General features: G+C 38.3%; 42 protein-coding genes. 36 read left to right on the top strand and 6 right to left on the bottom strand.

The window, feature by feature from the left end; genetic code table 11:
* Nucleotides 1-401 precede the first annotated feature (401 nt).
* From PTI45_RS08535 to PTI45_RS08470, 14 genes are all read left to right on the top strand, one after another.
* A complete protein-coding gene (locus tag PTI45_RS08535; protein ID WP_069327143.1) occupies nucleotides 402-2,117 on the top strand; it encodes an NAD-dependent malic enzyme in 1,716 nt (571 codons plus the stop codon).
* A gap of 103 nt (nucleotides 2,118-2,220) precedes the next feature.
* Nucleotides 2,221-3,183 (top strand): AEC family transporter, encoded by a 963-nt coding sequence (locus PTI45_RS08530; protein WP_069327142.1) that lies wholly within the window; start codon nucleotides 2,221-2,223, stop codon nucleotides 3,181-3,183.
* Between the two features lie 178 nt (nucleotides 3,184-3,361).
* Nucleotides 3,362-3,706 (top strand): hypothetical protein, encoded by a 345-nt coding sequence (locus PTI45_RS08525; protein ID WP_069327141.1) that lies wholly within the window; start codon nucleotides 3,362-3,364, stop codon nucleotides 3,704-3,706.
* Nucleotides 3,703-4,206 (top strand): GNAT family N-acetyltransferase, encoded by a 504-nt coding sequence (locus PTI45_RS08520; protein ID WP_069327140.1) that lies wholly within the window; start codon nucleotides 3,703-3,705, stop codon nucleotides 4,204-4,206. Before PTI45_RS08525 ends, PTI45_RS08520 begins: the two co-directional genes overlap by 4 nt.
* Nucleotides 4,207-4,241: 35 nt before the next feature.
* Complete coding sequence (locus PTI45_RS08515; protein ID WP_069327139.1) at nucleotides 4,242-5,081, top strand: S66 peptidase family protein; 840 nt, start codon at nucleotides 4,242-4,244, stop codon at nucleotides 5,079-5,081.
* Nucleotides 5,082-5,406: 325 nt separating this feature from the next.
* Nucleotides 5,407-5,922 carry a hypothetical protein gene (locus tag PTI45_RS08510; protein ID WP_069327138.1) on the top strand — a complete coding sequence of 172 codons (516 nt, stop codon included), beginning with the start codon at nucleotides 5,407-5,409 and terminating at the stop codon, nucleotides 5,920-5,922.
* A gap of 165 nt (nucleotides 5,923-6,087) precedes the next feature.
* Nucleotides 6,088-7,242 (top strand): FAD-dependent oxidoreductase, encoded by a 1,155-nt coding sequence (locus PTI45_RS08505; RefSeq protein WP_425415574.1) that lies wholly within the window; start codon nucleotides 6,088-6,090, stop codon nucleotides 7,240-7,242.
* Between the two features lie 50 nt (nucleotides 7,243-7,292).
* Nucleotides 7,293-7,961 carry a TetR/AcrR family transcriptional regulator gene (locus tag PTI45_RS08500; protein WP_069327136.1) on the top strand — a complete coding sequence of 223 codons (669 nt, stop codon included), beginning with the start codon at nucleotides 7,293-7,295 and terminating at the stop codon, nucleotides 7,959-7,961.
* Nucleotides 7,962-8,137: 176 nt separating this feature from the next.
* The gene (locus PTI45_RS08495; protein WP_069327135.1) at nucleotides 8,138-9,055 is read left to right on the top strand and encodes an aromatic alcohol reductase; all 918 of its coding nucleotides are present in this window, start codon (nucleotides 8,138-8,140) and stop codon (nucleotides 9,053-9,055) included.
* Between the two features lie 129 nt (nucleotides 9,056-9,184).
* Entirely contained in the window at nucleotides 9,185-10,354 is a 1,170-nt protein-coding gene (locus tag PTI45_RS08490) for a sensor histidine kinase (RefSeq protein WP_175425150.1), read from the top strand.
* 10 nt (nucleotides 10,355-10,364) lie between these two features.
* Entirely contained in the window at nucleotides 10,365-11,018 is a 654-nt protein-coding gene (locus PTI45_RS08485) for a response regulator (protein ID WP_069327133.1), read from the top strand.
* A 211-nt stretch (nucleotides 11,019-11,229) separates the two neighbouring features.
* Nucleotides 11,230-12,759 carry an efflux RND transporter periplasmic adaptor subunit gene (locus PTI45_RS08480; RefSeq protein WP_069327132.1) on the top strand — a complete coding sequence of 510 codons (1,530 nt, stop codon included), beginning with the start codon at nucleotides 11,230-11,232 and terminating at the stop codon, nucleotides 12,757-12,759.
* Nucleotides 12,752-15,865: an efflux RND transporter permease subunit gene (locus PTI45_RS08475; protein ID WP_069327131.1), complete on the top strand. Its 3,114-nt coding sequence runs from the start codon at nucleotides 12,752-12,754 to the stop codon at nucleotides 15,863-15,865. The genes PTI45_RS08480 and PTI45_RS08475 overlap by 8 nt, the downstream gene beginning before the upstream one ends.
* Nucleotides 15,866-15,978: 113 nt before the next feature.
* Nucleotides 15,979-16,716: a TetR/AcrR family transcriptional regulator gene (locus PTI45_RS08470; protein WP_069327130.1), complete on the top strand. Its 738-nt coding sequence runs from the start codon at nucleotides 15,979-15,981 to the stop codon at nucleotides 16,714-16,716.
* A gap of 72 nt (nucleotides 16,717-16,788) precedes the next feature.
* Here the strand turns inward: PTI45_RS08470 and PTI45_RS08465 are convergent, their stop codons facing one another.
* Nucleotides 16,789-17,634 carry an AraC family transcriptional regulator gene (locus tag PTI45_RS08465; RefSeq protein WP_069327129.1) on the bottom strand — a complete coding sequence of 282 codons (846 nt, stop codon included), beginning with the start codon at nucleotides 17,632-17,634 and terminating at the stop codon, nucleotides 16,789-16,791.
* A gap of 173 nt (nucleotides 17,635-17,807) precedes the next feature.
* Between PTI45_RS08465 and PTI45_RS08460 the strand changes: the two genes are divergently transcribed.
* From PTI45_RS08460 to PTI45_RS08450, 3 genes are all read left to right on the top strand, one after another.
* The gene (locus PTI45_RS08460) at nucleotides 17,808-19,859 is read left to right on the top strand and encodes a beta-galactosidase (protein ID WP_069327128.1); all 2,052 of its coding nucleotides are present in this window, start codon (nucleotides 17,808-17,810) and stop codon (nucleotides 19,857-19,859) included.
* A 219-nt stretch (nucleotides 19,860-20,078) separates the two neighbouring features.
* Complete coding sequence (locus PTI45_RS08455; RefSeq protein WP_069327127.1) at nucleotides 20,079-23,222, top strand: GNAT family N-acetyltransferase; 3,144 nt, start codon at nucleotides 20,079-20,081, stop codon at nucleotides 23,220-23,222.
* Complete coding sequence (locus PTI45_RS08450; protein WP_069327126.1) at nucleotides 23,219-24,091, top strand: amidohydrolase family protein; 873 nt, start codon at nucleotides 23,219-23,221, stop codon at nucleotides 24,089-24,091. The genes PTI45_RS08455 and PTI45_RS08450 overlap by 4 nt, the downstream gene beginning before the upstream one ends.
* Nucleotides 24,092-24,189: 98 nt before the next feature.
* Here the strand turns inward: PTI45_RS08450 and PTI45_RS08445 are convergent, their stop codons facing one another.
* From PTI45_RS08445 to PTI45_RS08435, 3 genes are all read right to left on the bottom strand, one after another.
* Entirely contained in the window at nucleotides 24,190-24,762 is a 573-nt protein-coding gene (locus PTI45_RS08445) for a YdeI/OmpD-associated family protein (RefSeq protein WP_245703460.1), read from the bottom strand.
* 31 nt (nucleotides 24,763-24,793) lie between these two features.
* Entirely contained in the window at nucleotides 24,794-25,288 is a 495-nt protein-coding gene (locus PTI45_RS08440; protein ID WP_069327148.1) for a DinB family protein, read from the bottom strand.
* Between the two features lie 93 nt (nucleotides 25,289-25,381).
* The gene (locus PTI45_RS08435) at nucleotides 25,382-26,299 is read right to left on the bottom strand and encodes a helix-turn-helix transcriptional regulator (protein WP_069327124.1); all 918 of its coding nucleotides are present in this window, start codon (nucleotides 26,297-26,299) and stop codon (nucleotides 25,382-25,384) included.
* A gap of 132 nt (nucleotides 26,300-26,431) precedes the next feature.
* Between PTI45_RS08435 and PTI45_RS08430 the strand changes: the two genes are divergently transcribed.
* Nucleotides 26,432-27,172, top strand: coding sequence for a sulfite exporter TauE/SafE family protein (locus PTI45_RS08430; protein ID WP_069327123.1), 741 nt, complete (start codon nucleotides 26,432-26,434; stop codon nucleotides 27,170-27,172).
* Between the two features lie 114 nt (nucleotides 27,173-27,286).
* On the opposite strand, the gene PTI45_RS08425 is transcribed toward PTI45_RS08430, so the two are convergent.
* The gene (locus tag PTI45_RS08425; protein ID WP_069327122.1) at nucleotides 27,287-28,330 is read right to left on the bottom strand and encodes an SIS domain-containing protein; all 1,044 of its coding nucleotides are present in this window, start codon (nucleotides 28,328-28,330) and stop codon (nucleotides 27,287-27,289) included.
* Between the two features lie 281 nt (nucleotides 28,331-28,611).
* Here PTI45_RS08425 and fba point away from each other — a divergent pair, with 281 nt between their 5' ends.
* From fba to cntE, 18 genes are all read left to right on the top strand, one after another.
* Complete coding sequence (gene fba, locus PTI45_RS08420) at nucleotides 28,612-29,478, top strand: class II fructose-1,6-bisphosphate aldolase (protein ID WP_069327121.1); 867 nt, start codon at nucleotides 28,612-28,614, stop codon at nucleotides 29,476-29,478.
* Nucleotides 29,475-30,407 carry a 1-phosphofructokinase family hexose kinase gene (locus PTI45_RS08415; RefSeq protein WP_069327120.1) on the top strand — a complete coding sequence of 311 codons (933 nt, stop codon included), beginning with the start codon at nucleotides 29,475-29,477 and terminating at the stop codon, nucleotides 30,405-30,407. The genes fba and PTI45_RS08415 overlap by 4 nt, the downstream gene beginning before the upstream one ends.
* 119 nt (nucleotides 30,408-30,526) lie before the next feature.
* Nucleotides 30,527-31,306, top strand: a complete 780-nt coding sequence (locus PTI45_RS08410) for a DeoR/GlpR family DNA-binding transcription regulator (RefSeq protein ID WP_069327119.1) — start codon at nucleotides 30,527-30,529, stop codon at nucleotides 31,304-31,306.
* Between the two features lie 146 nt (nucleotides 31,307-31,452).
* Nucleotides 31,453-32,730 carry an ABC transporter substrate-binding protein gene (locus PTI45_RS08405; protein ID WP_069327118.1) on the top strand — a complete coding sequence of 426 codons (1,278 nt, stop codon included), beginning with the start codon at nucleotides 31,453-31,455 and terminating at the stop codon, nucleotides 32,728-32,730.
* Between the two features lie 16 nt (nucleotides 32,731-32,746).
* Nucleotides 32,747-33,685 (top strand): carbohydrate ABC transporter permease, encoded by a 939-nt coding sequence (locus PTI45_RS08400; protein WP_083243424.1) that lies wholly within the window; start codon nucleotides 32,747-32,749, stop codon nucleotides 33,683-33,685.
* 15 nt (nucleotides 33,686-33,700) lie between these two features.
* A complete protein-coding gene (locus PTI45_RS08395; protein ID WP_069327117.1) occupies nucleotides 33,701-34,525 on the top strand; it encodes a carbohydrate ABC transporter permease in 825 nt (274 codons plus the stop codon).
* A gap of 42 nt (nucleotides 34,526-34,567) precedes the next feature.
* On the top strand, nucleotides 34,568-35,869 hold the full coding sequence (gene melA / locus PTI45_RS08390) for an alpha-galactosidase (protein WP_069327116.1): 1,302 nt from the start codon (nucleotides 34,568-34,570) through the stop codon (nucleotides 35,867-35,869).
* Nucleotides 35,869-36,828, top strand: a complete 960-nt coding sequence (locus PTI45_RS08385; RefSeq protein ID WP_069327115.1) for a carbohydrate kinase family protein — start codon at nucleotides 35,869-35,871, stop codon at nucleotides 36,826-36,828. The genes melA and PTI45_RS08385 overlap by 1 nt, the downstream gene beginning before the upstream one ends.
* A gap of 151 nt (nucleotides 36,829-36,979) precedes the next feature.
* Nucleotides 36,980-38,491, top strand: coding sequence for a right-handed parallel beta-helix repeat-containing protein (locus PTI45_RS08380; protein ID WP_069327146.1), 1,512 nt, complete (start codon nucleotides 36,980-36,982; stop codon nucleotides 38,489-38,491).
* Nucleotides 38,492-38,735: 244 nt separating this feature from the next.
* On the top strand, nucleotides 38,736-39,566 hold the full coding sequence (locus PTI45_RS08375) for a histidine racemase CntK family protein (RefSeq protein ID WP_069327114.1): 831 nt from the start codon (nucleotides 38,736-38,738) through the stop codon (nucleotides 39,564-39,566).
* Nucleotides 39,567-39,602: 36 nt separating this feature from the next.
* Entirely contained in the window at nucleotides 39,603-40,409 is an 807-nt protein-coding gene (locus PTI45_RS08370) for a class I SAM-dependent methyltransferase (RefSeq protein ID WP_069327113.1), read from the top strand.
* Nucleotides 40,402-41,700 (top strand): opine metallophore biosynthesis dehydrogenase, encoded by a 1,299-nt coding sequence (locus tag PTI45_RS08365; protein ID WP_139129232.1) that lies wholly within the window; start codon nucleotides 40,402-40,404, stop codon nucleotides 41,698-41,700. The genes PTI45_RS08370 and PTI45_RS08365 overlap by 8 nt, the downstream gene beginning before the upstream one ends.
* A gap of 13 nt (nucleotides 41,701-41,713) precedes the next feature.
* Nucleotides 41,714-43,327 carry a staphylopine-dependent metal ABC transporter substrate-binding lipoprotein gene (cntA, locus tag PTI45_RS08360; protein ID WP_425415573.1) on the top strand — a complete coding sequence of 538 codons (1,614 nt, stop codon included), beginning with the start codon at nucleotides 41,714-41,716 and terminating at the stop codon, nucleotides 43,325-43,327.
* A gap of 46 nt (nucleotides 43,328-43,373) precedes the next feature.
* Nucleotides 43,374-44,306, top strand: coding sequence for a nickel/cobalt ABC transporter permease (opp1B, locus tag PTI45_RS08355; RefSeq protein WP_139129231.1), 933 nt, complete (start codon nucleotides 43,374-43,376; stop codon nucleotides 44,304-44,306).
* On the top strand, nucleotides 44,307-45,179 hold the full coding sequence (gene cntC / locus PTI45_RS08350; protein ID WP_069327111.1) for a staphylopine uptake ABC transporter permease subunit CntC: 873 nt from the start codon (nucleotides 44,307-44,309) through the stop codon (nucleotides 45,177-45,179).
* Entirely contained in the window at nucleotides 45,176-45,982 is an 807-nt protein-coding gene (cntD, locus tag PTI45_RS08345; RefSeq protein WP_069327110.1) for a staphylopine uptake ABC transporter ATP-binding protein CntD, read from the top strand. Before cntC ends, cntD begins: the two co-directional genes overlap by 4 nt.
* A complete protein-coding gene (locus tag PTI45_RS08340) occupies nucleotides 45,982-46,728 on the top strand; it encodes an ABC transporter ATP-binding protein (protein ID WP_069327109.1) in 747 nt (248 codons plus the stop codon). Before cntD ends, PTI45_RS08340 begins: the two co-directional genes overlap by 1 nt.
* A gap of 33 nt (nucleotides 46,729-46,761) precedes the next feature.
* Entirely contained in the window at nucleotides 46,762-47,964 is a 1,203-nt protein-coding gene (cntE, locus tag PTI45_RS08335) for a staphylopine family metallophore export MFS transporter CntE (RefSeq protein ID WP_069327108.1), read from the top strand.
* Between the two features lie 107 nt (nucleotides 47,965-48,071).
* Here cntE and PTI45_RS24100 read toward each other — a convergent pair.
* Nucleotides 48,072-48,471, bottom strand: a 400-nt coding sequence (locus tag PTI45_RS24100; RefSeq protein WP_175425149.1) for a hypothetical protein, incomplete at its 5' end; no start/stop codon positions are given.

Raw genomic sequence — 48,471 nt, 5'->3', positions numbered from 1 at the left:
CCTCGCATACGGCGACAAAATATTCAAGTTGTCTAATTTCCATACGTATTCCTTTCCTAAATCTCAGAATGAGAAGTAAAATGATTATTTTTTTCATCTTTTATCATTGTTTTTAACTATGATAAACCATTTTACCATTATTATCAGTTATGTATTCAATATATCAATTTTAGCATATACGACAGCAATGTAAACGGATTTATATATGAAAATAATTTCTGCAAATACGATTTAAAAATGTAATATTTATATTTATCATAGTTTTTATCAATTATTAAATTATTTATGATAGAAAATGACCTTTACAATATGTCAAAATGATACTATTATTAATAATGTAATCACGATTTAGACACAGAAAAAACACATATATGACAATTTTACGAAAGAAGGAAATACAAATGAACGCTTTTTATCTTGATAATGATGGTTCTATTAAAACGATTCTTAAAGGAAAAGAAATTTTAGCTAACCCTATCTTAAATAAAGGGGTTGCTTTTACAGCAGAAGAACGAACAGATTTGGAACTGAACGGAATATTGCCTCCAATGATCTTAACGATTGAAGAACAAGTGAACCGTGTATACGATCAGATTAGCAGTGAACCGAATAACCTTCGCAAAAATACAATGTTAAATGATCTATATAATCGCAATGTTGTTCTTTACTATCGTCTACTGAGCGAGCATTTAAGTGAATTTCTTCCTATTGTATACACACCAACCGTAGGACAAGCGATTCAAGAATACAGCCAACAGTATCACAAACCAGGTGGTGTCTATCTTTCAATTGATCATATGGACGGAATAGAAGAAGCGTTCCGTAATACAGGCGTACAACCTGGAGATATCGACCTGATCGTGGCTACTGACTCTGAAAGTATTCTGGGTATTGGTGACTGGGGTGTAGGTGGTATTAATATCGCTATTGGTAAATTAGCTTTATATACTGCTGCTGTAGGGATTGACCCTAGTCGCGTGCTTGCGGTTGTGTTGGATGCAGGGACGAACAATCAGAAATTATTAAATGATCCATTATATATGGGCAACCGTCATGAAAGAGTACGTGGAGATAAATACGATGAGTTCGTCGATCGTTATGTACAAACAGCTATGAAATTGTTCCCTAACGTCTTATTACACTGGGAAGACCTTGGCAATGTAAATGCACGTAATATCATTGAAAAATATGGCGATCAGATTTTGACATTTAATGATGATATTCAAGGTACAGGCGCAGTTACTTTAGCAGCAGTTATGTCAGGTCTACAAGTAAGTGGTACATCACTGAAAGATCAACGTGTATTGGTATTTGGACCCGGCGCAGCAGGCATTGGGAATGCTGATCAAATTCGTGATGCGATGATGAAAGAAGGATTGTCACAAGAAGAAGCAGAAGGTCGCTTCTGGGCATACGATTATCGCGGTCTATTAACAGAAGAAACAGAAAATGTATTTGCTTTCCAAAAACCATATCTTCGCCAAATGTCTGAAATTGCAAACTGGGAAACAGACGAGAATGGCAAAGTCAGCTTGCTTGAAGTCGTGAAACAAGTCAAACCTACGATTATGATTGGTACTTCAGGCGTAACCGGAGCATTTACAGAAGAAATCATAAAAGAAATGGCTAAACACGTAGAACGTCCTATGATTATGCCGATGTCGAATCCAACATCACTGGCTGAAGCAGTACCAGCTGACTTGATCGCATGGACAGACGGCAAAGCATTGATTGCTACAGGTAGCCCATTTGAATCAATTGAATATAAAGGAACGACTTTCGAATTTGGTCAATCCAACAACGCTTTTGTGTTCCCGGGTCTTGGTCTTGGTGCAATTGTTGCCAAAGCCAATGTATTTACCAAAGGCATGTTTACAGCGGCAGCTGATGCTGTTGCTCATGCGGTTGACTCTTCTGATCTAGGCGCTCCACTTTTACCTAGAGTGAAAAATCTACAATCTGTATCGTTCGAGGTGGCTGTCGCTGTCGCTAAAGCCGCTATTCAAGATGGTGTAGCTCAAAACACACCAGACGATATCGAACAAGCTGTCAAAGACGCAATGTGGCATCCCGTATATAGAACCGTTAAATCTACAGAGATGACGCCAGTAAGCTAAATATCATTATGCTACACATAGCTTCACTCTCAGATTGTCTATCTAGGATAGGCAGTCTGCCCTGTAAAGGGTAGATTTGAAAATATAATGGAGGTCCTACATCATGTCAGTCGGTCATATTTTTATTATTTTAATTCCTATTTTCTTTGTCATCATACTTGGCTTTTTGGGCGGTCATTTTAAAGTATTTAATTCTGCATCGTCCAAAGGTTTAAATACATTAGTGACCAAATTTGCATTACCTGCACATCTTTTTATTGGAATCACTACAACAAGTAAACAAACGTTAATCGATAAATGGCCTTTTTTTATCACTATGTTTTTGGGGATTATCGGCTTTTATGTGATTTTGCTATTAGTCCTACGCTTAGTATTTAAAAAGGATTTAAATAGATCATCTATTTTCTCATTAAATGCCACTCAACCTTCTTTTGCTTTTATGGGTATACCTGTACTTGGAAGTTTGTTTGGTGCAGCGGAAGTGGCTATTCCAATTGCGATTACAGGTATTGTTGTGAATGCTCTTCTCGATCCAATTGCAACTATTGTGAGTTCTGTTGGTAAAAAAACACAAGCAGGACAACAAGATGGACATCCAGAGAATTTACTGAAATTAACTGTACATTCGATCTTACATGGTCTTAGAGAGCCGCTAGCCTGTGTTCCTTTATTAGGGGTTGTGCTTACGATGTTCGGATTCCATTCTCCTGAATTGCTGCAAAGTTCCTTGGATCAGATTGGTAGTATTACATCGGGTGCTGCACTATTTGCTATTGGTGTAACGATTGGTTTGAATCGGATTCAATTCAGCTCAAATGCAATTAGCATTTCAGTCTTAAAAGTAGTTGGATTGCCGATCTTAACATATGTATTAGCTCTAGCATTTGGATTATCATCAACAGATATTACAATGGCTGTATTATTAGTATCTTTCCCGGGTTCGGCTGTAGCAGCGATGATTGCTTCTCGCTTTGAAACGTTAGAAGTCGAAACAGCTTCTTCATTTGTGATTAGCTCCGTATTATCCTTGATATCTTTACCTATCCTAATCTCGATTTTATTGTAAAATGTATTTTCGTAGATCATACATTTTAATTTTAAAATAAATTTTGAATCAAAGTCGTTCGCTGAAAGATTTCCGGCGAATGGCTTTTTATTTTGCAATCTACTTGATAGTAGTTGAATTTTACAGCTATTCATATGAAAATAGAATAATAACGAAATCATATTGTGAGGGAGCAAATATGAATCAACGACAAGCTCAAAAAATCATTCCTTCTACATGGATTATGATCGAAAAACAAAATAACTCTACATCTGATTACATATTATATGCGATAGATTGGAAACGCAAAGCTAGATGGAGCTGGGAAGGCTGGAACGATTTAGCGGATCTGTTGCAATTTAATATTCCTGTCCGAAGAAAGTTAGGAAGTCCAAACTATTCTTCACAACCCTGTGCTAAAATTGCTAAAAAAGCTATAGTTCTACGTATGAATGAACAACAATATGATCGGTTTGAGATGTTGTTATATAAACCTTTTTCCAAAAAGAAATGGAATTCTTTCCTAAAGGAGTATCGCCAATGAATTCATCGCTAAGTATTCGAAATTACGCAGACAGTGATCAAGAGCAAATAGTACAGCTTATTCTCCATATTCAGCAACAAGAATACAATATACCTATTACTAAGCAAGATCAGCCAGACCTGTTATCCATTCAATCTTTTTATCAAAAAGGGAACGGTAACTTCTGGGTGGCTTGTGCTGGTGATCAAGTAGTGGGTACGATTGCTTTGTTAGATATAGGGAATCAACAGGTCGCTCTTCGCAAAATGTTTGTCCATTCTGATTATCGAGGAAAAGTGTGGAATACAGCTACATTATTGTTACAACAAGCCGTTTCGTGGGCAACCCAACAGCAATTGACGCATATATATTTAGGCACAACTCTACAATTTATAGCCGCCCATCGATTTTATGAGAAAAATAGCTTTCAAGAAATAGAAGTAACCCAACTACCTGCTTCTTTTCCAGTAATGCAAGTGGATAAAAAGTTTTATCAATTATCCGTTATACTGGATTCATAAGGTGATCACACTCAACAGAGAGGAGCAATACATAAATGACACTGCAATTGAAATCTGGAGATACAGTAGCATTGGTCGCTTGCTCGGATCCTATTTCACCTGATCGCCGAGTACAGATTAATGAATTGATCGGATATTTGCAACAGTGGGGGCTTCAAGTTGTCGAATCTAAAGTATTGATGCAACCCCATACTATTCAGGCTTCCCAAGAAAAAGCCAATGAGTTAAATCGTTTATTTGCTGATCCGCAGATCAAAGCTATTTTTGATATCTCTGGCGGCGACCTGGCTAATGGCGTACTTCCACACCTTCATTATGAACAGATTCGTACAGCACAGACTGCTTTTTTTGGGATGAGCGATCTGACTGTTGTTCTGAACGCTATGGTGCATCAATCTCATATTCAGACGTATCATTATCAAATCATGAACTTGGTCAAAGAAAAGGGTGCAGAACAACGACAGCAATTTTATCGTACCTTTTTTGAAGGAGCTTCGGATTTGTATGATTTCGATTTTGATTTTGTTCAAGGTGATAATCTAAATGGCGATGTGATTGGAGGCAATATTCGTTGCTTTTTAAAATTAGTCGGTACTCCGTATTTCCCTGAGGTTTCGGGTAAAGTTATTTTATTGGAAGCATGGAGTGGACGTGTCCATCGAATCATCTCTATGGTGGATCAAATGGATCAAGTCGGTATATTTGCTACTTGTTCTGGAATATTGTTAGGAACATTTACTGAAATAGAACAACATCATGAATGGGATCTTATTCAACAGCATCTTCTAAAGCTAACAGCCAAAAAGCCGATTCCGATAGTGAAATCGACCGGAATTGGACATAGCAGTCATAGTAAATGTATTATTATCAGTTAATAGCACATGATTACAGCTTATTTAAGAAAGAATAAAGGAGTATCAGTATTTCTTTGTTCTTTTTTGAATATATACTTTAGTGCATATTTTGTCTAATATTCATAGTTTATACATAACAATTTCTTCGCTTTAAGCCGATTATTGTAAATAAGAGTCTTTTTTTAAGAGTAAATATGCTAACAATGTACTTAAAATGGTTAAGTTATAACAAAATACTTAAATAATGCGTTTAACTTAAAGCGAATTTACTACTTACGGTACTAAAAGATTGTATTTAATTTTACTGATTTTAGTAAACGTATTCAGTAACTTAAAGGAGACAATAATGATCTATTTTGTGCGAAAAAACCAAGTAGAGAAATTACCAGAAGGTGAAGCTGAACTGAATTACTGTTTAAAACAGTTGCTTGAGAACAATGAAGCGATTTTGATTGACCGTATGCCGGAAGATTTGCAAATGCAAAGTATGCATCTGTTGTTGAGTAATCCAGCTTTTGTGATGGTTAATATTCAGGAATCGGTTCAGGAACGATTTATTCGTTCTCCACTTAAAGGGTTTTCGAGTGATGTATATGAAGAGTCATTATTACTTGTGACTTCCTATGTACAAGACTTGCAGTTAGAAATTGAAAAAGGCGCTACGGCTCTGGCTAGTTACCAAAAAGGTGAACAAGAAGGCATGGTGCGTGATGGATTACGTAAAGCACTTATTGATCTTGGCGAACGCCGGGAAATCATGTCTATTATGCTTCAAGAAATTCGCTATCGTCTAAGTGAGCAAGCCAAACAAGAGCATACTCGTGCTACAGAACGTTTTTCTGGAGACGAATGGAATAGTTAATGGATATAAAAGAAGTCTGTGTAGATTAAACTACACAGACTTCTTTTGATTACAAAATTTATATTATACATTTGCCGCATTTAACGAACACTGTACTTTACGAACTCTGTTCGTTATGATATAAATAATACAAGTTAATCTATTAAACATGGAGATGATATTATTATGCAAAAAGCAAACGAAAGAAAAATAGCTATTATTGGTGGAGGACCTGGTGGCTTGACGTTAGCCGTTATTTTACAAAAATATGGTGTCAAAGCTACTGTTTATGAAAAATCTTCTTTTCAAGCTAATAACCAACAAGGAGGTTCATTAGATATTCATAGTGAATCTGGACAGCGAGCATTACAAGAAGCCGACTTATTTGAATCATTTCAAGCTGTTGCTCGTTATGATGGAGAGGACTTTAGACTTTTTGACAAAAAAGGAAAAATGTATTTAGAAGAAATAGCAGAAGATCATGGTTCAGATCGTCCCGAAATCGACCGGGGTGTATTATGTGAAATGATATTACAAGCGCTTCACCCTACTTCTATACGCTGGAATCATTCATTAAGCCATGTTGTTCCATTAAAAGATGATCTGTATGAACTTCATTTTGAAAACGGGAATGTGGAAACCGCTAATCTTGTTATAGGAGCAGATGGAGCATTTTCAAAAGTTCGTCCGCTTCTAACAAAAGCCAAAGCAGAATATACAGGTTTGAGTATGGTAGAAGTTCATATCAAAAATGTGGCTATAGATCATCCTGAGCTGGCTAGCTTTAATCGTCGTGGTAAAATGTTTGCACTGGCAGATCACAAAGCAATCATCGGTCAGTTAAATGGAGATGGAGATATTCGTGTGTATGCGAGCTTTCAAGTAGAGCAAGAATGGTTAGATCAATCAGGGTTTTTGTGGGATCAACCTGATATAGCAAAACAAAAATTACTAAGTTATTTTGAAGATTGGGATGAGTCTCTTCAAAATTATATCCGTTTAGCAGAAGGAAAAATTCTTCCAAGACGCATTTACATGTTGCCTGTAGGGTTAACGTGGGCACACCGAGCAGGAGTTACATTGATCGGAGATGCAGCACATCTAATGTCTCCTTTTGCTGGTGAAGGTGTGAATCTAGCAATGTTAGATGCTACCGAATTGGCACTGTCTATTGTGCAGCATAATGATTTGAGTATAGCTGTTCAAGGTTATGAGCAGAAAATGTATGCTTACTCTGGAGAAGCGGCTAGAGAATCGTATAAAAACTTACAGCTGTGTTTTGGTGATCAGGCAGCTTCTCGATTAGCAGCATTAATGAATCAGTATCATCAACAAGCATAAAAAAGTACTCTAGGATTTACTAATAAAGTTAAACATGTTATAAGGAAACTATGGATAATACAAATCGAATTATAATTAGTCGTCGTACCAGACCTGCTAAAGACGCACTTAGTCGTGAAATTATTGTAAAGACTGCTTTTGAATTGTTAGCAGCAGAAGGCTTGTCCGGCATGAGTATGCGCAAAATTGCTAAACATTTAGATACAGGTGCTTCATCACTGTATGTGTATGTCAAAAATATTCAAGAGCTTTACAGTTATGTAGTTGATTATGGATTGAGAGATGTAATATTGCCTGAAGGGCGACCGAACTCTTGGAAAAGTGAACTAGTCTCTCTATTGAATTCTTATCTTAACGTTTTGTATACATCTCCAGGAGTAGCGGAACTTGCATTAACAACGATCCCAATCGGACCTTACTCTTTAGCAATCAACGAATATATATTAGCGCGTTTGCAAGCAGGGGGAGCACAGGCGAAGTCATCAGCATGGGGAGCAGATATGTTACTTTTATATGTCACCTCAGTAGCTTTTGAACAATCTTCTCGTGAGCAAAAAGGCATGACTCTTCAATCGATTCGTGATTCTTACCAATCATTAGATGCAGTAAAATATCCGATGCTTGTTCGCTTAAATGAGGAAATGTTCTCAGGTGACGAAGAGAGATTTCAATGGGGATTAGAAGTGATCTTACAAGGAATCCTGCACAATCCAAAATAATAAAAATGAAAAGTTATCTTCCTTTGGGAATGATAGCTTTTTTATTTAACGATTGTAGAAAAATTCTTATCGTTAATAATTTCTAATAGATTCAACAAATGGTAAAATGAACTATACATAATCTATAAAATAATGAACAACAAATAAAAGGTTATTACACTGAGGAGGATCTCTATATGGTACCGGAACATTCAACGATTTTAATTGCAGGCAGTACTGGTGATCTGGGCGAACGGATTGCCAAAGCATTGGTTCATGAAGGAGCACATGTGCGGGCATTGATTCGCCGGGGCACTTCATTATCGAAGACGGTACCTTTAGAACAACTAGGAATCGAAATCGTAGAAGTCGATTATACGAATGCAGCAGAAATGAAAGCAGCTTGTACAGGAGTGTCCTGCGTTGTATCTGCTCTAAGTGGATTAGAGGATGTGATTATCGAGACACAAACTTTACTACTGAATGCAGCTGTTGAAGCAGGCGTTCCTCGCTTTATTCCTTCTGATTACTCGATGGACTATACCAAGTTACCTGTAGGATCGAATCGCAATTTGGATTTACGTCGTGATTTTATGAAAAGACTGGATCAAGCACCGATTGCAGCCACTTCTATTTTAAATGGAGCATTTGCAGATATGTTAACAGGGATGGCACCTATCGTTCTTTTCTCACATCGCCGAATCCTTTACTGGGATGATGCAGATCAACCAATGGATTTTACAACCAAAGACAATGTAGCTACCTATACAGCCAAAGCAGCATTGGATAACTCTGCTCCTCGCTTTTTACAGATTGCAGGAGATCAGATCAATGCACGTCAACTGACGATACTGATGAGCAGATTAAGCGGTCAACGATTCCGTTTGCTCAAAGCAGGAAGTCGAGGATTGTTGGAGACACTGATTAAGATTGCACGTAGTTGTTCTAAGCCTTCAACCGATTTGTATCCCGCATGGCAAGGGATGCAATATGTTCATGGTATGTTCAGCGGATTAGGTAAGCTTGAACAGATTGATAACGATCGGTATGCCGGAATACAATGGACATCTGCCAAAGACATATTAGCTGATCATATCCATTCATTTCATGTATAAATGAATCACTTATAGCTAGAATAAGTTGTATTTATCGCTTTATTAAATTTTGCAACGTACATGCCCGAAAGTACAATGTCCTGATCTGAGCACCTGTTATACTGTAAGAGGCTTATGAAAGGGGGCATTATGCAAAAAAAGTATCTGAGTGAGATAGCGTTAGAACTACGTAAACCGGTGATCGTGTGGATTCTGATGGTTCATATTGGAACTACATTATTAGAAACAACGTCCCATAATAGTGTGCTTCATATTGTGATAGCAAGTCTGGGTATTTTGTGTTTTATGTTTTTGAATTGGAAAGTAACCTGGTTTATTCAAAGAGAATTATGGGTGTACTATGTATTACAAAGTGCTATCCTTCTCATGTCTGTTTATTTTATGAATCAAGGATATTATTTAGTCATGATTGTACTGTATCCGATTATTATTGGACAATTACTATATGCTCCGTATAAGAAGATAACGATAATCATTTCTATTGCGGCTATTTATATAGTATGTATTGCTTATATGAATTATTTAAGCTTTGTTAATTTGCTGTTTTATATTTCGTTGTTTACATTAATGAACGTATTGGTAGGAGGCATTATCAATTTAACGTTACGTCAATTTTATGCTAAGTTACGTACACAGCATTTTTTGAAAGAATTAGAAATCGCTCATCATCAAGTCGAAGAATTAACGGTTGCTAATGAACGTCAGCGTATGGCAAGGGATCTGCACGATACGTTAGCACAAGGATTAGCCGGATTGATTATGCAATTGGAAGCGATTGATGCCCATCTCTCTTCGAATAATACCAAAAGAGCACATGAAATTGTTCATTTGTCTATGAGCGGTGCACGTCACACATTAGCAGAAGCTCGCAGTGCGATTGATGATTTGCGTTTGCATACCGCATTACAAGTGAATTTTGCTGAGTCTGTAGAGAAAGAAGTAGATCATTTCCTTTCCTTAACAGGTATCCCGATACAAAGCAATATAGTAACCCCTATAGAAGTATCCCAATTGATCTATGAACATAGTATTCATATCATACGTGAATGTTTGACCAATATTATCAAGCATGCTCAAGCTCACCATGTAGAATTGAACATTTCGTATGATGACCATCATTTGGTAATGGATATTAAAGATGATGGCATTGGATTCGATATGCGTCAGATCGGTTCATTTAGTGGACATTATGGTCTAATTGGCATGCAAGAACGTATCCGTATTGTACAGGGTACATTAGAAATAACGAATCGTATACCTCATGGAACTTCTGTGCATATCGAGATTCCTTTGAGATGAGGAGAATAGTATGAAATACAACGTATTGATCGTAGATGACCATTTTGTCGTTAGAGAAGGACTTAAGCTTATCTTAGAGACGAGTGAACATTATCAAGTGATTGGTGAAGCAGATAACGGCAAAGTGGCTATTCAGCTGATTGAAGAGCTTCGTCCGGATGTGATCTTAATGGATCTAAATATGCCGATTATGAATGGGATTGAAGCGATCGAACAATTACAAGCACAGAACAATACGATTCCTGTCGTTATTCTGACCACTTACAATGAAGATGATCTTATGATCAAAGGCTTAACCATAGGAGCGAAAGGATATTTGCTCAAAGATACCAAACGCGAGCACCTTTTTCGTACATTAGACTCGGCGATTCGAGGCGAGACCTTGTTACAACCTGAAATTATGGAAATTGTGTTTAAAGCCAAACATGATACTGCACCCAAAAAGCCAACCAGAAACAATTTGCTTCCTTCTTTATCAGATAAAGAAAAGATTGTACTCCAAGCAGCTGCACATGGACATCGTAGTAAAGAGATTGCTTTTGATATGGGTATTGCCGAGCGTACTGTGAAAGCTCATCTTACGAATATTTATAATAAGCTAGGTGTCGATTCACGAGCACAAGCTGTAGCCATAGCAGTAGAACAAGGGCTTGTGCATATTTAAAAAAAGACACATGACCCCTAAAATATAATTACATGTAGAACACATCACTTTGTTGTAGAGATGTGTTCTTTTTTGCGTTGTGATAAATTTTGCCCGAAAGGGCATGATGTGCATGTACGATTGGACGATTCGACAACATATTATCTTTGTTAGGATAAGCACAGAGAAACCACAACTATACTGGTGTTGAGATAAGAGAGGAACATGATCAATGAACAGAAAAGGATATTTTGCAGGTATAGCTATACTACTTGTTATCAGTCTAACTGCTTGTTCTACAGACTCTTCGACAATTGCTGTGAATACAACAAGTAGCAATGTAACATTTACCACTATTCAAAAACAAGCGCTTAATGTGAATTACAATTTATCAGGCACATTAACTGCTTATACAGAAACACCTATTACTTTTCGTACAGCTGGAACAGTGACATCGGTTAAAGGCGAGATCGGACAACAGGTAAAGAAAGGTGCTGTACTGGCTACACTGGATACAGCTGATCTGAATTTATCATTAGCAGATGCGAATCAGTCTGTGGCTGCTGCTCAAGCCGATCTGTCCAGTGCCAATGCTTCTTTAAAAGATGCTCAAGCCGCTAAGCAAAATGCAATGGCTACAGTATCTTCTGCCAACGCTCAATTAGCCAGTGCTCAAGCCAAAATCGATAGTGCGCGTGTAAGCGAGCAAAGCGTATTGTCTGGAGCACGTTCGCAAGAAAAAGCACAATCACAAAATGCTGTAAACAAAGCACAAACCGCTTATAATCAGGCAAAAGCAGAAGCGACCCGCTCGCAGACGTTAGCAAGCAACGGCTTACTTACGCAACAAGAGAATGAACAAGCACAGACGGCTCTAGCTGATGCGACAGATAGTCTTAAAGACGCTCAAGCCAAGCTTTCATTAACACTAGAAGGTGCAAGTGATTCAGAACGTGCAGATGCAGCTTCTGCTGTCACCCAAGCACAGACAGGAATCGCTAGTGCACAAGCAACGATAGAACAAGCCAAAGCAAGTGTAGCCCAAGCAGAAGCAGGTATTGCTCAATCTCAAGCAGGAGTCGACAAAGCGAAAGCAAGCTACGATCAAGCGATCACAGCCAAAAATAAAATTGTGTTGAGTCTTTCCTATACCACATTAAAAGCACAAACCAGCGGTGTGATTTTAGAAAAAAATGTATCTGTCGGTCAGACAGTGAGTGCAGGTTCAAGTGGTGGTGGCGCTATGGGCGGTTCATCCGATCCATTTGTAATTGGAGAAACCACACGTTTGAAAGTTCTACTGCCTGTAGCTGATAGCGAGATCAGTCAATGGAAAGTAGGGCAAGAAGTAAGTGTAAGTCTGTATGATGATGTACGCATAGGTAAAGTGACCAAGTTATATCCACAAACCAATGAAAGTACAGGTTCAATCAATGCAGAAGTCACTGTAAGTAATCCCAAGCAAGATTGGAAACCGGGACAGGTGGTCAAAGCTTCTCGTCAAGCCACGACGCAAAAAGGAATACTGTTACCTGTAGAAGCAGTCATTAGTACAGGAGATAAACCTTATGTATTCAAAAATATTAAAGGAAAAGCTGTTCAGACTTTTGTGACTGTAGGCGAGTCCTATAACAATCAGTATGTGATTAAAAGTGGACTTCAAGTTGGAGAACAAGTCGTTGTACAGGGAGCAGACCGTTTATTTAATGGCGATACTCTGGCTATACCAAAGAATGCTCAAGAGGTAACTGCTCATGATTGAGTTTTTTATAAGAAAACGTAAAGTTACTCTATTGTTTTTTGTTTTACTTATTTTGTATGGTGTCTATTCAGGGATAGGATTACCTCGACAATTACAGCCCGATGTGGTGGTCAAAACAGCAATGGTTACGACCACTTATGCAGGTGCTTCGCCAGAACTGATGGAGCAGACTGTGACTGAAGTGCTTGAACAAAAGATCAAAGAAGTGACTGATCTCAAAACGATTTCTTCAACTTCAGGAAATGGAATTTCAACGATTACGGTACAAGCAGAAGATAAAGCCGATGCAGAACAGGTATGGAATGAATTAAGACGCAAAGTTGAAGATGCTCAATCCAGCTTACCTACAGATGCAGATGTGCCGATCGTCAATGATAATCTGGCACAGAGTTTTGTACAGTCTTTTGCTATTTATGGTAAGACCAAAGAAGATGTCTATGCGTTAAATGATCTTATGAACACATGGAAAAAGCAGCTTCGTGCGATTCCCGGCATTACTGAAGTAGCGATTAAAGGACTACCTGAGCAAGAAATCAGTATCGAAGCAGATACGAATAAGCTGAAACAATATAATATTTCATGGGAAACAGTATTACAAGGTATTCAATCCGAAAATGATCGTATTCCTGTCGGAAATCTAACGTATGACAATCGTACGTATCAACTCAAAGTCGATAAATCAGATGATTATAATACGATCAAAGAGATTTTGATTACTCAAACTGAAGCCGGTATTCCGGTCTATCTCAAAGATGTAGCTGATGTGACGATGGTTCCTACCACAGAATCGTATCTCAGTTACTACAATGGTGTTCCATCGATCACTATGGATATCAGTAGTCAAGCAGGTTCAGACGTTATCAATATGAATAAAGTATTATCCGCTAAAATGACTTCTTTAGAGAAAACATTACCTTCTCATGTGAAAATAGAGTCTTTATTTGCTCAAAATGATGAAGTTGAGCGAATATTTAACGATTTAATACGAGAAATGGCGATCGCTATTATTGCGGTTATTCTGATCTGTACATTAGGTATGAACTTACTTACAGCAGGCTTTGTAGCTCTCTCTATTCCTATCTCTATTGCTCTAGGATTGATTGCATTACCTCAAGCCGGTATCACGTTGAACCAGATTACCATTGTAGGGCTGATTATCGTGCTGGGGATTCTGGTCGATGACGCAGTCGTGGTCAATGACAATATCGAGCGAAGGCTATCAACCCTTGGAGAAAATCCAAAAGAAGCATCAGTGCGAGGTACCAAAGAAGTCGCTGTTTCTATTATTACGGCTACACTTGCAACGATTTCTGCTTTTGTGCCATTGATGTTATTACCTGGAGACATGGGTTCATTTATCCGACCGATTCCAGTGATTATTTCATTATGTATGCTTGCTTCGATGATCATGTCATTAACGATTATTCCTATTTTCCGCGAATGGTATGAGAATCGACAAATTGAAAAAGGGAAACGCCATGTAGATAAGCCACCGGGTCTGTTAGGTAAGCAAATTCAGCTATTAACGAATGGCTATGCTTTTCGCTTAATGCCAGGTCTACTCAAACGTCCATTAATGGTGGCTCTGGTAGGACTTGTAGTTAGTACAGCTGTATACGGACTTGCTGCATTGACACCTGTTGAGTTATTTGGCACATCCGAAGAACCTCAGATTTCGGTAGATATTGATTTGCCTTCAGGAACCTCGCTTACAGAAACGAATAAAGTGACTGAAAATATTGCGACATGGGTGAAAAAACAGCCGGATATTGATAAATTAGCGTACGCTGTAGGTGGCGCGGCTCCCAAGTTATTTAATAGTACGGGTGGATCAGGTAATGGCGCATCTTCAGGTCAGATTCTAGTCACAGGGCAACATGGGATGAATGTTGATTCTACTGTAGAATTATGGTCAGCCGCATTAAAAACAGAATATCCCGGCATTCAAATTTCGGTAAAAGGTGCAGCACTCGGGATTCCAGTAGGAAAACCTATTTCTATTCGAGTGACAGGGGATCAATTACCAGAACTACGTAGTCTGAGCGATCAGATCAAGCAGATCATTTCAGAATCTCCGGGTACGTACGGGATTACAGATAGTACAGGAAATGATAGTTATACTTTAGATTTCGCCGTAAACAAGCAAGCGATGGATCGCTATCAAGTGACTTACAAAAACTTAACTCAAACCTTATTAATGATGGGTAGTGGATTTACTGTAGGAGATTTTGATAATGGTAGTGATTTGATTGATTTGAAATTATATATCAAAGATTCACGTAACAGCAGTCCGAATACATTGTTGCAACAGGTGAATATTACGAATTCCGCAGGTACACAGATTCCATTGTCTCAAATTGTAGAGATCAAGCCGGTATTCTCGATTCAACAGATCAATCATTATGATCTCAAACGTGTGAATACGATTGAAGCTGAACTAAGTGGACCAACCGCAACAGAAGCGATGCAAGATATTAGACCCAAGTTAGAACAGATCCAGCTTCCTGAAGGATATACATGGGAAGTAGGCGGGGAGACATCAAGCCAGAGCGATACGTTTAAAGATTTAGGTGCATTATTTGTCGTCGCGATATTTATTATTTTCATCCTGATTACGATGCAGTTCTATTCCTTATTGATTCCTTTTATCATTATGACAACAGTCTATTTAGCAGCGGCAGGTGGAGTGCTCGGGCTATTTGTTACACAGACACCGATCGGATTTATGGCGGTCATGGGTATTATTGCATTAGCCGGAATTGTAGTACGGAACGGGATTGTATTGATTGAATTTATAGAAGATGCAAGACATGAAGGTATGGAACTAACAGAAGCGATTATTCTAGCTGCTTCAGCACGTTTCCGTCCGATTATTTTAACATCATTAACAGCTATTGTGGGTATGATTCCAATTGCTACGGTAGGAGAGTTATTATTCCGTCCACTAGGTGTCGTTATTATTTTCGGATTGGTGTTCTCAACGGTATTAACACTATTTGTTGTACCAGCGTTGTATATGGTAATGGCTCGTTATACTGACAAACGAATGACTTCTAAAATAGAACGCAAAAACAAACGGTTAGCCAAACGACAACAGTCGATGTAATTACAATACTTCATTGCTATCCTAATCATATACTTCTTAAAAAAGCATTTATGTATAGATAGTAGCTAAATATGTGGTTGCTATCTATGCGTTGGTGCGAAGGAGGTTAATAGATGAATAACACCTATACCGTGGTTCAACGAGCCAAACTGCTATTTTTTGAAAAGGGATATGATGCTGTTACAGAGCAAGATATTATGCAGATCTGTGGTCTGAATGAAAAAGAATTTACAAACCAATTTAAAGATAAAGATCATTTGTTTTGTTTAATTTTAGATACAATGTGTCAGGATATAGATCATCTTATTTTCACCAATTACACAGATCCTTACTTGATCCCCGAGCAGAAAATAATAAACTATATGCAAAGTTATATGCAGTATGTAGATATGGTGTATACTCATTTGCATCAAAGTCATGTTGGGAAAGAAAATGTATTAGATCATCCAACTATTCATCATGCCTATCAACGGTTAGAATACAGTCTGAGTAGTGTACTGCTAGAAATGATGAATACTGTCTTATATGAGCTAGATGATATTAATCTATTGCAATGGAACAAAGACCATTTGAATCAACAGATCCAGCAGTCTAATCATGTACTATTGTTTCAAGCATTGGATATTCAACAAAGCCTCTATAATTCGAAAATATCTGTGCATACCGATCAGCTCACTTTAGAAATGAAGCGTGTAAAGTGGCGTGAAATCATGCAGACAGAGCAAGCAATAATGAATAGCCAAGATCGATGTATACTGGTTAAGACGTTACTCCATTGTATAGAGCAACATCCTATCGTTATGCTTGATTCTTTTGCAGGTACAGAGCAACGTTCTTATGAAATGCATTGAGAATGATACCATAGATTGAACAAAAAAGATGCTGAAGATATTCGGCATCTTTTTATACATATCATGTTCTTATCAAGAATCCCAACTTAACCTAAATTGTTCAGGCGTGAGATCAACGACTTTTTTGAAACAATGGATAAAATAGCTACTTTGCGAAAAGCCTGACTCCACGGCAATATCTTGAATCGTTTTATTCGTAGACAGTAACAACTTTTTGGCATGTAAGATTCGAGATTCTAGTAAATAAGCAGTAGGCGTGACACCCATAGATTGATGGAATTTGCGAGAAAAATAAGGCACACTGTAACCTGTGAATGTAGCAATTTCTGTGATCGATATAGATTGTGTACAGTGCTCACGCATATAATTGGCGGCTGCATGAATGCCTGGTAATGAAGGATCTTTGGGCAAGTGGAGGGATACCGCATCTTTACTCATATGCAACAACATTTCGTATAGAATAGCAGAAGCACGTATTTCTTGCTGAAGATCGAAGTTGCGACCTAGCGATAATAACTCATCCATCCGTTGATTCAATGTCTCTATATGATGATGTTCAAATAACCAGACTTCACTAATGCCCCGATTACCCAATAAAGATTCGAGTGCGGAAGCAGAAAAGTGAACCCAACGTATATCCCATGGATCAGAAGGATCGGCTTGATAGCGTTGTGCCAGTTCAGGACCGTATAAGAATCCATGACCTGCACTCAGCTCATATTTCGTACCTTGACTATATACATAACCTTTTCCTTTCAAAATAAAGTGTAGATTATATAACTGGTTTAATTTGAAATCACTGCTTTGAGCTGGACGATCTACGGTATGAGAAGCATGGTTCTGATAACCACCTATAAAGTCTGGATAACAACTATAATGCGGAAATGAAGGATTGGGAAAGAAAATATGTTCTCTCATCGTTACGTCCTTTCATATGAAATGAATGCTATGCTACGACCTATTTTATAGTAACAGCAGTTATATCGTAAATCCATAATCGCAAAATAGTGTTATCAGGATAATTACTCGTTATATACGGATACGCTCAGTAGACTTAAAATAAGACTATCCAAACAGTAGAGGTGATAGTCATGAACAAATCGATTCAGCTAGATTCTTTGCAATTAGGGGTATGTTATTATCCTGAACAATGGTCGGATTCCTTATGGGAAGATGATTTTAAACGAATGAAACAGATGAACCTTTCTCATATTCGAATCGGAGAATTTGCATGGAGTGTATTTGAACCACAAGAAGGAGTATACGATTTCGATCTGTTTGATCGTGTATTAGATCTAGCTCAACAATATGAATTGAAAGTGATTATGGGAACACCTACAGCCACTCCGCCTGCATGGTTAACTCATAAATACCCTGAAGTATTGAACGTATCCATCGAAGGTGTTACATATCAACATGGTATGCGGAGACATTACAATTATAGTAGCCCCAAATACCGAGAATTATGTGCAAATATTACCCGTCAAATGGCAAATCATTTCAAAAATCATCCGGCTATTATAGGTTGGCAGATCGATAATGAACTAAACTGTGAAATTAGTGAGTTCTATGCAGAAGCAGACCATATCGCATTCCGTGAATGGGTACAACATCGTTATCATACGTTGGAAGCGCTTAATAAAGCATGGGGGACTGTATTCTGGAGTCAGACGTATACAGATTGGGAGCAGGTATATTTGCCACGTCCTACCGTATCACACTCTCCTAATCCGCATCATGTCTTAGATGAAAAGCGGTTTATTTCAGACAATACGATTGCATTTGCTCGTATTCAAGCAGAGATTTTGCGAGAAGTTGCACCGCATCATTGGATTACAACTAATGGATTGTTTGGTCATTTAGATACTCATGCCTTAACAGAAGAAATGCTCGACTTTTTCTCATATGATTCGTATCCTCAATTTTCAACGATTTCCGGAAATAACGAGCACAAGCCGTTACTGGATCGCAAATGGAGTCAGAATCTAAGTGTTGTGCGTAATATATCTAATAATTTTTGTATTATGGAACAGCAAGCAGGGCCGGGTGGCTGGGTGAATCGTATGAATATGCCTGCTCCACGTCCAGGTCAATTGAGACTGTGGACATACCAATCTGTACTGCATGGTGCCGATCTAGTCATGTACTTCCGCTGGCGTACAGCTACATTTGGTACAGAGATATACTGGCATGGTCTCAATGATTACCATAATCAGCCTAATCGTCGTATTGCAGAAGCCACTCAAGTAGGGGAAGAATTTGTCTCCATCGGCGAAAAGATTGCAGGTACAACGTATCAAGCCAATGTTGCTATTCTCAAAGATTATGATAATGATTGGGATGGCGAATACGATATCTGGCATGGCCCTTTAACCGCTAAAAGTATTAATGCATGGTTCAAGCAACTTCAATATCAGCATATTCCAACAGATATTATCTATTTGCGTCATCAGACATTAGAAGAACTACAACGCTATCAATTAATCATTTATCCGCATGCGGCGATTATGTCTGAACAGACAGCGATGTTATTAACTCAGTATGTAGAAGCAGGGGGAACACTGATCTTTGGTGCAAGAACAGGATACAAAGACTTGAACGGTCAGTGCCGGATGGCGCCTATGCCAGGGCCTGTAGCTTCTTTATGTGGTATCTCTGTAGCTGATTTTACTTCTATTACAGGTACGATTGAAGCCCCCGGACTGCTCTGGAAGCATAATAACAAGCAGATCGAACAAGCCGCAGAATTATTTAACGATATTTTGCACATTCAGCATGATGATGTAGAAGTATTAGCTACCTATACTTCGTGTTATTACGAAAATGCTCCTGCATTGACCAAGCGTTCACAGGGGCAAGGTCAGGTGTTGTATTATGGAGCAGCATTTAATGAAGCAGTTGTAGATGAATTGTTGAGTCTATTGGACATTTCTTCACCACTTGTCGATTGGTTAGAATTACCGGAGCAAGTAGAAGTAGGGATTCGCCAGAATGAACATGCAGACTATGTATTTTTGCTTAATTACAGTGATCAACCGGCTTCTATTCATGCCAAAGTTCCGCGTACAGATATCTTAACAGGCACAACCATAGATGGAGCCACGACTATACCGGCTTATGGCGTGATGATTTTACAGTCTTAATTTGAAATAAGTCAAAAACCTCCTGATCATGAGGAGGTTTTTTGTTGCTCTGATTTGTAGGAGTTATCACATGAATAGTATGATCGTTCTCAAGCTTTGCTTATGCAGTGAACCATAGTATTATAAAAGACAATTAGACAGAAAGGAGCGAAAGTTGTATCTTCATTGAATCGTAGCTAGTAAAATACGGATATTTTATCTAATAGAGGAGCCAGAACAATGACCCAAATGGATAATATTCAAATAGTAACTTATGAACCACGCTTTGCTGCATCGATTGCAGAAATGTGGAATGCCAGTCATGAAAGTTGGGGTGGTGATAATACTGTTCAGACCGAACAAATGATTTTGAAAGAACACCACAATCATACACATATTGATATCTTTTTAGCAGTAGTAGCAGAAGAAGTCGTAGGATATTGTAGCTTTTCTCATTATAAAGAAGATACAGGTGCTTTATACATTCCATTACTTAATGTACGTCCAGATTATCATGGACATAAGATCGGCAAGCGCTTGGTCTTACGAGCAGTCGAAGAAACGTTACAACGTGGATGGCCACGCTTAGATTTGTATACATGGCCGGGGAATATCAAAGCCGTTCCTACGTACAAAAAAGCAGGTTTTTTCTGGGAACGTCGGGATGATACTACACATCTTATTAATCTTATTCCTTCGGTGTTGCAGACACCAGCAGTACAGTCTTACTTTGAACATATGGATTGGTATACAGATAGCACTCGCGACATTATAACCGAACCGGATGGACGGCAAGAGTACGGATTTGATTATTTCACCTATCAGTGGAGTAAAGACGATCTACACCTCAAAATGGAATATGAACGCACAGGACGCGGACTGCGATTGATTGAAACGAATGATTATAAAATTCAAGCGACGATCCCTGTTGCGCATGGATTGCCCTTTGGAACGGAGTATCCGATTGTCTATGAAATCATTAACAAAACAGGTAAGCCTTTATCGCTTGAAATCCGATCAATCAGTAATAACGCGGTATCGTTTGACTTACAAGAATCGAAAACAGTAGACACCCACGCCACTATTGAGGGACAGTTTCATATTATGCCGATTGAAGAAGAGCAAGACCTTTTCCAGACGCATCCGGTTGTCGAAGCCGAGTTAGTCATTAATGGGAAGTCTGCTATATTCAAGATCGGAGTCGAACCTAAATTTCCAGTTCGCTTAAAATTACAAGCGCCTCACCGCATGATCATGGTCGGCGAAGAAGTACAATTAGAATTAACAGTAGAAAATGAATACGATCAAACGGTAACTTATTATATGAAATGTCCAGATGACGATATCTTATCTTTTCAACATGCAGAAGTAGCTATTGAAGTTCCAGCTCGATCACGTCAAGCAGTGACACTGACAGCAACGCTACTTAGCTATGGTATCTGGCATCATTCGATTTCTATTTACAAGGAAAAAAGCTATACAGCCGATTCCAAAGTTCTTGACCAATACATAAGTCTTGTATTTTCAGGGATCTCCTCTTCTTTTGGAGGCGAGACGGCTGAAGATTGGGTTATTTCTAACGGACAATACCATGTCTGCTTGAACAAAATAAACAATAAGCTTGCTATCTATAAAGGGCTAGAAAGTATTACCCAACTGTTCCATCCCAAATTTGGACTACCTTACAAAAATGAGTTTCAAAAAGATCGTGCGTCTAAGGTCACTTTCCGCCAAGAAGAAGCGATGATTCTTGAAGCAGAATATAATCTGGAAACGCTCCATATCCTTTTGACAACTGTTGTAGAACTATATCCAAATGGTATCGTAAATCGATATTACAAAGTGAAGAATACGAGTGAACAGGAACGAACCGAACCTTTATTTTTAAAAGAACATTTCCGCCTTGCGCTAGAAGATAGTGTTATTCCTTATCGACATCAGTATATCCATACAGCTAAAGGTTCTGATGCTTCGGCTACAGATTACTGGGAAGTTAGCGATATTACTGAAAATTGGTTGTTCTCATATACCCCTCATGCAACCTATGGTGTAACATGGTCAGCCGATCAGACATTGATTACAGATCATTGGTTATATGCATTAGAACATTCGCTATCGCTCAGCAAGCTTGGAGAACAAGTCGAAACGCCTGTGCTACAGTTAGCGATTGGTACATGGAATGATTGGCAAGATTTTCGGACATTTGCTTTACAGAAAAGCTCAGCAGATACATTAATAGCGACTTCATCTCTGGAGCTAAAAGTAAATCAAGGCAATCCATTTGCACAGCAATCACTACATGTGGAGATTACAGAATACAAAAATGTGATACTGGAGGGTACGCTATCGATTGCTTCACAGTTCAATAGTGTAGAGCCGAATCAATATGAGCTTAATAGAACATTAGAACTGCATGATTTCGAGGTTCAACTTCCTTTACAATCAGCTCACGAAATAGATGTGCTGAGATTACAACTGGATATGGACTCTTATATACTAAAAGAACAGCGCTTAGTCTTTCCAGGATCTGAACAAGCGATCACGCAGGAAATTATCTCTACAGAGCATGGAGATATTCATACAGTGCGCAATGGTGTACTTGAATTTCAAGCCAGTCAATCTTTTGCACCGACTGTATTTTCGCTGAAGTATCATGGGGTCGAATGGTTAGATTCTTCATTTCCACAACCAGTCGCTAAATCATGGTGGAATCCATGGATAGGTGGGATGACATTAGAAGTTCATGGTCTATCACCACGTACCTTGTTAGAAGAAGAACGCTCTGTTGAATTTACAGAAATCAAAGATAATCTAGGAAATGTATGGTCAGGTATTTGTATCACGGTTCATATTCAGAACAATGTAAAATTAAAAGGACTGTCGTTCCAGCAGTATTATGTTACGCTTCCAGGGGTTCCTGTCCTGTGTAACTTTATTAAGCTTGATCAACATACAGGAACCACATTATCACCATTTGGTGCGAATCATTTTAGCTTTTATAAAGTCAGTGAAGAGATCAAAGACGCCAAAGCTTATATTAAAAATACAGTTCAAGAAGATGTGATCTACAAAGCGGGCAAAGTGCAATATGAAACAGAAGTCAAAGATAGAATCATTCGCTTTGGATCTAATGAACGGAAAGAAAAGTTACTGTTTGTTGACCATCCAGAAAATGAATCTTGTGCTGTGTTTGTGAATACGCATTTAGTCGCTTCTGTGGCTATCGCTAACCTATTTGCTAACAACAATGAACAGGTATGGGGCAAACCACAATTTTATATCATTTCAGATGCCGAGATTCCAGATTCCACATTATCAGATTTATTCAATATTCAATTTGATGTACGTGATACAACAAATGATTCAGAAGGGAGTCCATCATGAAAATCATAGATGCCCATATTCATTTTTCGGAAATAGAATCTTTTTATGATACAGCTGAGACACTAGCTTCAATTGACTATAGCCAAAAAGGGTTATTGGATGAATTTGTACGATCAGGTGTAGTCGCCGCTGTTGGAATGGGTGTGACAGAGACTTCTGCTGGTGGTTTCCCGGATACAGATGCTCTTAATCCCATGTTGTTAGATCTGAAAGACCCTATGCCAGATAATCTGTTTACCTGTGTAGGGATTAATCCGGTGACTCTTCATCAAGAAAGTCAATGCAAAGCATTAGAGGAATCGTTACAATGGGATCACGTTGTAGGGATTAAGTTATATGCAGGGTATTATCATTATAATGTGGGTGATGCTATCTATGATCCGGTGTATGATCTTGCGCGTAAGTATGAACTTCCGATCGTTATTCATGGAGGTCTAACCTATTCAGATCATGGACTGCTTAAATACTCACATCCTTTATCCATGGAAGAAACGTTCCTTAAGCACCGGGATATTACCTTTATGTTATGTCATTTAGGTGATCCGTGGGTGATGGACACCGCAGCTCTACTTGAGAAAAATCCCAATTTGTATGCTGATCTTTCCGGTTGGATTGTTGGAGATAGCTCTAAAGTGTACCGCCTGATGGGTGAACAAACCTATGTGGATCATTTCAAGCGTGCTATCGTGTTTGCTGAAAAGTATGATCGGCTTGTATTCGGTACCGACTGGCCGTTAGTGCCTTTAGATGCTTATATTGCTTTTATCAAAAATCTAATTCCTGAAGCGCAATGGGAGAATGTATTTTATAATAATGCACTTGAAGTCTTTCCCAAATTAAAAAGCTGGATAGAGTCGCAATCAATCTAATCATAAATCAAAGCGTGTACTTTTATGTCAAACATCGACATAGAAGTACACGCTTTTTAATGTGGGAACTTTCTTATGGTATTTGTCACAATCCTTGTTTATATATCTGATGTATCTAATAAACGCCCATTGTCATGCCACTGACCATACATTTTATTGGCTTTGGTGTTAGTGATCAATTTCTGAAGCCGATTGTGAAATACTTCAGGTTGATGCTCTGTACTCTGAATCGTATCGATTCTCACTCTTTGATATAGTGCTGGAAAAGTTAGAAAGTGAGCATACACTTCAGGCTCTTCTTGTAAAGCTTGAAGGATATGTGGATGAATAATAAAATGTTCTTCGTTCATATCAGGTAGTACTTTTCGACCTTCCTCCGTCATCAACCCCAGTCGCTCCAAACGACGAACACGTTCTTTATTTAGTTCAGTCCATGAACTTTTGGGACTACGAGGAGATAATCGCTGTGCTAATTGTGTATCAGATATTTTCTTTTTGACCCCATCGATCCAGCCAAAGCATAGACATTCTTCGACCACATCTAGATAGAGTAGAATATTGGGAACAGGTGTGATACTCACAATCACCCAACAATAGGGCATATCATTACTATGCTGTTGTAACCATGCTCTTAATTCTATTCTGAAATGTATAGTGAGAAGATGGTCAATGTTATTCAATGTATCATGTTCCTTTCGATCATTAGATAGATGATGCCGATTCCTGATACCAGAATAATAGATAATCATTCATTACAGAAGCATGACCTAATTGACGAAGCATAGTAGAAATATTTCCTCGATGATATGTTCCGTGGTTTACTACATGCAGTACGATTTCCGCTAAACGCGTCTGCCTTGGGCCGACATAAGGATTGTTCAGTAGAAGAGATTGTTCTAAATCTATTCCACTTTGTAGCCATTGTTGATACTGATCAGTTAATACTGCAAAACGAGTGATATACTCATCGATAGAAGTCAGTGTGGTCTGATTTAAAGCCATACATTCTTGTAAGGCTTCCGGCATTTCTTTACCTTGTAACACTTGATAAAACATTCGATCTACAGCGTACATATGACTTAGTGCATGTGCAATAGTCGGGAAAGAGCTACCTACTTCTGCATGTAACACAGAAGCAGGCAGTTCTTGAATCCTTTCCATAATCGTACGGCTTGCCCAGATATGGTACTCAAACATAGCTACAGGATGATTTGGCACAAATAACAGCTCCTCTGGAATGATAATTAATTTCTATCCTCATCATAGCCAAACAAGTATGACAACAGTATGTCATACTTCTGGATAAAGGTTGAGCGCCTGTTGAAGTTGTTGCTTTAAGATACTACGTAACTCGATAGGTTCTAGTACTTCAATACCATCTCCGAAGCTAAGCAGTGTCGACCGCAACCATTTGGCTTCCAGTGGTTGGTAGACAGGAATACGCATAATCATACTTCCATCTGTCTGAAATTCCTTATCGGCTTGCTGAAATTGATCCAGTGCTTCAGACAAGGCTTGGGGTGCTACACGAATTAAGATATTTTCTAATAAAGTATTCCATTCTTGTTCGGCATGTATAGGCTCTTGAGGGCTAAGTGGATGAGCTTGGAAATGTTCTTCGGTTAACTCCACATTCATCATTCGAGACAAGCGAAATTCACGATAATCCTGACGTGTCCGGCAGAATCCTTGTACATACCATGTGCTATATTTAAAATGAAGCCATAACGGTTCGATTTCTCGCGCCTTATGCTCATTATTGGCATTAATATAATCGAAACGAACGACTCTAGTATCTGTAATGCCTTGACGTAGAAAAAGCAGCGCATGAGGTTCTGTACGGTATGTATTAAAATTGATCGCCAGATTAGAATGATGATGTTCAGGAGCAATATTCTGTAGACGTTCAATAGTACTTTGAGCACGTTGATCTTGAAATACAGTGGAGAGACTACCAAGAACAGTGATCAATGAATTGACATCGTACGCACCTAGTAGGCTTTTATCCATTTTGTATCCATTCATAATCCCGTATCCGCCGCCACTACCTTGATAAGAGACAATCGGTAATCCAGCAGCACAGAGTACATCAATATCCCGATAAATAGTCCGTTGTGAAACTTGAAATTGTTCTGCCAATACAGAAGCAGACAATACTTCATGATGAAGTAATTTATAGATCATCGCAATCAATCGTTCTAATTTCATCGTATTATCCCGCCTAATTTGGTTATTAGATTATATCTATATTGATCCTATAAAGTATTATAGTATGGATAGATAAAAGTATACCGTATAATCTAATATAATATAGAATCTAGTTAACATGAAGGAGTATAGATGATTACTATAGACGCTCTACTGATAGGGGCAGGTATTATCCTGATTGCAAGTTTTGTACAAGGACTGACTAGTTTTGGGTTTGCGTTGATTGCTTTACCCTTACTGAGCTTGTTTCTCCCTATTCAACGTGTTGTACCGATGATTGTGATATTGAGTATGCTGATTTGTTTGTTGGTCTTAGGTTCAGTGTATCGAGATACGAATATTCGTAAAATCGGATTATTGATTATCGCAAGTGTTGCTATGGCTCCGGTAGGAACGTTATTTTTACTTATTATCAGTGGGAGTGTACTTAAAATTGCGACAGGTATATTGATTACACTATTTGCTGTGTTTTTGTTAAGTGGACGCACCATTCCGATAGCCAATGAAAAAGCAGCTTATCTATCAGCAGGAGCATTAAGCGGATTGCTGAGTGGAAGTATCTCTGTTAGTGGACCTCCTATGGCATTGATGTTGTCTAATCAAGGCATGTCCAAGCAGATGTTTCGAGCCAATCTAGCCTTAGTCGGTGTGATATTAAATGGAGTGACGATCATTACCTTTGTATATAGTGGATTGATCGATCAGGAGATAAGTCTGTATCTAGGTTGGATGTTACCGGTGATGGTGATTGGGACATGGATTGGAGTTAAAGCGGTTAACTATTTGAACGAGCAGAAGTTTAAAAAATATTCATTGGGATTGATTATTTTATCTGGAATTTGGACGCTATTAGCCGGTCTAGGTGTGATTTGAAATGAATAAATGATAGGCAAATAGTACAACTCAAAAGAGAACAGACCTTTATAGAGGACTGTTCTCTTTTGTTGTATAAATTTTATCGGCACTATTACAAATACAAATCTACTTTTACAACTTTACCCATGCTTCCAATCCATCGGGTTGATCAGGGTTAATATTCTGACGCTCTGCACTGGCTAATGCCACTATTTGCGGGATGAAAATAAAAGGAATCCCTTGTGCTGCTGGATGCAAAGGTTGTTCTAAAACAATTCCTAGATGGACTAATGCATCTGGAATCCGATTGGCGTGATCGGCTAACGCAATAATTCGTGCTCCGCGAGCATGGATATCTTGAATAAGATCATGTTGATACGATGTTCCTTCTCCAGTTAATGCTGCAATCACCAATGTCTCTTGATCAATAGTGACCATTGGGCCATGGCGAACATCTAATAAGTGAAAAGCATGCGCTTCTGCTTGAGCAATTTCAGTAATAGCAATTGCACCCTCGTTAGCTAATCCTTGTAATTCACCATCTGCTAATAAAATGACACGATTCCATGCGAAATCAGCTACTTCTCGAATCGATGCTTCTACTTTTTCCATATAAGCTTCGCCCATTTGAATCGCACTTTGAATATCTTCAATTAATTTCTCATCATTACTCCAAAAAGCATTAATCAACAGATTAGCTAGATACAAATTCGTGACTGTACGAGTCTGACATACACTATGATCAAATGCCCATGGTAATTCTAAAGATAAATCAGCTTGTGTAGATAAAGGAGAATCGGATACACAGGATAGAGAAAGAACCGAAAGAGGTTGTAGTTTACGTACACGTTGAATAGCTTCTATAATTTCGCTTGTACTCCCTGAGCGTGATGGAGCAACCAATAATGTATTTGCCAAAAGAGGAGCATATCGCTCTGCATTTAGCATGAGATCACCACCTGCTAATGCAGATGCAGGCATATGTGTATACAAACGAGTCGAAAAAGCGGCGGATTCACTTAGGCAGTAACTAGAGCCGCAACCTACAAAGGTAATAGAAGTAGGTTGAACTTGTTGTCTTAATTCTTCAATAGCATGACGATGTTCTAGCATATAATTGAACGTCTGATGTAGCGCTGTATATTGCTTTTTTACTTCCTGATACGTTAAATTCATGAATTGACCTCCATATAGTATATTTTGCAACATAGTCATTACGAGCGGACTTCATATATAGTATATTTCTTTATTTTGATTTTTTCAATCATAATTATGATTTATTAAATCAAAAGTTGATTATTGTGATATTTATTACGCTTATTTAATGGAAAAATAAATAAAATTGTAAAAAATAATAAAAAAAGATTGTTTTGATCATAAATTAAGAGTATCATAATTAAAAAATGATCTAAAGGATCAAATTAAATGATTTATTCAATCATTAGGGAGATGTTAATATGCCAATTATTTCATCCACTGTTATGCTCCAAAAGGCAAGAGAACATCAATATGCTGTAGCTGCTTTCAATGTACATACTTTGGAAATGCTACAAGCTGTTGTAGATGCTGCTACAGAAATGGAGTCTCCACTTATTATCCAATCGACGGTGGGCACTGTTCGTCATTTAGGTGCTAAGTATTTAGTCGAAGCAGCGACAGTTGCTGCTAATCAATCTTCTATTCCGATCGCTCTTCATTTGGATCACTGTACAGAGTTCAATCTTATTATTGAATGTATACGTGCAGGTTATACCTCGGTCATGATTGATGCTTCTATGCATTCTTATGATGATAATGTAGCCATCACTAGCAAAGTCATGGAAGTAGCAACTGCTGCTGGTGTAAATGTAGAAGCAGAACTTGGCAAAGTAGGAGGGGTAGAAGACGATATCGTCGTTGATGAAAAAGATGCTCTATTAGCAGATCCTGAAGAATGTCTGAAATTTGTAAAACAAACCGGAGTACTTACATTAGCACCTGCGATTGGAACAGCACATGGCATTTACAAAGGCGACCCCCATATTGATTTTGAACGAATCGAGAAAATTGCAGCATTGGTCGATATTCCATTGGTTCTTCACGGAGGTTCAGGTATTCCAGCAGAACAAGTGAAGCGAGCCGTTGCTCTAGGGATGTCCAAAATGAATGTAGCTACTGAATTACGTATCGCTTTCTCTGATGCGATTAAGCACGTTTTTGACGAAAATCCTTCAGAAAACGATCCACGTAAATATATGATTCCTGCCAAAGAAGCAGTTAAACAATTAGCCATGCAAAAAATCGGCTTATGCGGATCGGCAGGTAAAGCTGGCGTTCTACAATGATTACTACAGTGACATTGAATGCAGCAGTCGATAAAACGTATTATATGGATTCATTTGCGACCCATCAGGTCAATCGGGTCAGACGTGTACTAACAGAACCAGGTGGTAAAGGGAACAATGTAGCCAAAATGATCAAATTATTAGGTGGTGAAGTAACTGCTTCTGGTTGCATAGGAGGAGACAATGGACAACTAATAGACCATTTACTACAAACACGCAAAATAAATACAGATTTTGTTATGACATCAGGTGAATCGAGAATATGTCTTAATATTATTGATGAATCCAGTCACTATGCTTCTACTGAACTTTTAGAACCGGGGCTTACGATTTCTTCATCGCAATGGATAGCCATCAAGCAGAAAATACAACAACTTGCACAGTTGTCTACGATTATTGTTTTTTCAGGGAGTTTACCTCAAGGAGTCGCAACGAATGGATATGCTGAACTCATCGAAATTGTACAGCAGGCAGGGGCACATGCTTTTTTGGATACAAGTGGAGCCGCTTTTACAGATTCAATTCAAGCTAAGCCTTATTTTATCAAACCGAACCAACATGAGTTAGAACAGTGGAGCAATACTTCGCTGACAACAGATCAGCAATATATTGATACAGCATGGCTTCTTATTAATCGTGGGATAGAGAATGTCTGTATTACACGAGGAAGTCAGGGAGCGATTGCAATCATCAATAAGCAAGTGTATCAAGTGATATCTCCGTCTATTCAAGCCATTAATACGGTAGGATGCGGTGATGCTTTTGTAGCAGGCATGGCATTTGCCACATTAAGACAGTACGACCCTATACAACAGTTAAAGTTAGCTTCTGCTGTTGCTAGTGCAAATGCTTTATCTGAAAAAGCAGGCGATATGGATTATGCTACTTACTTGGAGTTAGAATCTGCTGTTCAGGTCATTCCTTTATAAAAGGTGAACCGTATGAACCGATCATAAATACTTGCAATTCATTCTGTAATCATACAAAATGATTAAAAAGAGCAGAATTATATGAATAATGCTCATAACAATCAAAGGAGATTGCAGAAATGGAGTATTCTAAAAGTGAATTACGGCGAACAAAAATTATGGATATGATCAAAAAGAATGGAAAAATATCTGTCCAAGAAATTACTAGCGTTATTGGTTGCTCTGAAGCTACAGCTAGACGTGATCTAGATCTTATGGAGAAAGAAGGACATCTGATTCGTACGATTGGCGGAGCCGTGTACGAGGGTGGAAGCAAAATCAGTCAGGATGAAGTTCCATTTGTCGATAAACAGCTAGCTCAGCAACCAGATAAGCAAAAAATCGCAGAAGCGGCGGCGGCATTAGTCGTTGATGGTGATGTTATTGGTCTTACAGGCGGTACAACTACTTTTTTGATCGCTATGGAATTGAAGCATCGCAAAAATATCACTGTTGTTACAAATGCCGTCAATATTGCTTTTGAATTAGCAGATGCTGAAGGAATCCAAGTGGTTCTAACAGGTGGTGTAATGCGCTCACAAAGTTATGAATTAATTGGCCCTTTAGCTGAAAGTGTTATTCAGAAGATTAATTTGAGCAAAATGTTCTTGGGTGTAGATGGTGTCGCATCTGAACGAGGGTTTACTATGCATTCTGAATTAGAAGTACGCATTGCTCAGCAATTGAGTGAGCGTTCTAGTGAAGTATATGCTGTGTTCGACCAAAGTAAACTTGAGAAAACAGCTTTATTTACGATTATGCCTTTAAAAGAAGTGACCGGTATTATCACTAATGTACATCCTGATTCCTGGTTACAGCAATTATGTGAGAAAGAACATGTTCAACTACAACTTGTCTAATGATTGGGATATCTATCTGATCATATAGCTGTTATTACGTATAGACAAGGTTGTGTAGCTCGAATATCCAACTTTTGTCTATACACTATAGGTAATAGAAATAGAGCATGTAAGAGTACTGAATTTGAAAGGGGGAATTCATAAATATGCCTACTAAGGTTTTGAACCATTTCATCTTACTGATCTTGATTACTGTGATGCTAGCAGGATGTGCATCGAATTCTAAAAATGTAGGCTCCTCTGGTAAAACTAAAATCGTATTTTGGGCACATCAAGAAAGTGCAATGAATGATGCATATAACAAGCTGATCAAAGCTTATGAAGCCAAGCACCCCGATATCGAAATTGAATTTCAGACCTTTCCATATGACGTTTATAATCAAAAACTTAAAGCCTCTTTTTCTGCACAAAACCCTCCCGATGTAGCTGAGATGTTTGGTACATGGGTTCCAGAGTATAGTAAAAATGGAGCGCTGACCGAAGTTCCTAATATCGACAAGATCAGCAAAGAGTATTATCCAGCCCCATTAGGAGCTTATCAATACAATGGCAAGTTGTACGGTTTACCACTTGAATATAACCTCGAAAATGGAGGCATGTTGCTCCATCCTGAAATGTTCAAAAATAAAGGACTAGAGTATCCACCCAAAACATGGGCTGATTTAGTCGAAAATGCCAAAACATTAACGGTACGTAATGATAATGGCATTCAAATCAAAGGATTTGATTTTGTTTCTTTAGACAATATTACGTTTACTTTTCTCTCCATGATTTTGCAACAGAATGGAAAGTACTGGGGAACCGATAACCATGTAAGCTTTCAAACTCCAGAAGCTATTCGAGCAATGAATACGCTTACTTCTTTGGTTAGTGTAGATAAAGTAACTGATCTTTCTGTTTTTGGAGGTCAATTGGATAGTTCAGATTACTTTTTCCGTGGCAATTCTGCTATGACTTATCGTGGTCCTTGGACAGTTGCTTCTGGACTGGATAACTATAAGGTGAAAGACTTTGAGTATGTCCCTGTTCCTTCATTTACGAATGAGAATCCTTATTTCGCAGCAGAATCAGGATGGGGTGTAGTCGTAGCCAGTAAAAGTGAAATACAGAAGCAAGCTTTGAGTTTCATTCAATTTCTAAGCGAAAATGAAAATCTGCTTCAATGGAATGTAAGTACATTTACGGTACCTGCAAAAAAAGAAGTCGCGAATAATCCTGAATTTTTGAAGAAGAATCCATACATGAAAGCACCGCTTGATATTTTGAAGTATGGTCAATGGATGGGTCCTATTGCAGATCGAGATTATTTCTTCAAACAGATTAACGATAACTTTCAGTTGATTGTAAGCGGACAGATCACCGTCGAAACAGGTCTAGGTAATATAGAAAAATCAATCAATTCAAGTCAAGACCAACACAAGTAATCGAGGTGAATAGCGAATGAATAAAAGTATCGAAGCTGGAAATACCAGCAAAAGAACATTCGATAAAGGAACCACTCGTTCATATCAAAATGAGAAATGGTTTGTACGTATTGCTCTAGCCCCGATTCTACTTCTTTTTGGAGTATTTGCTTTTCTGCCGATTGCTTGGAGTTTGTTGTTATCTTTTTATGATTATAGTCCGCTCAGTAATCATGCTGTTTTTATAGGTATCAGAAATTATGCATTGTTATTTCAAGATGCAGTCTTTCTAAAATCGCTCTGGGTCACTTTTAAATTCGTTGGTATTACTGTGATCAGCAATATTTTGATTACCTTAGTTATTGCAAGTGCGATCTATGCAATACGAATCCAATGGCTTAAAAATTTATTTCGCACGCTGTTCTTTTTACCGGCTATTGCTCCACTAGCGGGAACGGCAATTGTTTGGACAACTATTTTGAATTATGACAGTGGATTGTTCAATGTGATTCTGGGTCAGCTACATATTGCTCCTGTTCACTGGTTAAGTGACCCCAAGTATGCCTTGTTATCGGTTATTATGATGACGCTCTGGGCAGATATTGGCTATAATATCGTGCTATTTATAGCAGGCAGAGATTCTATTGCTGATATGTATTATGAGGCGGCTATTCTGGATGGCGCTAATCGCTGGCATTTGTTCTTTTTTGTGACGTTGCCTTTATTGCGTAGAACGATGTTATTTGTAACGATCACTACAGTGATTTCGTATTTTCAAGCATTTCCACAATTCCAGATTATGACCAAAGGAGAGCCGTTTAACGAAACAAGAGTCTTAGCGCTTAATATTTATGACCAAGCTTTTTCCAATTCCAATATGGGCTATGCTTCGGCAATGGCAACTATATTCTTGATCATCATTTTAATCGTTACATTAATTCAGTTCCGATTAGGACGTTCTAGCTGGGAACAATAAGAGGAGGAGATACAGATGCAACGAAAAAGTCCATGGTTGGATTCGATCGTATTGGTGTTCCTAATCGTGACAGCAGTGGCAATGATGGTTCCCTATCTATGGATGGTAGTATCTTCTTTCAAAAGCAATATGGATATCATGTCAGGTCAGGGAAGTTTTTTTCCAAATCATCCGACATTAGAAGGATATTTCACTGTATTTGAAGATGCTCCATTTGTGAAATGGATGTGGAATAGCGCTATTTCAGCAGTCATTATTACCATCATTACACTGTTTACAAGTGCACTTGCCGGTTACGTTTTTGCTAAGCATCAATTTAAAGGCAAACGCATTTTATTTATGTTGATTCTGGCAACGATGATGATTCCTTTTCAAGTGATTATGATTCCCACCTATCTGATCACTGCAAGACTTGGATTGATTGATCATTTAGCCGCTATTATTTTGCCTAACCTTGTTAGTTCGTATGGAGTGTTCTTAGCCAAACAGTTTATTGAAGATATCCCGCAAGACTTGTTAGATGCTGCGCGGATAGATGGCGCTGGTGAATTGCGATTGATGATTCGCATTATTGCTCCTCTGATTTTGCCGATGTTATCAGCGCTTGGTATCTTTACATTCATGAATGCATGGAACAATTATCTATGGCCATTAATCGTATTGAATGATACCGATCATATGACTGTGCCTCTGGCACTTGTATATTTTAACGGAACTCATGTGATCAATTACAATGTTGTGATGTCTGCTGCTGTCTTAATTACTTTACCTGTAATGATTGTTTTCCTTATTTTCCAAAAGCAATTTATCAAAGGCTTAACCATGACAGGTATGAAATAACAATATTCCATCATAATCGACATACAGAGAGGGCGAATTATAATGACAAAAATATCTATTATTGGTGCAGGTAGTGCTTTTACACAGGATATCACTACAGATATCTTGAAAATAGAAGGAATCGATGGAGGAACAATCGCTTTAGTCGATCTTGATGCAAAGCGTCTAGATATTGCTCGTCGTATGGTCGAAAAGTTAATCGAAATGACAGGTAATCGTTGGAAAGTTATCGCTTCTACCGATCGACGTGAAGTCATTGGAGGCTCTCAATTTGTAATTAATCAGATTGAAGTCGGTGGACTGCAAAATGTAAGGTACGAGTATGAGATTCCTCTTAAATACAATGTAAATCAGTGTATAGGAGATACGCTTGGACCCGGTGGTTTGTTCAAAACGTTGCGCACGCTCCCAAGCTGGATCGATATTGTGAGAGATATTGAAGACCTTGCTCCTCAGGCAACCATTTTGAATTATACGAATCCGATGTCAGCAGTCACCTTACTCACTTCACGGATTACAGAACTTCCGGTAGTCGGTCTATGCCACTCGATTCAGAACACATCCAGTCAATTAGCAGAGTATGCAGATGTACCTTACAACGAATTAGAATGGCGAGCAGGTGGTATTAATCATATGTCATGGTTCGTTGAACTCAAGCATAAAGGTCAAGACTTGTACCCTGTATTACTGGAAAAGATAAAAGACGAAGAGTTACTGCGTCAAGATCCTGTGCGCTTAGACGCAATGAAATACTTAGGTGCTTTTGTATCTGAATCCAGCGGACACTTTTCTGAATATATTCCTTATTATCGCAAACGTCAGGAATTAATTGATCAGCACTGCAATACAGGATATAACGGTGCAACAGGATTTTATGCAGATAACTGGCCCATCTGGAGAAAAGAAAACGATGAGCGTATCTTGCAACAATTAGAAGGTACTTTACCTATCGAATTGAAAAATAGTAATGAGTATGCAGCGGTTATTATAGAAGCTATGCTGAAAAATGAACCTAAAGTGATCTATGGCAATGTACCTAACCAAGGGCTGATTCACAATTTACCGCAAAATGGTGTTGTCGAAGTGGCTTGTATGATTGATGGTAATGGAATTAATCCTTGTCAGTTCGGTAGTCTACCTGAACATCTAGCTGCTCTGTGTCGCTCGAATATGGCATTTTTTGAACTAGCTGTAGGTGCTGTACTCGGTAACGATAAAGAGATGGCACGTCATGCATTGATGTCTGATCCATTAACAGCAGCCGTATGTTCACTTGAAGAAATTAGCAATATGTTCGATGAATTATATGAAGTGGAACGGGAATTTATTCCGAATATGAAATAATGATGAAGACTAAAGCATCACATACCCCCGTTGCAAGTGTTGTTGTGGTTGGCGAATTGAATGTCGATATGATTTTAACCGGAGAAGATATTGTACCGGAATGGAATCGAGAAAAGATAGCTAATCAATTCGAAATCGTTTTGGGATCATCTTCAGCGATTACGGCTTGTGCACTCGTTAGTCTTGGCGTTGAAGTGACATTTGTAAGTGTAGTGGGAGCAGATTATTTTGGAGAATTTTGTATACAAGAATTACAGCGAATGGGTGTAAACACAGATCATATTCACATACGTTCAGATATCAAAACAGGAGTAACCTTATCATTTTCGACTTCATCTGATCGTGGCCTTGTCACCTATCCGGGAAGTATTCCATGTGTTACACCTGATATGGTAACAGAATCATTACTTCGTGAAGCTGATCATTTACACTTCGGTTCCTACTATTTGCAAGATCAGATGCGAGAGCATTGGTCAACCTTGTTTGCACAGGCACAGCAGCTAGGCGTAAGCACTTCTTTTGATACCGGTTGGGACATTCGTAATCTATGGGATCGTTCAGGAATCGAACAATTATTAACAACCACTAACTTGTTTATTCCAAGTGAAGAAGAGATATTGCATATATATAACACTTCACACATGGAAGAAGTTATTACCAAATTACCTGATCTTGTAGGCGATGTGATCGTAAAATTAGGTTCTCAAGGTTCTTTACTTGTTGATGCAACCAAGCAGCCGCTAACAATTCGCTCTTATCCGGTGACGCCTATTGATACGACAGGAGCAGGAGACTGCTTCAATGCCGGGATCATTTATGGATATTTACAAGGCTATCGAAGAGCTACTTTGTTAGAATTTGCAAATGCTTGTGGTGCGTTATCTACTCAAGGAGTAGGGGGTACAGGCGCTTTACCGACTTTACAGCAGATAGACCATATACAGATGAGTCATTCTTAACGTGTTTATTCTTTTAAAGGAGGTGAGCTTTTCATACTTATTCTGCTATACAAGGGGTAAGCAACAACGTTAATGTATCGCAATTCACTATTTCAGAGGAGCTGATGAAGAAGTGTTCAAGTCCATCAAAAAAGTAGTGCTAGGCGCAAGTATGGTGTTGTTAGTAACCACAGGTATTCAGTGGAATACTTCTCAAGCGGTAGCCGCAGAAACGCAATATTATGTATCCACCAGTGGTAGTGATTCTAATGCAGGAACATTGAGTGCTCCTTGGAAAACACTGCAACATGCCGCAGATGTAGCTACAGCGGGAAGTACTGTCTATATTCGTGGAGGTACGTATAATCAGAAGCTGAAAATCACCAAATCAGGCTCTTCTACGGGAGCTATCACTTTTAGCAACTATGCTTCTGAAAAACCTATCATTGATGGAACAGGATTAAGTGTTACAGGATTAGAAGGATTAATTGATATTCAAAATGCGGATTACATTACGATTCAAGGGTTAGAACTTAGCAATTACAAAACAGCGACTAAAGATTTGCTACCGATTGGTATCTATGTCCATGGTAAAGGAAGCAATATCAAATTACTCAATAACAAAATCCATGATATCAAAAGTACAGCTACACCTACATCTACACCAAGTGGAGACATCTGGTTAGGACGTGATGCTCATGGTATTGCTGTCTATGGAACCCAAGCTCCAGCTTCAATCAATAATCTGACAATCAGCGGAAATGAATTATATAATTTAGTCTTAGGTACAAGTGAAGCATTAGTTGTAAACGGGAATGTAGATACATTTTCAATCCTCAATAATACGATCCATGATGCAGACAACATTGGGATTGATGTGATTGGATTCGAAGGCAAGTCTCCAACAGTTGCTTATGATCAAGCTCGTAATGGATTGATTCAAGGTAATAAAGTGTACAATATTACATCTAATAATAATGTATCTTATGGTCCTGTACCTAATAACACTAACTCCGCAGATGGTATTTATGTCGATGGTGGGAAAGATACGATTATTGAGCGTAACTATAGTTACAACAACGATATCGGTATCGAAATTGCTTCTGAACATGCAGGCAAAGCAACCGACAATATTACAGTTCGTAGCAATATGGTCTATAAAAACCGCTTAACCGGTATTGCTATGGGTGGATACGATACAGGTCGGGGTTCAACGACTAACTCCAAAATCGTGAATAATACGCTGTACAAAAACGATACATTAGGTGACGATAATGGACAATTATTAGTACAATACGATACTTCCAATAATATTATCAAAAACAATATTATGGTAGCTGGTACTTCAAATGCTTTGATCACGAATCCGTATACCAAAAATTCAGGTAATGTCGTCGACTACAATTTGTACTTTGCTTCAGGTAGTAGTGATTCTACATTTTGGATTTGGAAAAACAAAGAGTATAACGGATTTGCAGCTTACAAATCAGGATCAGGTAATGATGCTCATTCTATCTTCGCAGATCCTAAGTTTGTAAATGTAAGTGCAGATAATTATCATATTCAGGCAACTTCACCTGCTGTAGATAAAGGATCAACCGATACAGCTATTATAGGAACTGCTGATATTGACGGGCAAAATCGGGTATCTGGTAGTGCAGTAAATATTGGAGCCGATGAGTAATTCGTATACCCAGTACCTATGATGTATCCATAGCAAAAAAGCGACTATCCGGTATAAAGAACCTATCCGGATAGTCGCTTTTTTTCATAATAACTATATCTTATACAGATGTATTTATTACATAATAAATTTCCTTATAGCATAATTATTTGTTGACACTATCAATATTTGTAATATATGCTTACAGATGATAATCGTAATTATTACTATTTAATAAAAGCATATATCGGAATGAGGGTGAACAATGAAGCAAGAGATCGATTTTGTAAAGTTTAGTCCTACACAAAATATGACTATCCTTGTAAAAACATGGTATCCACAACAGGATCATGCCCGTATTGCTGCGAACTTGATGTCTTATGATCATGTACATGCAGAACAGGTAGGTTTTATTCAGCAAGCGATTAGCCCTCATGCTGAAGCATGTCTACATATGGCAGGAGGTGAATTTTGCGGTAATGCCTGTATGTCTCTTGCAGTGATGCTCGCTATAGAGAAGAATATCGCCGATATGACAGCCATGCCTATCCAGATTGAAACGTCAGGCAATCATACACCTATCCAGTGTATAGTCACTCGAAAAGCAGGACAATATTATTGTCGTGTTAGAATGCCGGTGCCAGAACAGATTCAATACCGTACATTTCATAAAGATAAGATCTGGCAGACTACACAATTGAATTATCAGGATGCTGTTCATTTTGTGATTGAAATGCAGACATTCAGTACTACTCTACAGAAAGAAGCAGAATCATTTATTCGGATATTAGCAATAGAATATGATGTAAGCCTGATCGGTCTGTTATTGTATGATGCACAAACGGGCGAAATGGCTCCACTTATTTATGTACCAGCACTTGATAGTATCGTCTGGGAACGAGGTTGTGGATCAGGAACAGCATCGATTGGTGCCTATCTTGCTTGGAAACATCAAAAAGCAATAGATTGTGATATTAAGCAACCGGGAGGAACTATTCGTGTCACCGCAAATTATCAACATACGATCGTCGAACAAGTTGAGATTGAAGGCAATGTAGGTTTAGTGGCGCAAGGCAAAGCTTTTGTTAATGTGTAATACATGTAATTAGGATCATCTATTGGAGGGATAACAATGGAACAGTTACTCACATTTCAACAAAGTCTGATTGATTACTCACAGCAATTTGAACAAGCTATAGCTCAATATGATCATACGTTAGCCCATGATACACAGTTGCAGACGTTGATCGATGATTATTCAAGGTTCATTATTGATCCTTATCATAAAGAGCAGTGGGAACAATTACAGACCAGTGATATTGAAGCTTTAACACCTATAATCGATACACTGCGAATCCGATCTGCACGATGTGTAGCGATTATGGAGAAATATCGCGCGCTTCACCTTCTGGAAGGACAAGATGAGAAGACCGATTATTTCAAAAATATAGAATCGTGCATCGAACAAGAATTTGGCGGATTTCATGTGACGTCTTTATCCAAAGTAGTCATGATTGGCTCAGGCTCATTTCCAATGACACCTATGCTTATAGCTAGACGTACTGGAGCTAAGGTGGTAGGTATTGATATTGATCAAGAATCGATCGATCTGGGGCAAGCTGTTATTGATCGACTAGGATCTTATCTGGATATTGAGTTAAAAGCGGTTCCTGTTGAACAACTTGAGGGCTTACAAGAAGCTACGCATATTATTTTCAGTTCAACCGTTGCGGAAAAATACGATATTCTAGATCTATTATATCTATTAACAAATCAACAAGTGGTAGTGGCTATGCGATATGGAAATGGGTTGAAGTCATTATTTAATTTTCCTTCTCTAGCGACAGATCCACAAAAATGGCAACAAGTTGAGAATATTGTACATGCGGATCAAGTATTTGATATTGCTATTTATCAAAAGGGTGTAGATCATGAATAATTTTCAAAATGTATTGATTCTGGGTACAGGTCCTGTGGCAATTCAAGTAGCTGTTAATCTCAAGCAGCATTTACATAGTGTTGTAGCGATTGCAGGACGGCAGTCTTCACGTGCAGATCATGTGTATAAAGCTTTAGCGCAAAGTGATCAACATATATCTGTGCATATTCAAAATGAAAAACATCAATCAGTCGCAGGAGGATGTCGTATAGATCATGTATTTGCTGGGTACGAACAGATTACAGGACAATGGGACACCATTGTGCTGGCAGTGACTACAGACACCTATATTCAAGTCTTGCAACAACTGCAACCTGATCTATTGAAGCAGATCCAATGTGTACTTTTGATTTCTCCCACATTTGGCTCGGGCGATCTCGTCTCTGACTACATAAGTGCTTTTCAACCAGAGGCAGAGATTATCAGCTTTTCTACGTATTATGGAGACACACGTTGGGCAGGTGATGAACCTTCTCATCAAGTGATTACGACTGCTGTAAAGAAAAAAGTATATATAGGTTCTCAGACTTCATCTTCGTTGCGGGTTCAAGATTTACAGCGTATGTATCAACAATTGGGAATTCAAGTCCAAACGATGTCTTCACCACTGGAAGCAGAAACTAGAAATATCTCACTTTATGTTCATCCTGCACTATTTATGAATGATTTTTCCTTACAAGTTGTATTTGGTAGTCATAGTGTCCCCAAATTTGTATACAAATTATATCCGGAAGGTCCTATCACTCCACCATTGATTCGCAATATGCTGTCTCAGTGGAAAGAAGTGATGAATCTGCTACAGCAGATGGGGATTACAGGGATCAATTTACTTCAATTTATGGTGGATGATAATTATCCTATCGCTACAGAAAGTCTATCTAGAGAAGATATTGAGAACTTTATAGACTTAGAACCGATTCACCAAGAGTATCTCTTATATGTACGATATGCTTCACTATTAATCGATCCATTTTCAGAACCTGATTCAAAGGGAAGGTATTTCGATTTCTCAGCTGTGCCGATTCGGACAGTATTTACCAATAAAGAAGGGAAGCAAGACATTCCTCGAATGCCACAAGAAGACTATTATCGTATCAAAATGATTCAAGGATTCGCCAGACATACAGGTACACCTTGTCCTACGATTGATCAATTGATTCGTAATTATGAATATCATCTTCAGCAGTATATCGAAGCTCATCCCGAAGAACCGTTATCGACTGCTTTTCAAATTCATCATCATGATGAAGACTATAATCGGATTCAGAACCGAATTCAGACAACTCATTAAGGAGCGAAATCATTTGTTTATCACAACATTCAAATCGATCACTATATTGATGGTGTTAACCGTCATTTTAACAGCTTGTAATCCAGCCAAAGATCAACCTAATAATCAGGCAGAGACTGCTACAAAAAACATCACCTATGCGACTGCCAAAGATATCAATGATATGAATCCTCATCTTTATGCAGGATCAATGCCTGCTCAAGGAATCGTCTATGAATCTTTAGTCGAAAATACAGCAGAAGGGATCAAACCCCTATTAGCAGAATCTTGGGACGTATCACCGGATGGCAAAACCTATACGTTTCATTTACGTAAAGACGTCAAATTCCATGATGGTGAGCCTTTTAATGCCGAAGCGGTCAAGCAAAATATAGAAGCAGTACAGCGTAATTCAGAAAAGCATGCCTGGATCAAATTATCGACCAAAATAAAAGCATGTCGTGTAGTCGATGAATATACAGTTGAACTTGTACTAGCTGAACCTTATTATCCAACATTAGCAGAACTGTCTATGACTCGTCCTTACGTTTTTATTTCGCCCAAAGATTTTAAAAATGGAGAAACTAAAGATGGAGTCAATGGATATCATGGTACAGGCCCTTATGTACTGGCAGACCATCAACCCGAACAATATGCAACGTTCAAAGCCAATCCGAACTATTGGAATGGAACTCCAACCATCCCTATGATTACAGCTAAAGTATTACCCGCAGGAGAAACGACGTATCTAGCTTTGCAAAAAGGTGAAGTTAATTTCGCATTTACAGATGATCGTGGAGCAGACAGCGTAGATGTAGAAGCAGTAGAGCAACTGATTGCATCTGGAAAGTATCAACGGGTACAAAGTGAATCTATGAATACCAAAATGATCGTTGCTAATACGAGTCGCCAAGCAAGTCCAGTACATGAACAAGCTGTACGCGAAGCATTATGGTATGTAGTCGATCGGGAAACGATTAGTAAAGATATTATGGGAGGAACGGAGGCACCTGCGTATACACTCTTTTCAAAAAATGTAAATGATGCAGATATCCCACTGCAAGAACGGGCATATGACCCGCAAAAAGCAGCCTCGCTTTTGGATAGTGCGGGTTGGGTATCTACTGAGGGTACAGGTTCTCGTTCCAAAAATGGCAAACCACTCACAATGAAATTAGATTATGACAGCAATTCCTCTTCGCAAAAAATAGAAGCTGAACTGATCCAAAGCGCCGCGGCAGCTATAGGCATGAAGCTTGAGCTAACAGGAGAAGAATCAACATCGATTGCGAATCGTAGATCCACCGGTGAATACGATCTGTTGTTTAACCAGACATGGGGATTAGCCTATGATCCACAAAGTACAATTGCAGGATTCACTTCACAAAATGCTTATCTTTACGCCACTCAAGGTATACCTGAAGCTCCCAAGCTATATAAAACGATTGATCAGATTATGACGACGACGAATGAGCAAACGCGCCAGCAATTATTCACCGATGTACTTACTATCGTTCATGATGAGGCTGTTTTTATTCCAATTACGAACGGAAATATCACAGTAGTCGCACCTTCTGATCTCAAAGGCATTACATTCAAACAGACGCAATACGAACTTCCATTTGAACAGATGAGCTTTGAAAAATAAATATGCATTCTGATTGGAATTGAATACAAAGTAGAGGGGATTACGATTGAGTATTTATATTGTAAAGCGAATGGTATTAGCTTTTTTACTATTAATCATTATTTCTTTGATTACGTTTGCTTTTATTAACTTATCGCCTTTGAATCCAGCAGTTGTTGTTTTGCAAGCTCAAGGTATTCCTGATACTACCGAAGAACTGATTAGACAAACAGAGCAACAATTTGGTCTGGATCGTCCTTTTTTTGTCCGTTATCTGGATTGGGGGATGGCTTGTCTTCAATTGGACTTTGGGCATTCCTATGTAACCAATCAGCCAGTATGGTCTACGTTAGGACCTGCTTTTGTAAATACGTTCAAATTAACACTGGTTTCTTCGATAGCCATTATGATTGTCTCTGTGGTGCTAGGTGTGATCTGTGCATTACAAGTAGGAAAAAAAGTAGATAAAACGGTGCGCGGAATAGCTTTTATCCTTACAGCGATGCCTTCTTATTGGTTAGCCGCATTAATGATCTGGTATTTCTCTGTCAAATTAGATTGGTTACCGACCAGTGGGATGGATTCTTACCGTAGTTATATTCTGCCTGTGCTGATTATCACGATCAGTTATGCTGGTATCTATTTTAGAAATGTACGTAGTTCGATGCTCAGTAATATGAACAAAGATTATGTCTTATATGGACGTGCCTCAGGGTTAAAAGAATCTGTCGTTATGATGCACATTTTACGTAATTCGCTTCAAGTAGCGATATCGATTTTTTGTATGGCTATTCCTATTATATTAGGCAGTACAGTGGTTATTGAAAATGTATTTGCTTGGCCGGGGTTAGGTAGCTTGAGTATACGAGCGATATTAAGTAGAGATTTTCCTGTTATTCAAGCCTATGTGTTAATACTGGCTATTTCATTTGTCATATTCAATGCTATTTCTGACATGATCAACGCTGCAATGAATCCGAGATTAAGGAATGGTCTGTAAATGAATATATGGAGTAATCTACGACATGATCGGATCGGTATGCTGTCACTTGTTACTGTTATAGCTGTTATTGTTATAGGGATATGTGCACCTATTATTGCTCCACATGATCCGTTAACAGTGAATATGAGTCTTCGTTATAATGGATCGACATGGTCATACTGGCTTGGAAATGATCAATTGGGTAGATGTATTTTATCCCGACTGATCTATGGTATTCGTCCAAGTATTTTACTGGTGTTATGGATACTGTTGATCTCGATAGGAATCGGGACAGCACTTGGTTTTATAGCAGGTTATTTTAAAAGCAAAGTCGATGCTTGGATCATGCGTATATGCGATATCATGCTGTCTTTTCCGGGCTATGTGATGACACTCGCCATTGTCGGTATTCTAGGTGTAGGACTTGAAAATATAGTCATAGCTTTTATTTTGACCAAATGGGCTTGGTTTGCTCGGGTGATTCGTACGTCAGTTATGCAATATACCGAATTGGATTATATTCGATTTGCCAAAGCATCGGGTATTAGCAACTGGCATATTATACGTAGACATGTGGTACCTGTGACGTTTGCTGATCTAACTGTTATTGCTAGTAGTTCGATCGGGTCGATGATTTTACAAATATCTGGATTCTCTTTTCTAGGATTGGGTATTCAAGCACCTCATGCAGAATGGGGAATGATGCTTAATGAAGCTAGAGAAGTAATGTTCACTCGTCCAGAAATGATGTTAGCTCCCGGTATCGCTATTATCATTATGGTATCTGCATTTAACTTTTTGGCTGATGCTCTTCAAGTGGCGCTTGATCCTCGTCTGCATCAGTCAGCTTCTACCTATACATCATCTAAAAAGTGGCAGGTTCGGATATGAATATTCTTGAAGTGGAACAATTAAGCATATGGGATCAACACAGTGGGAAAGCACTGGTTCATGATAGTTCTTTTCAATTACGAAAAGGTAGTTGTCTAGCGATTGTAGGAGAGAGTGGTAGTGGTAAGTCTTTGACATGCCGTGCATTGACTCGCTTAAATCCTAAATCTTTGGCTCAATCGGGCAAGATTGTATTTAAAGGAATCGATCTGACGACTTTATCTGAAGCAGAAATACGGCAAAAAAGAGGCAAAGAAATAGCGATGATTATGCAAAATGGAATGAGCGCTTTTGATCCTTCCTGTGTAGTCGGTGTTCATTTTAGAGAAACACTAGGTCAACATTTGGGATGGAAACGTCGTGTCGCTGATGATCATATGATCAAAGCGATGGAGCGAGTTATGTTGCAAAAGCCAGTAGAGCTACTACGTAAATATCCGCATGAACTATCGGGAGGCATGTTGCAACGAATGATGATAGCGCTCGCTATCGTATTAGAACCAGACCTTATTATTGCAGATGAGCCGACAACAGCGCTGGATACCATTTCACAATATGAAGTGATCCAACAATTTCTGCTATTGCGTCAGACGATTGGAAGCTCTATGATTTTTGTTTCTCATGATCTGGGTGTGGTCAGGCAAATAGCAGATGAAGTCTTAATTATGCGTTCAGGAGAGATAGTAGAACGAGGAACAACTCATCATATATTTACAAATGCCCAGCATGAATATACTCGTTATCTAATGGCTACCCGAGCGACACTAAGTGATCACTTTCGCCAACTGATGGAGGGTTCTTAATGTTACAGATTGAAAATATAACCAAATCATATCACAACGGAATCATCGGATGGAAAAAGAAGCATCAGGTGCTTCACGGAGTGAGCTTTGCATGTGAAGCAGGAGAATCTTTAGGTATTATCGGAGAAAGTGGAAGTGGTAAATCTACATTAGTAAGAATGATATTAGGTATAGAGCGACCCGATCAAGGACAGATATTTTTACACGGAAAGTCTGTTGAATATCGTTCGACAAGGCGAGGTCAGATCAGCGCTGTATTTCAAGATTATACATCTTCGATCAATCCATTTTTTACGGTAGAGCGTGCAATTATGGAATCTGTCCATCTTCGTACTAACATAGACAGCAATTCAATATATGTTCTGGATTCATTACTAGAGCAAGTAGGCTTAAATGCTTCATTCAAAAAAAGGTACCCTCATGAATTATCCGGTGGAGAAGCACAGCGGGTATGTATTGCTAGAGCGATTGCTTGCAGACCACAATATCTAATTTTGGATGAAGCGATCAGTTCATTGGATGTATCTATTCAAGTACAAGTTCTTCAGTTACTGAAAGAGTTGAAAAATATCTACAATATGGGCTATGTCTTTATTACTCATGATATCCAAGCCGCTGCTTATATCTGTGATCGTATTATTATCTTTCGTCAAGGACAGATTGAAGAGATCATAAATACAGATCAATTAAGTCAGGTACAGTCGGATTACGGTCGTACTTTATTAGCGACATCGATTGTTTTATAAAAAGGCGTGTTTTGATCAAAGGAGGGGGAACCATTGACAGGAGCGATGTCTTGGCCATTTTTGCGATTATACATTTTAGTGTTGGGTTACTTTAGTGCCAATGCGATCTTAAATGTGATTATTCCACTTCAAGGAAATGCATGGGGTGCGACCAATACAACGATTGGGCTGATTATGGGAGCTTATTTATTAACCACCATGTTTTTCCGTCCGTGGGCAGGGCAGATGATTCAACAATATGGGCCTATTCGAATCCTTCGTTTGATTTTAATCATCAATGCTGTAGCTTTACTATTGTATACATTTACTGGGTTAAGCGGTTATCTAATTGCACGTATTTTACAAGGAGTATCTACTGCTTTTTTCTCAATGGCTTTGCAGATGGGAATTATAGATGCACTTCCTGAAAAAGATCGTTCGCAAGGGATCTCGTTATATTCACTTTGCTCTTATATGCCAGGTATCATTGCACCACTTTTAGCACTAGGTATCTGGCAAAGTGGCAATATGACTTATTTTACAATAACGATGATCGCTATTGCAGTCTTTACAGGTGTACTTGGATATACTGCGCGTATAGATACTAGACCCTCTACAGCAACTAAAGATTCTTCAGATCAGCGAACAGGAACAATCGGATCGCTCAAGCAGTTGATAACCAATCCTACTCTTTTTACATGTAGCCTGATGATGTTGACAGCTTCAGTTGTATTTGGGGCAGTAACAACCTTTATTCCGTTATATGCTAAAGAATTGACCGGAGGAAGTGCGGGAGTATATTTGATGATTCAAGCGGCAACTGTAGTGATTGCCCGATTTACATTACGCAAAAAAATTCCTTCTGATGGCAAATGGCATACTTCCTTTATTGTAGGCGCATTGCTATTATTAACGATCGCTGCGCAATTGATTAGTCTTTCTGTCATTATCGGTGCTGTTGTTCTATACATAGGAGCTATATGTATGGGAGTCGCTCAAGCGATTCTGTATCCCACATTAACCACCTATTTAAGTTTTGTTTTACCGACTCACAATCGTAATATATTAATAGGTTTATTTATTGCAACAGCTGATCTAGGGATGTCACTGGGTAGTATCATTATGGGACCTCTTTCAGGCGTGTTATCTTATTCAGGGATGTACAGCATTTGTACATTGCTTGGAGTGATGTTGATTGTGTTTACTTTATTGAAAAGGCGCACAATGGAAAGAGGGATCAATAATCTATTAAATTAATTTATCCTTTATTAAAAAAGTATATCGATAATTTAATTGAAATAAATAAAAAATAGTTAGTAGTGAATAAAGGGACTATTGTTGATAAAATAGTCCCTTTTATAATATTAATAATCATTATTTGTAGTACTATAAGAAATATTTTCAGATTTCAAAATTGCTTTTTTAAAAAACCATCTAAAATCAATTTCCCAGTTAAAATAAGATCTATTGGTAAGTAGGTTAGTCTCTATTTGGGAAAAACCTTCTCTTTTTATTTCTTCCTTCATGCTTTTAAAATTTTTATTGAGATTCTGGAAGCTTTTTTTTGCAATATACGATTTAAATCCAGGGTAGTAGTAAAAATCATTAACTATATAAAAATAAAAGGCATCTTGAAACTTAAATTTACTTTTAAGAGTATAATCTTTGAATATTTTATCGACAGCTAATAATATTTTTTTTAAAACTATAATATAATGATTTGAAATTTTTTTGTTTTTATCTAATATATAGATTGCTATAGAG

This window comes from Paenibacillus nuruki (assembly GCF_001721045.1).
Classification (GTDB): domain Bacteria; phylum Bacillota; class Bacilli; order Paenibacillales; family Paenibacillaceae; genus Saccharibacillus; species Saccharibacillus nuruki.
The sequence above is the reverse complement of the archived record's forward strand: the minus strand, read 5'-3'. Positions and strand labels throughout refer to the sequence as shown.

What these genes read in the sequence shown, in the direction of transcription:
- PTI45_RS08535 (WP_069327143.1), top strand. Translation starts at nt 402, where the DNA reads ATGAACGCTTTTTATCTTGATAATGATGGTTCTATTAAAACGATTCTT.
- PTI45_RS08530 (WP_069327142.1), top strand. Translation starts at nt 2,221, where the DNA reads ATGTCAGTCGGTCATATTTTTATTATTTTAATTCCTATTTTCTTTGTC.
- PTI45_RS08525 (WP_069327141.1), top strand. Translation starts at nt 3,362, where the DNA reads ATGAATCAACGACAAGCTCAAAAAATCATTCCTTCTACATGGATTATG.
- PTI45_RS08520 (WP_069327140.1), top strand. Translation starts at nt 3,703, where the DNA reads ATGAATTCATCGCTAAGTATTCGAAATTACGCAGACAGTGATCAAGAG.
- PTI45_RS08515 (WP_069327139.1), top strand. Translation starts at nt 4,242, where the DNA reads ATGACACTGCAATTGAAATCTGGAGATACAGTAGCATTGGTCGCTTGC.
- PTI45_RS08510 (WP_069327138.1), top strand. Translation starts at nt 5,407, where the DNA reads ATGATCTATTTTGTGCGAAAAAACCAAGTAGAGAAATTACCAGAAGGT.
- PTI45_RS08505 (WP_425415574.1), top strand. Translation starts at nt 6,088, where the DNA reads ATGCAAAAAGCAAACGAAAGAAAAATAGCTATTATTGGTGGAGGACCT.
- PTI45_RS08500 (WP_069327136.1), top strand. Translation starts at nt 7,293, where the DNA reads ATGGATAATACAAATCGAATTATAATTAGTCGTCGTACCAGACCTGCT.
- PTI45_RS08495 (WP_069327135.1), top strand. Translation starts at nt 8,138, where the DNA reads ATGGTACCGGAACATTCAACGATTTTAATTGCAGGCAGTACTGGTGAT.
- PTI45_RS08490 (WP_175425150.1), top strand. Translation starts at nt 9,185, where the DNA reads ATGCAAAAAAAGTATCTGAGTGAGATAGCGTTAGAACTACGTAAACCG.
- PTI45_RS08485 (WP_069327133.1), top strand. Translation starts at nt 10,365, where the DNA reads ATGAAATACAACGTATTGATCGTAGATGACCATTTTGTCGTTAGAGAA.
- PTI45_RS08480 (WP_069327132.1), top strand. Translation starts at nt 11,230, where the DNA reads ATGAACAGAAAAGGATATTTTGCAGGTATAGCTATACTACTTGTTATC.
- PTI45_RS08475 (WP_069327131.1), top strand. Translation starts at nt 12,752, where the DNA reads ATGATTGAGTTTTTTATAAGAAAACGTAAAGTTACTCTATTGTTTTTT.
- PTI45_RS08470 (WP_069327130.1), top strand. Translation starts at nt 15,979, where the DNA reads ATGAATAACACCTATACCGTGGTTCAACGAGCCAAACTGCTATTTTTT.
- PTI45_RS08465 (WP_069327129.1), bottom strand. Translation starts at nt 17,634, where the DNA reads ATGAGAGAACATATTTTCTTTCCCAATCCTTCATTTCCGCATTATAGT.
- PTI45_RS08460 (WP_069327128.1), top strand. Translation starts at nt 17,808, where the DNA reads ATGAACAAATCGATTCAGCTAGATTCTTTGCAATTAGGGGTATGTTAT.
- PTI45_RS08455 (WP_069327127.1), top strand. Translation starts at nt 20,079, where the DNA reads ATGACCCAAATGGATAATATTCAAATAGTAACTTATGAACCACGCTTT.
- PTI45_RS08450 (WP_069327126.1), top strand. Translation starts at nt 23,219, where the DNA reads ATGAAAATCATAGATGCCCATATTCATTTTTCGGAAATAGAATCTTTT.
- PTI45_RS08440 (WP_069327148.1), bottom strand. Translation starts at nt 25,288, where the DNA reads ATGTTTGAGTACCATATCTGGGCAAGCCGTACGATTATGGAAAGGATT.
- PTI45_RS08435 (WP_069327124.1), bottom strand. Translation starts at nt 26,299, where the DNA reads ATGAAATTAGAACGATTGATTGCGATGATCTATAAATTACTTCATCAT.
- PTI45_RS08430 (WP_069327123.1), top strand. Translation starts at nt 26,432, where the DNA reads ATGATTACTATAGACGCTCTACTGATAGGGGCAGGTATTATCCTGATT.
- PTI45_RS08425 (WP_069327122.1), bottom strand. Translation starts at nt 28,330, where the DNA reads ATGAATTTAACGTATCAGGAAGTAAAAAAGCAATATACAGCGCTACAT.
- fba (WP_069327121.1), top strand. Translation starts at nt 28,612, where the DNA reads ATGCCAATTATTTCATCCACTGTTATGCTCCAAAAGGCAAGAGAACAT.
- PTI45_RS08415 (WP_069327120.1), top strand. Translation starts at nt 29,475, where the DNA reads ATGATTACTACAGTGACATTGAATGCAGCAGTCGATAAAACGTATTAT.
- PTI45_RS08410 (WP_069327119.1), top strand. Translation starts at nt 30,527, where the DNA reads ATGGAGTATTCTAAAAGTGAATTACGGCGAACAAAAATTATGGATATG.
- PTI45_RS08405 (WP_069327118.1), top strand. Translation starts at nt 31,453, where the DNA reads ATGCCTACTAAGGTTTTGAACCATTTCATCTTACTGATCTTGATTACT.
- PTI45_RS08400 (WP_083243424.1), top strand. Translation starts at nt 32,747, where the DNA reads ATGAATAAAAGTATCGAAGCTGGAAATACCAGCAAAAGAACATTCGAT.
- PTI45_RS08395 (WP_069327117.1), top strand. Translation starts at nt 33,701, where the DNA reads ATGCAACGAAAAAGTCCATGGTTGGATTCGATCGTATTGGTGTTCCTA.
- melA (WP_069327116.1), top strand. Translation starts at nt 34,568, where the DNA reads ATGACAAAAATATCTATTATTGGTGCAGGTAGTGCTTTTACACAGGAT.
- PTI45_RS08385 (WP_069327115.1), top strand. Translation starts at nt 35,869, where the DNA reads ATGATGAAGACTAAAGCATCACATACCCCCGTTGCAAGTGTTGTTGTG.
- PTI45_RS08380 (WP_069327146.1), top strand. Translation starts at nt 36,980, where the DNA reads ATGGTGTTGTTAGTAACCACAGGTATTCAGTGGAATACTTCTCAAGCG.
- PTI45_RS08375 (WP_069327114.1), top strand. Translation starts at nt 38,736, where the DNA reads ATGAAGCAAGAGATCGATTTTGTAAAGTTTAGTCCTACACAAAATATG.
- PTI45_RS08370 (WP_069327113.1), top strand. Translation starts at nt 39,603, where the DNA reads ATGGAACAGTTACTCACATTTCAACAAAGTCTGATTGATTACTCACAG.
- PTI45_RS08365 (WP_139129232.1), top strand. Translation starts at nt 40,402, where the DNA reads ATGAATAATTTTCAAAATGTATTGATTCTGGGTACAGGTCCTGTGGCA.
- cntC (WP_069327111.1), top strand. Translation starts at nt 44,307, where the DNA reads ATGAATATATGGAGTAATCTACGACATGATCGGATCGGTATGCTGTCA.
- cntD (WP_069327110.1), top strand. Translation starts at nt 45,176, where the DNA reads ATGAATATTCTTGAAGTGGAACAATTAAGCATATGGGATCAACACAGT.
- PTI45_RS08340 (WP_069327109.1), top strand. Translation starts at nt 45,982, where the DNA reads ATGTTACAGATTGAAAATATAACCAAATCATATCACAACGGAATCATC.